The sequence below is a fragment of the Guyparkeria sp. TX1 genome, assembly GCF_046523965.1.
Lineage (GTDB): Bacteria > Pseudomonadota > Gammaproteobacteria > Halothiobacillales > Halothiobacillaceae > Guyparkeria.
Genome location: NZ_CP144142.1, coordinates 1,049,303 through 1,104,663 on the forward strand (window position 1 = coordinate 1,049,303; position 55,361 = coordinate 1,104,663).

Annotated in this window: 57 protein-coding genes, 1 tRNA gene, 1 other RNA gene and 1 pseudogene (2 of these 60 running past the window's edge); 38 read left to right on the top strand and 22 right to left on the bottom strand. The window is 65.1% G+C overall.

Annotation, left to right across the window (positions count from 1 at the left end; translation table 11 throughout):
- The 21 genes from VWP12_RS04920 to VWP12_RS05020 all read left to right on the top strand — a co-directional run.
- On the top strand, positions 1-355 hold the end of the coding sequence (locus VWP12_RS04920) for a GGDEF domain-containing protein (protein ID WP_410474857.1). It extends 521 nt beyond the left edge of the window; 355 of the gene's 876 nt are visible here — the last part of the coding sequence; its start codon lies off the left edge, out of view; its stop codon occupies positions 353-355.
- Between the two features lie 155 nt (positions 356-510).
- The gene (fliL, locus tag VWP12_RS04925) at positions 511-1,032 is read left to right on the top strand and encodes a flagellar basal body-associated protein FliL (protein ID WP_410474858.1); all 522 of its coding nucleotides are present in this window, start codon (positions 511-513) and stop codon (positions 1,030-1,032) included.
- 45 nt (positions 1,033-1,077) lie between these two features.
- Positions 1,078-2,130, top strand: coding sequence for a flagellar motor switch protein FliM (fliM, locus tag VWP12_RS04930; protein ID WP_125198800.1), 1,053 nt, complete (start codon positions 1,078-1,080; stop codon positions 2,128-2,130).
- Positions 2,123-2,539 (top strand): flagellar motor switch protein FliN, encoded by a 417-nt coding sequence (gene fliN, locus VWP12_RS04935; protein ID WP_125198801.1) that lies wholly within the window; start codon positions 2,123-2,125, stop codon positions 2,537-2,539. Before fliM ends, fliN begins: the two co-directional genes overlap by 8 nt.
- Positions 2,539-2,985 (top strand): flagellar biosynthetic protein FliO, encoded by a 447-nt coding sequence (gene fliO, locus VWP12_RS04940; RefSeq protein ID WP_410474859.1) that lies wholly within the window; start codon positions 2,539-2,541, stop codon positions 2,983-2,985. The genes fliN and fliO overlap by 1 nt, the downstream gene beginning before the upstream one ends.
- Position 2,986: 1 nt before the next feature.
- On the top strand, positions 2,987-3,745 hold the full coding sequence (fliP, locus tag VWP12_RS04945; protein WP_410474942.1) for a flagellar type III secretion system pore protein FliP: 759 nt from the start codon (positions 2,987-2,989) through the stop codon (positions 3,743-3,745).
- A 3-nt stretch (positions 3,746-3,748) separates the two neighbouring features.
- Complete coding sequence (gene fliQ / locus VWP12_RS04950) at positions 3,749-4,018, top strand: flagellar biosynthesis protein FliQ (RefSeq protein WP_125198803.1); 270 nt, start codon at positions 3,749-3,751, stop codon at positions 4,016-4,018.
- A gap of 10 nt (positions 4,019-4,028) precedes the next feature.
- Entirely contained in the window at positions 4,029-4,799 is a 771-nt protein-coding gene (gene fliR / locus VWP12_RS04955) for a flagellar biosynthetic protein FliR (RefSeq protein ID WP_125198804.1), read from the top strand.
- 4 nt (positions 4,800-4,803) lie between these two features.
- Entirely contained in the window at positions 4,804-5,943 is a 1,140-nt protein-coding gene (gene flhB / locus VWP12_RS04960) for a flagellar biosynthesis protein FlhB (RefSeq protein ID WP_410474860.1), read from the top strand.
- Between the two features lie 143 nt (positions 5,944-6,086).
- Entirely contained in the window at positions 6,087-8,117 is a 2,031-nt protein-coding gene (flhA, locus tag VWP12_RS04965) for a flagellar biosynthesis protein FlhA (RefSeq protein ID WP_410474943.1), read from the top strand.
- Positions 8,118-8,160: 43 nt separating this feature from the next.
- Positions 8,161-9,672 carry a flagellar biosynthesis protein FlhF gene (gene flhF / locus VWP12_RS04970; protein WP_410474861.1) on the top strand — a complete coding sequence of 504 codons (1,512 nt, stop codon included), beginning with the start codon at positions 8,161-8,163 and terminating at the stop codon, positions 9,670-9,672.
- A complete protein-coding gene (locus VWP12_RS04975) occupies positions 9,669-10,562 on the top strand; it encodes a MinD/ParA family protein (RefSeq protein ID WP_125198808.1) in 894 nt (297 codons plus the stop codon). The genes flhF and VWP12_RS04975 overlap by 4 nt, the downstream gene beginning before the upstream one ends.
- A complete protein-coding gene (locus tag VWP12_RS04980) occupies positions 10,559-11,281 on the top strand; it encodes an RNA polymerase sigma factor FliA (RefSeq protein ID WP_125198809.1) in 723 nt (240 codons plus the stop codon). The genes VWP12_RS04975 and VWP12_RS04980 overlap by 4 nt, the downstream gene beginning before the upstream one ends.
- 114 nt (positions 11,282-11,395) lie before the next feature.
- Positions 11,396-11,782, top strand: coding sequence for a chemotaxis response regulator CheY (gene cheY, locus VWP12_RS04985; RefSeq protein WP_125198810.1), 387 nt, complete (start codon positions 11,396-11,398; stop codon positions 11,780-11,782).
- A gap of 9 nt (positions 11,783-11,791) precedes the next feature.
- Positions 11,792-12,565 carry a protein phosphatase CheZ gene (locus VWP12_RS04990; protein ID WP_125198811.1) on the top strand — a complete coding sequence of 258 codons (774 nt, stop codon included), beginning with the start codon at positions 11,792-11,794 and terminating at the stop codon, positions 12,563-12,565.
- A 92-nt stretch (positions 12,566-12,657) separates the two neighbouring features.
- On the top strand, positions 12,658-14,796 hold the full coding sequence (locus VWP12_RS04995) for a chemotaxis protein CheA (protein ID WP_410474862.1): 2,139 nt from the start codon (positions 12,658-12,660) through the stop codon (positions 14,794-14,796).
- A 3-nt stretch (positions 14,797-14,799) separates the two neighbouring features.
- Positions 14,800-15,876 carry a protein-glutamate methylesterase/protein-glutamine glutaminase gene (locus tag VWP12_RS05000; RefSeq protein ID WP_410474863.1) on the top strand — a complete coding sequence of 359 codons (1,077 nt, stop codon included), beginning with the start codon at positions 14,800-14,802 and terminating at the stop codon, positions 15,874-15,876.
- Positions 15,873-16,709, top strand: coding sequence for a ParA family protein (locus tag VWP12_RS05005; protein WP_125198814.1), 837 nt, complete (start codon positions 15,873-15,875; stop codon positions 16,707-16,709). The genes VWP12_RS05000 and VWP12_RS05005 overlap by 4 nt, the downstream gene beginning before the upstream one ends.
- Positions 16,709-17,569: a chemotaxis protein CheW gene (locus VWP12_RS05010; protein WP_410474864.1), complete on the top strand. Its 861-nt coding sequence runs from the start codon at positions 16,709-16,711 to the stop codon at positions 17,567-17,569. The genes VWP12_RS05005 and VWP12_RS05010 overlap by 1 nt, the downstream gene beginning before the upstream one ends.
- Before the next feature lie 27 nt (positions 17,570-17,596).
- Positions 17,597-18,103, top strand: a complete 507-nt coding sequence (locus VWP12_RS05015; protein WP_410474865.1) for a chemotaxis protein CheW — start codon at positions 17,597-17,599, stop codon at positions 18,101-18,103.
- Positions 18,100-18,534: a DUF2802 domain-containing protein gene (locus tag VWP12_RS05020; RefSeq protein WP_410474866.1), complete on the top strand. Its 435-nt coding sequence runs from the start codon at positions 18,100-18,102 to the stop codon at positions 18,532-18,534. Before VWP12_RS05015 ends, VWP12_RS05020 begins: the two co-directional genes overlap by 4 nt.
- 91 nt (positions 18,535-18,625) lie before the next feature.
- Here the strand turns inward: VWP12_RS05020 and aroE are convergent, their stop codons facing one another.
- The 5 genes from aroE to rpiA form a co-directional block, all read right to left on the bottom strand.
- Positions 18,626-19,498: a shikimate dehydrogenase gene (aroE, locus tag VWP12_RS05025; RefSeq protein ID WP_410474867.1), complete on the bottom strand. Its 873-nt coding sequence runs from the start codon at positions 19,496-19,498 to the stop codon at positions 18,626-18,628.
- An 11-nt stretch (positions 19,499-19,509) separates the two neighbouring features.
- A complete protein-coding gene (locus tag VWP12_RS05030) occupies positions 19,510-20,490 on the bottom strand; it encodes an alpha-L-glutamate ligase-like protein (protein WP_410474868.1) in 981 nt (326 codons plus the stop codon).
- Positions 20,490-22,049 (bottom strand): inactive transglutaminase family protein, encoded by a 1,560-nt coding sequence (locus VWP12_RS05035; protein WP_410474869.1) that lies wholly within the window; start codon positions 22,047-22,049, stop codon positions 20,490-20,492. Before VWP12_RS05035 ends, VWP12_RS05030 begins: the two co-directional genes overlap by 1 nt.
- 109 nt (positions 22,050-22,158) lie before the next feature.
- A complete protein-coding gene (locus VWP12_RS05040) occupies positions 22,159-22,638 on the bottom strand; it encodes an ATP-dependent zinc protease (RefSeq protein WP_410474870.1) in 480 nt (159 codons plus the stop codon).
- Positions 22,639-22,690: 52 nt separating this feature from the next.
- Positions 22,691-23,356: a ribose-5-phosphate isomerase RpiA gene (rpiA, locus tag VWP12_RS05045; RefSeq protein WP_410474871.1), complete on the bottom strand. Its 666-nt coding sequence runs from the start codon at positions 23,354-23,356 to the stop codon at positions 22,691-22,693.
- 166 nt (positions 23,357-23,522) lie between these two features.
- Here rpiA and ilvA point away from each other — a divergent pair, with 166 nt between their 5' ends.
- A complete protein-coding gene (ilvA, locus tag VWP12_RS05050; protein WP_410474872.1) occupies positions 23,523-25,046 on the top strand; it encodes a threonine ammonia-lyase, biosynthetic in 1,524 nt (507 codons plus the stop codon).
- Between the two features lie 73 nt (positions 25,047-25,119).
- Here ilvA and VWP12_RS05055 read toward each other — a convergent pair whose 3' ends face one another.
- From VWP12_RS05055 to VWP12_RS05075, 5 genes are all read right to left on the bottom strand, one after another.
- Positions 25,120-25,581, bottom strand: coding sequence for an EVE domain-containing protein (locus VWP12_RS05055; protein WP_125198822.1), 462 nt, complete (start codon positions 25,579-25,581; stop codon positions 25,120-25,122).
- Positions 25,582-25,609: 28 nt separating this feature from the next.
- Positions 25,610-26,209, bottom strand: a complete 600-nt coding sequence (locus VWP12_RS05060; protein ID WP_410474873.1) for a 5-formyltetrahydrofolate cyclo-ligase — start codon at positions 26,207-26,209, stop codon at positions 25,610-25,612.
- 100 nt (positions 26,210-26,309) lie between these two features.
- Positions 26,310-26,494, bottom strand: a non-coding RNA gene (gene ssrS / locus VWP12_RS05065) — 6S RNA.
- A gap of 70 nt (positions 26,495-26,564) precedes the next feature.
- The gene (locus VWP12_RS05070) at positions 26,565-26,861 is read right to left on the bottom strand and encodes a cell division protein ZapA (protein WP_125198824.1); all 297 of its coding nucleotides are present in this window, start codon (positions 26,859-26,861) and stop codon (positions 26,565-26,567) included.
- 3 nt (positions 26,862-26,864) lie between these two features.
- The gene (locus VWP12_RS05075; RefSeq protein WP_158611769.1) at positions 26,865-27,083 is read right to left on the bottom strand and encodes a hypothetical protein; all 219 of its coding nucleotides are present in this window, start codon (positions 27,081-27,083) and stop codon (positions 26,865-26,867) included.
- Positions 27,084-27,296: 213 nt separating this feature from the next.
- Between VWP12_RS05075 and VWP12_RS05080 the strand changes: the two genes are divergently transcribed.
- From VWP12_RS05080 to VWP12_RS05100, 5 genes are read left to right on the top strand one after another with little or no spacing between them, the layout of a single operon-like run.
- Complete coding sequence (locus VWP12_RS05080; RefSeq protein WP_410474874.1) at positions 27,297-27,845, top strand: UPF0149 family protein; 549 nt, start codon at positions 27,297-27,299, stop codon at positions 27,843-27,845.
- Positions 27,846-27,882: 37 nt separating this feature from the next.
- On the top strand, positions 27,883-29,235 hold the full coding sequence (locus VWP12_RS05085; protein ID WP_410474875.1) for an aminopeptidase P N-terminal domain-containing protein: 1,353 nt from the start codon (positions 27,883-27,885) through the stop codon (positions 29,233-29,235).
- A gap of 18 nt (positions 29,236-29,253) precedes the next feature.
- Positions 29,254-30,477 carry an FAD-dependent monooxygenase gene (locus VWP12_RS05090; protein WP_410474876.1) on the top strand — a complete coding sequence of 408 codons (1,224 nt, stop codon included), beginning with the start codon at positions 29,254-29,256 and terminating at the stop codon, positions 30,475-30,477.
- Positions 30,477-31,667, top strand: coding sequence for an FAD-dependent oxidoreductase (locus VWP12_RS05095; RefSeq protein WP_125198828.1), 1,191 nt, complete (start codon positions 30,477-30,479; stop codon positions 31,665-31,667). The genes VWP12_RS05090 and VWP12_RS05095 overlap by 1 nt, the downstream gene beginning before the upstream one ends.
- Positions 31,657-32,556, top strand: a complete 900-nt coding sequence (locus VWP12_RS05100) for a potassium channel family protein (protein WP_410474877.1) — start codon at positions 31,657-31,659, stop codon at positions 32,554-32,556. The genes VWP12_RS05095 and VWP12_RS05100 overlap by 11 nt, the downstream gene beginning before the upstream one ends.
- 8 nt (positions 32,557-32,564) lie before the next feature.
- On the opposite strand, the gene prmA is transcribed toward VWP12_RS05100, so the two are convergent.
- The 6 genes from prmA to cutA all read right to left on the bottom strand — a co-directional run bounded on the left by prmA (position 32,565) and on the right by cutA (position 38,675).
- Complete coding sequence (gene prmA, locus VWP12_RS05105) at positions 32,565-33,464, bottom strand: 50S ribosomal protein L11 methyltransferase (protein ID WP_125198831.1); 900 nt, start codon at positions 33,462-33,464, stop codon at positions 32,565-32,567.
- Entirely contained in the window at positions 33,464-34,807 is a 1,344-nt protein-coding gene (gene accC, locus VWP12_RS05110) for an acetyl-CoA carboxylase biotin carboxylase subunit (protein WP_125198832.1), read from the bottom strand. Before accC ends, prmA begins: the two co-directional genes overlap by 1 nt.
- Positions 34,808-34,865: 58 nt before the next feature.
- Positions 34,866-35,318, bottom strand: coding sequence for an acetyl-CoA carboxylase biotin carboxyl carrier protein (gene accB / locus VWP12_RS05115; RefSeq protein ID WP_125198833.1), 453 nt, complete (start codon positions 35,316-35,318; stop codon positions 34,866-34,868).
- 30 nt (positions 35,319-35,348) lie between these two features.
- Positions 35,349-35,798 (bottom strand): type II 3-dehydroquinate dehydratase, encoded by a 450-nt coding sequence (aroQ, locus tag VWP12_RS05120; RefSeq protein WP_125198834.1) that lies wholly within the window; start codon positions 35,796-35,798, stop codon positions 35,349-35,351.
- A gap of 211 nt (positions 35,799-36,009) precedes the next feature.
- A complete protein-coding gene (gene dsbD, locus VWP12_RS05125) occupies positions 36,010-38,361 on the bottom strand; it encodes a protein-disulfide reductase DsbD (protein WP_410474878.1) in 2,352 nt (783 codons plus the stop codon).
- Positions 38,340-38,675: a divalent-cation tolerance protein CutA gene (gene cutA / locus VWP12_RS05130; RefSeq protein WP_240031431.1), complete on the bottom strand. Its 336-nt coding sequence runs from the start codon at positions 38,673-38,675 to the stop codon at positions 38,340-38,342. Before cutA ends, dsbD begins: the two co-directional genes overlap by 22 nt.
- A gap of 215 nt (positions 38,676-38,890) precedes the next feature.
- Here cutA and VWP12_RS05135 point away from each other — a divergent pair, with 215 nt between their 5' ends.
- A complete protein-coding gene (locus VWP12_RS05135; protein WP_158611773.1) occupies positions 38,891-39,397 on the top strand; it encodes an FxsA family protein in 507 nt (168 codons plus the stop codon).
- A gap of 35 nt (positions 39,398-39,432) precedes the next feature.
- Here the strand turns inward: VWP12_RS05135 and hemG are convergent, their stop codons facing one another.
- Entirely contained in the window at positions 39,433-40,854 is a 1,422-nt protein-coding gene (gene hemG / locus VWP12_RS05140) for a protoporphyrinogen oxidase (RefSeq protein ID WP_410474879.1), read from the bottom strand.
- A gap of 126 nt (positions 40,855-40,980) precedes the next feature.
- On the opposite strand from hemG, the gene VWP12_RS05145 reads away from it, so the two are divergent.
- Positions 40,981-41,991 carry a complex I NDUFA9 subunit family protein gene (locus VWP12_RS05145; RefSeq protein WP_410474880.1) on the top strand — a complete coding sequence of 337 codons (1,011 nt, stop codon included), beginning with the start codon at positions 40,981-40,983 and terminating at the stop codon, positions 41,989-41,991.
- A gap of 90 nt (positions 41,992-42,081) precedes the next feature.
- Entirely contained in the window at positions 42,082-42,624 is a 543-nt protein-coding gene (locus VWP12_RS05150; protein WP_125198840.1) for a TIGR00645 family protein, read from the top strand.
- Between the two features lie 83 nt (positions 42,625-42,707).
- Here VWP12_RS05150 and VWP12_RS05155 read toward each other — a convergent pair whose 3' ends face one another.
- The 3 genes from VWP12_RS05155 to groES form a co-directional block, all read right to left on the bottom strand.
- Complete coding sequence (locus VWP12_RS05155; RefSeq protein ID WP_410474881.1) at positions 42,708-43,151, bottom strand: nucleoside deaminase; 444 nt, start codon at positions 43,149-43,151, stop codon at positions 42,708-42,710.
- A 107-nt stretch (positions 43,152-43,258) separates the two neighbouring features.
- Positions 43,259-44,902, bottom strand: a complete 1,644-nt coding sequence (gene groL, locus VWP12_RS05160; RefSeq protein WP_410474882.1) for a chaperonin GroEL — start codon at positions 44,900-44,902, stop codon at positions 43,259-43,261.
- Positions 44,903-44,965: 63 nt separating this feature from the next.
- Entirely contained in the window at positions 44,966-45,256 is a 291-nt protein-coding gene (groES, locus tag VWP12_RS05165) for a co-chaperone GroES (protein ID WP_125198860.1), read from the bottom strand.
- A gap of 298 nt (positions 45,257-45,554) precedes the next feature.
- Here groES and icd point away from each other — a divergent pair, with 298 nt between their 5' ends.
- From icd to VWP12_RS05180, 3 genes are all read left to right on the top strand, one after another.
- Positions 45,555-46,811, top strand: a complete 1,257-nt coding sequence (gene icd / locus VWP12_RS05170; protein ID WP_410474883.1) for an NADP-dependent isocitrate dehydrogenase — start codon at positions 45,555-45,557, stop codon at positions 46,809-46,811.
- A 114-nt stretch (positions 46,812-46,925) separates the two neighbouring features.
- Positions 46,926-47,114 carry a CPXCG motif-containing cysteine-rich protein gene (locus tag VWP12_RS05175; protein ID WP_125198844.1) on the top strand — a complete coding sequence of 63 codons (189 nt, stop codon included), beginning with the start codon at positions 46,926-46,928 and terminating at the stop codon, positions 47,112-47,114.
- A gap of 57 nt (positions 47,115-47,171) precedes the next feature.
- Positions 47,172-47,248, top strand: a tRNA-Arg gene (locus tag VWP12_RS05180).
- A 130-nt stretch (positions 47,249-47,378) separates the two neighbouring features.
- On the opposite strand, the gene VWP12_RS05185 is transcribed toward VWP12_RS05180, so the two are convergent.
- Complete coding sequence (locus VWP12_RS05185; RefSeq protein WP_410474884.1) at positions 47,379-47,819, bottom strand: hypothetical protein; 441 nt, start codon at positions 47,817-47,819, stop codon at positions 47,379-47,381.
- On the bottom strand, positions 47,816-48,691 hold the full coding sequence (locus tag VWP12_RS05190; protein ID WP_410474885.1) for a DUF6731 family protein: 876 nt from the start codon (positions 48,689-48,691) through the stop codon (positions 47,816-47,818). Before VWP12_RS05190 ends, VWP12_RS05185 begins: the two co-directional genes overlap by 4 nt.
- A 315-nt stretch (positions 48,692-49,006) precedes the next feature.
- On the opposite strand from VWP12_RS05190, the gene VWP12_RS05195 reads away from it, so the two are divergent.
- From VWP12_RS05195 to cysD, 5 genes and pseudogenes are all read left to right on the top strand, one after another.
- Positions 49,007-51,148, top strand: a complete 2,142-nt coding sequence (locus VWP12_RS05195; protein WP_410474886.1) for a glycosyltransferase family 2 protein — start codon at positions 49,007-49,009, stop codon at positions 51,146-51,148.
- Between the two features lie 119 nt (positions 51,149-51,267).
- Entirely contained in the window at positions 51,268-52,221 is a 954-nt protein-coding gene (locus VWP12_RS05200; RefSeq protein WP_410474887.1) for a glycosyltransferase, read from the top strand.
- Positions 52,218-54,230, top strand: coding sequence for a capsular polysaccharide biosynthesis protein (locus VWP12_RS05205; protein WP_410474888.1), 2,013 nt, complete (start codon positions 52,218-52,220; stop codon positions 54,228-54,230). The genes VWP12_RS05200 and VWP12_RS05205 overlap by 4 nt, the downstream gene beginning before the upstream one ends.
- A 109-nt stretch (positions 54,231-54,339) precedes the next feature.
- A pseudogene (locus tag VWP12_RS05210) lies at positions 54,340-54,486 on the top strand (helix-turn-helix domain-containing protein); the annotation flags it as partial.
- 405 nt (positions 54,487-54,891) lie between these two features.
- On the top strand, positions 54,892-55,361 hold the 5' portion of the coding sequence (gene cysD / locus VWP12_RS05215; protein WP_410474944.1) for a sulfate adenylyltransferase subunit CysD. 676 nt of this gene lie beyond the right edge of the window; 470 of the gene's 1,146 nt are visible here — the first part of the coding sequence; it begins with the start codon at positions 54,892-54,894; the stop codon falls past the right edge of the window.

Consider the following 55,361-nt stretch of genomic DNA (forward strand, 5'->3'; position numbering starts at 1 on the left):
TACATACGGCCATGACGTCGGCGATCGGGCGCTGGCCCGCGTGGCCGAGGGCTTGGACCGTTGCCTGCGCGAAACCGACAGTGCCTATCGCCTCGGCGGGGACGAGTTTGTGGTGATCCTGCCCGAAACCCCGTCTGAGGGCGCGCGACGCCTGGGTGCGCGTGTGCTCGACTGGTTTCGTGAGCATCCGTTGCGGGAGCCCCGCGGTGAACGAGTGCCGCTAAAGGCGCGGATGGGGATGGCCCAGTTCCGTGAGGGTGAAGACGCGGACGACTGGTTCCGTCGCACCGACCAGGCGCTGTACGGCAATGCCGAGCCCAGCGGGACCAACCGCCGGTTGGATCGCCTGGCATAGATGCGTGCCTGATAGGCGCGGCCCTCAGGCGGGCTCGGGCAGCAAGGTGGCAAAACACCGCCAAACACGTGAGAATCGCGGGCGTTTCTTGAAACGATTGTGAATACAGGCCCCGACAACGGGGCAAACTCCGGAAAACGAACGAGGTACGGGACATGGCCGAAGGCGACGAGGCAGCCACGGAAAAGAAGGGTAGCAACAAGCTGGTCGTGATCCTGCTGGCGGTATTGATCGTCGTGATCCTGGCGATCGGTGCGGTGGTGACGACCCTGTTGCTCACGGGTGGCGATGACAAGCCAGCCGGCGAGGGGGAAGAGACCACCGAGCAGAGCGAGGAGGCAGCGGAACCCAAGGGGCCGCCGATCACCGTCTCGCTGGGCGATCCGATTACGGTCAACCTGAGCAAGCCCAACGATGCCAACGTGCTGCAGGTGCAGCTCGATCTGGTCACCCGCGACCCGAAGATCGAGGAAATGATCAAGACCCAGCGCTCGCGGATCGTCAACGACGTGATGCTGGTACTGAGCGACGTCGACTCGGCCGAACTGCGCACGCGGGCAGGCAAGGAGTCGCTGCAGGAGTCGCTGACCGAAGAGATCAACCGGATCCTCGAGGACGACAGCGAGCTCGAGCAACCGGTCGAAAACGTCTATTTCACCAAGCTCCTGATGCAGTGATGCACCAGGGGTCGGAGCCACAGGGCCAACAGGCGCGAGGCGCTTATGTCTGAAGCCGATATCCTCTCCCAGGACGAGATCGACGCGCTCTTGAACGGTGTCGACGAGGGCGACGTCGAGACCGAGCAGGGGGTCGGTGACCCGACCCAGGCCAAGGCCTACGACCTCACCACCCAGGAGCGCATCGTCCGGGGTCGCCTGCCGACGCTCGAGATGCTCAACGAGCGTTTCGCACGCAGCCTGCGTATCCGGTTGGTCTCCATGCTGCGTCGCTCGGTCGAGATCTCGATCGAGGGCGTGGAGATGAGCAAGTTCTCCGAGTACATCCACACGCTGTTCGTCCCTACCTCGATGACGCTGATGCACGTGCGTCCGCTCAAGGGGCTGGGGATGTTCATGATGGAGTCGCGGCTGGTCTTCTCGCTGGTCGACAACTTCTTCGGCGGGTTCGGCATGCACGCCAAGATCGAGGGGCGGGACTTCACGCCCACCGAGCTGCGGGTCATCAAGCGGGTGCTCGAGCAGGCGACCGAGGAGATGCAGAACGCCTGGGCAGGCATCTACCCAATCCTATTCGAGACCGTCAGCCACGAGATGAACCCGCAATTGGCGAACATCGTCTCGGCAACCGAGGTGGTAGTGGTCTCGAGCTTCCGCATCGAGGTCGAGGGCGGTTCGGGCAAGTTCGACTTCGTGGTGCCGTACTCGATGATCGAGCCGATCCGCGACCTGCTTGACGGCGGCATGCAGGGCGACCGGCTGGAGGTCGACGAGCGCTGGACCAAGGCACTCAAGCGTGAGCTGGGTTTTGCCGAGATCGAGATGACCGCGCATCTGGCCGACGTGCGCATGTCGCTCAAGGACGTCGCCAACATGGAGGTCGGGCAGGTCATCCCCTTCGAGATGCCGGAGTATTCGACGCTCGCGTCAGATGGCTTGCCCCTGTATCGCGGCAAGATGGGAGTCTTCAAAGGCAACAAGGCGATTCGCATCGAGGAGCCGGTTCCCGAGCGGCTCGAGCGGGCAGCGCATCCCAACGAGATCCTGCGGGCGCAGATCCCCGGGGCGAACCAATCAGGAGAGAAAGACGATGGCTGAAGAATCCGACAAGTCCACCGAGGACGACTGGGCGGCGGCCATGGCCGAACAGGGCGACACGGAAAGCGATCCGGGTGGTGCTGACCAGGCCCAGGCGGTCGGCATGGAGCAGTTCAGCGAGGGTGGCCATCCCGACGATGACGAGAACCCGGTCAACTTCGACGTCATCATGGACGTGCCGGTCAATATCTCGATGGAGATCGGCCGCACCGCGATCAATATCCGCAATCTGCTGCAGTTGAACCAGGGCTCGATCGTCGAGCTCGACCGGCTGGCCGGCGAACCGCTGGACGTACTGGTCAACGGCACGCTGATTGCGCGTGGCGAGGTGGTGGTGATCAACGAGAAGTTCGGCATCCGCCTGACTGACGTGATCAGCCCGGCCGAGCGCCTGCGCAAGTTGCGTTGATGATGCGCTCGCTCCTCTCCCTGATGCTGTTGTTGGTGGCAGCTCCGGTCATGGCGGCCGAGGCCATCGATCCGTTGGCACCGAGCTACCTCGTCAAGCTGGTGATCAGCCTGATCCTGGTGCTGGTGCTGATGTTCGCGCTGGTGTGGGTGGTCAAGCGTGTCGGCCGGCTGGACGCCCGCGCGGGGAATTACCCGATGCAGGTGCTCACCCAGATGTCGATCGGCCCGCGCGAGCGCATCCTGCTGGTAGCCGTGGGCGATCGGCAGATGCTTGTCGGCGTGAGCCAGGGGGCGATCGAGTCGCTCGGCTGGGTCGATCCCCCGCTCGAGCCGCGCAGGCGCGACGGGGAAAACCCGAGCTTCGGCGAGGCCTTCCAGGCACAGCTGGCCGCCCGCTTCGGCAAGGGTGGCCAGAGTGGCAAGGGGAGCTCGAACGATGGTTAGCATGTTCGGCCGGCTTTCCCTGCTGACGCTGCTGGCCTTCGGTCTGTTCGGCGCGAGTGCCCCGGTGCTGGCCGAGCCGGGTCTGCCGGCGGTGACCTTGACCGAAAGTGAGGACGGCGGCACGCAATACAGCCTGACGCTGCAGATCCTCGCCCTGATGACGGTGCTCACCCTGCTGCCGTCGTTGCTGCTGATGATGACCTCGTTCACGCGGATAATCATCGTGCTGGCCCTGTTGCGCCAGGCACTCGGTACCGTCCAGACGCCCTCCAACCAGATCCTGCTCGGCCTGGCGCTGTTCCTGACGCTGTTCATCATGGCGCCGGTGTTCCAGACCGCCTACGAGGAGGGCGTCGGGCCGTACATGGCCGAGGAGATCGGCGCGATGGAGGCGATCGATCGGGCCGCTCAACCGTTGCGCACCTTCATGCTCAACCAGACGCGCGAGACCGACATCGCCCTCTACCAGGAGATCGGCGACTACCCGGACTTCGAGACGCCTGACGACGTGCCGCTGACCGTGTTGATGGCCGCTTTCGTAACCTCTGAGCTCAAGACGGCCTTCCAGATCGGTTTCCTGATCTTCATCCCGTTCCTGATCATCGATCTCGTGGTCGCCTCGGTGCTGATGTCGATGGGCATGATGATGCTCTCGCCGATGATCGTCTCGCTGCCATTCAAGATCATGCTGTTCGTGCTGGTCGACGGCTGGGCGTTGCTGATGGGTACGCTCGCGTCCAGTTTTTATATGGGGGGCTAGGCCATGAGTCCGGATACCGTTATTGATCTCACCCGCCAGGCGCTCACGGTCATCCTGTACCTGTCGATGCCGATCCTGCTCACTGCGCTGGCGGTGGGCCTTTTGATCGGCATGTTCCAGGCGGCGACCCAGATCAACGAAATGACCCTGAGCTTCATCCCCAAGATGATCGCGGTGGTGGTCGCGATCCTGCTGGCCGCGCCCTGGATGCTGCAGGTGATCGTCGACTTCACCGAGCGGCTGTTTCACAACATCCCCTCGCTGATCGCCTGAGGCACCCGCCTTGGAACTGGCGATCGAGCAGATACTCGGCTGGACCGCCACCTACCTGTGGGTGCTGGTGCGGGTCGGGGCGATGCTCATGGTTGCGCCGATCTTCGGTTCGCAGTCCCTGCCGGTGCGCATTCGGCTCTTGATCGCGCTGGCGGTCTCCCTGGTCATCACGCCGATGGTGCCCGAGATCCCGGCGGTCGATCCGCTCTCGATCGCCGGCATCACCATGATCGTCCAGCAGGTGCTGATCGGCGTGGCCATGGGCTTCATCCTCAACCTGGTGATCTCGGCGTTCGTGGTCGCCGGCGAGTCGATCGCCATGAGCATGGGCCTGGGCTTTGCCCAGACCGTCGATCCGCAGAACGGCGTGAGCGTGCCGTTGATCTCGCAGTTTCTGACCATCGTGGTCACCCTGCTGATGGTGGCGCTCAACGTGCCGGCGATGATCGTCAAGATGCTGGCGGACTCGTTCACCATCCTGCCGGTCTCGCCGGTGGGGCTCACCGCCGAGGACTTCCGCGCGATCGCCTGGTTCGGTCAGCAGATGTATATCAACGCGGTGTTGGTCGCGCTGCCGGTGGTGACCACGCTCCTGATGGTCAACCTCGCCATGGGCGTGATCACGCGCGCCGCGCCGCAAATGAACATCTTCTCGGTGGGTTTCCCGGCCACCCTGATGATCGGCTTTTTCCTGCTGTTCCTTGCCGCCCCCCTCTGGTTCCCGAACGTGGAACAGTTCGTGCATCAGTCGTTCGTGCTGATCACGGAAATCCTGAGGTGAGTTGGTGGCGGAGAACGAGAACGGTCAGGAGAAAACCGAAGAACCCACCGAGAAACGACTGCGCGACGCCCGCGAGAAAGGGCAAGTCGCCCGTTCGCGGGAACTCAACTCCTTTTTGCTGACCGTCGGGTCGGCTGCGGTGTTCCTGGTGTTCGGTGGCCAGATGATGCTGGGGCTGGCCGAGGTCGTGCGCGACTCGTTCATCATCGAGCGCGCGGATGTCTTCGACCAGGCGGCGATGTTCTCGCGGCTGGCCAATGCCTTCGCCAACGGCTTTCTCGCCTTCGTCCCGATCTTCTTTGCCACCGTCGTGCTGGCCGTGGTCGCCTCGATTGCCGTGGGGGGCTGGAACTTCTCCACCCAGGCGATGGCGCCGAAGCTGTCCAAGATGGATCCCATCGCGGGCCTCAAGCGCATCTTCGGTGTGAAGGCGCTGATGGAACTGGGCAAGACCTTCGCCAAGTTCGTGTTGATCGCCGCCATCGGCGTGGCGGTCTTCTTTGCCTTCGACGCGCAATTCATGAGCCTCGGCCTGCAGCCGTTCGATGCCGCCTTGGCCCATGCCGGCTGGCTTATCGGCTGGGGCTTTCTCGCCGTCTCGTTCGGGTTGCTGCTGGTGGCGCTTGTCGATGTGCCGTTCCAGATCTGGCAACACAACAAGCAGCAGCGCATGACCCTTCAGGAAGTGAAGGACGAACACAAGGACACCGAGGGCCGGCCGGAGATCAAGCAGCGCATCCGCCAGACCCAGATGCAGATGTCGCAGCGCCGGATGATGGAAGCGGTGCCCGAGGCCGACGTGGTGGTCACCAACCCGACCCACTATGCCGTCGCCCTCAAGTACGACGCCGAGGGGGTGGGTGCGCCGATCGTGGTGGCCAAGGGGGTCGACGAGATGGCGCTCAGCCTGCGCAAGATCGCCGCGTCCCACGGGGTCGAGATCTTCGAGGCCCCGCCATTGGCACGGGCCTTGTATACGCATGTCGAGATCGACGAGGTGATCCCCGCCGCGCTCTACACCGCGGTGGCCCAGGTGTTGGCCTACGTCTACCAGCTCAAGGAGGCCGCTCGCGGTGCCGGACAGACGCCGGGGCGCCCGGAGCCGCAAGTGCCTGACGGCTTCGACGTGCCGGCAACCGACTGACCAGTCGCTCGATCGATGAACCTCAACGTAACCGCAGCCAAGAAGAACGCGTTCAGATGAAACCCAGCCCGAACAATTTCAGCTTTGCCCGCCTGGGTAACACCCTGCGCCAGTATCGGGGGCAGGGGATCGGGCCGCCGGTGATGATCATCATGCTGCTGGCGATGGTGATCGTGCCGTTGCCGCCGCTGGGTCTGGACGCGCTGTTCACCTTCAACATCACCTTGTCGCTGATCATCCTGATGGTGGTGCTCTACGTGGGCAAGCCGCTGGATTTCGCAATCTTTCCCACCGTCATCCTGATCGCGACCCTGCTGCGACTGGCGCTCAATGTCGCCTCCACCCGCGTGGTGCTGCTCAATGGTCACGAGGGCCCCGGCGCGGCCGGCAACGTGATCGAGGCCTTCGGCAACTTCGTCATCGGCGGTAACTACGCCGTCGGCCTGGTGGTGTTCATTATCCTGATGGTGATCAACTTCGTGGTCATCACGAAGGGCGCCGGGCGGGTCTCCGAGGTGTCCGCCCGCTTTACGCTCGACTCGCTGCCCGGCAAGCAGATGGCGATCGACGCCGATCTCAACGCCGGCATCCTCAACCAGGAACAGGCCCGCGCCCGGCGCGAGGAAATCGCCTCCGAGGCCGACTTCTACGGCTCGATGGACGGTGCCTCCAAGTTCGTGCGCGGCGATGCGATCGCCGGCATCCTGATCGTGTTCATCAACGTGATCGGCGGCTTGCTGATCGGTGTCGCGCAACATGGCATGCCGTTCGGCAATGCCGCCGAGACCTACGTCCTGCTGACCATCGGTGACGGGCTGGTTGCCACCATTCCCTCGCTTTTGATCTCGACGGCGACCGCGATCATCGTCACGCGTGTCACTGCCTCGAAGGAGGACATGGGCAAGCAGGTCCAGCGGCAAATGTTCTCCGATCCGCGGGTGCTGGGCGTGGCCGCGGGCCTTATGGCGGGCCTCGGCCTGGTGCCGGGGATGCCCAACGCCGCCTTCCTTTTCCTCGCCGCGATTGCCGGTGGTGGCGCCTGGTTGGTATCGCGCCGCCAGGCGACCGAGGCGGCCGAGAAGGCAGCGGCCGAGGCCGCCCCGACGGAGACCAAGCCCGAGGTCAAGGAATTGACCTGGGACGATGTCCCGCCGGTGGACCTGATTGGTCTGGAGGTTGGCTACGGCCTGATCCCGCTGGTCGACCGCAACCAGGGTGGCCAGTTGATGCCGCGCATCAAGGGTGTCCGCAAGAAGCTCTCGCAGGACCTGGGTTTCCTGATCTCGACGGTTCACATCCGTGACAACCTCGATCTCAAGCCCAACGAGTACCGCATCAGCCTCAACGGTGTGCCGATCGGCAACGCCGAGATCTTCCCCGACCGCGACATGGCCATCAATCCGGGGCAGGTCTCCGGCGACATCAAGGGCATCCAGACCACCGACCCGGCCTTCGGCCTGAAGGCCTACTGGATCGATCGCGGTCAGAAGGAAGAGGCCCAAGCGCTTGGTTACACCGTGGTCGACCCGGCCACGGTGGTCGCCACCCACCTGTCACAGATCCTCGGCGACAACGCCGCCGACCTGTTCGGTTACGAACAGGCGCAGCAACTGCTCGACACGCTCAAGCAAAACTCGCCGAAACTGGTCGAGGACCTGGTGCCCAAGACCCTGCCGATGACCACCATCGTCGAGGTGCTCGGGCAACTGCTCTCCGAGCGGATCCCGATTCGCGATATCCGCACGATTGCCGAAACCTTGACGATCCAGGGTCAGCGTACCCAGGACGTCGGGGAATTGACGGAGAGCGTGCGCATGGCGCTGGGCCGGATGATCGTCCAGCACATCAACGGCTTGGCGCCGACCGTGCCGGTCATCACGCTGGATCCACAGTTGGAACAGCTCTTGCTTAACAGTACCCAGCGCGGGAATCAGGCCCCCGGAATCGAGCCCGGCCTGGCCGAGCGACTGCACAAGTCACTCAAGGACGCGGCCGAGCGTCAGGAGCAGAGTGGCAAGCCGGCCATCCTCCTGGTGGCTCCGCAGATTCGCAGCTGGCTCTCGCGCATGGTCCGGCACTCGATCCCGACGCTCAGCGTGCTGAGCTATCACGAGATACCGGACAACAAGGAAATACGCGTGGTGGCGAGCGTCGGCAACCAGAACGAAGGCTGACGACTCGACCGGATAACCCAACCGCTAAGGGTCTGGTGGATACATGAAAATCAAGCGAATCATCGCCAGTGACATGCGCGAGGCCATGCGTCAGGTGCGGCGCGTGTTCGGTGACGAGGCCGTCATCCTCTCTAACAAGCCGGTCTCCGGCGGGGTGGAGGTGATTGCCGCGATGGACTTCGACGAGAAGGCGATCCAGCTGGCGGCCGCCCAGCAGTCGGCCAGCCGGATTGCCGGCGCCTCGGAGCGGCCGGTGGCGAGGGCCGAGCGCGCCGCGCCGGAACAAGCGCCGCGTCCGGCACAGCCGACCGCGGCCGAGGCCAGCGATGCCGCGCCCAAGACCACCGCCGAGATGCTCGCCGAGCGCAGCCGCAAGGCCGAGTCGGCCGGCTCGACCGAATCAAGCGAGACGCTCGCGTCGTCTGCCGCCGACGAGACCGAAGACGACCGTGCCGCCTTCTCCGAGGCGCTCGCCGCCTGGAGCGAGCAGCACGCAGGCCCGTCCGCCGAGTCCCCCGCGAACCATGCCGCCGACGAGCCGGCCGCTCGTTCGTCCAACCGAACCCCGTCGCACTGGGACTGGCTGGTCGAGGATCAGGGCGCGGCCGAGGGGCGCCTGTCGACGCTGACCGAGGAGGTGGCGCAGCTGCGTGACCTGTTCGAACGGCAACTGTCGGTAATGGAATGGCATCGTTTCAGTCAGGCGCACCCTGCCGAGGTCTCCACCGTCCAGCGGCTGCAGGATATCGGCCTGCCGACGGGGCTGGCGCGCGAGCTGGGTCGGGCCGCGGCCCAGGCCCAGCCGGAGCGGGCATTCGTCGAGGCGCTCAAGATGCTTGGCGAGCAGCTCGAGAACCGTGCCGAGGACCCGGTCGAGGCCGGCGGTACCTATGCCTTCGTCGGCCCGACCGGCGTGGGCAAGACCACCACGCTTGCGAAGCTGGCCGCCCGCGCGGTGCTGCACCGTGGGCGCGACTCGGTGGCGCTGATCAGCACGGATCGCTTTCGCATCGGCGCCCAGGAGCAGTTGCGCAACTACGCCCGTATCCTTAACGTGCCATTGCATATTGCCCGTGACGAGACGCATCTGGCGCAGTTGCTCGAGGCCGTGTCCGACCGGCACCTGGTGCTGATCGACACCTCCGGGATGTCGCAGCGCGATTTCCGCATGATGCAGAAACTCGAGGCCCTGATGGGGGCGGGCGAGGCGGTCAAGCTGCTGCTGGTGCTGTCGGCCAATGCCCAGTACCCGGCCCTCGAGGACGTCAAGAAACGCTTTGCCGGCCTGCCGTTGCACGGCACCGTGCTGACCAAGCTCGACGAGACCGTCCTGCTCGGCGGCGGCCTGGCCGCCCTGGTTCGCCCGCTGGCCGGTGTCGACGGTGAGCCGCGTCGCCTGCCGCTGGTTTGCGCGGGGGTCGGCCAGCGCGTCCCGGAGGATCTCTGGTTCCCGAAGGCGGCCGACCTGATCAAGCAGGCCCTGGAAATGGGGCAGTCACAACTCGAACACACCGACCGGGATGATCCGCTGTGGATGCTCAATCAAGCCGGATGACACTCCAGCCCACCATTAGCGGCCACGACCAGGCCGACGGGGCGCGCTACGCCAATGCCAATCGCCCGGTGCGGGTGATCGCCGTGACCAGCGGCAAGGGCGGCGTGGGCAAGACCAACGTCTCGGTCAACCTTTCCGTGGCACTCGCCCGCAGCGGCGAGCGGGTGGTGTTGATGGATGCCGACCTGGGGCTCGGCAACGTCGATGTCCTGCTTGGTCTACAGTCCCGGGGCAATCTGTCCCACGTGCTTTCCGGCGAGGCGACTCTCGACGAGATCATGCTCGAAGGCCCCGAGGGTATCGGCATCCTGCCGGCCGCTAGCGGGGTGGCCAGCATGGCCGGTCTGACGGCCGCCGAGAATGCCGGACTGATCTCGGCCTTCTCCGGCATGCGCTGGCCGGTCGACACCCTGGTCGTCGATTCGGCCGCGGGCATCGCCGACTCGGTGGTGCGCTTCGCCGAGGCTGCCAGCGAGGTCGTGGTGGTGGTCTGCGACGAGCCGGCCTCAATCACCGATGCCTACGCCGTCATCAAGGTGCTATCGCGTGAACACGACGTCACCCGTTTCCACGTGGTCGCAAACATGGTGCGCGATGCTGCCGAGGGCCGGCGCCTGTTCGAGAAACTCTCGGTGGCTGCCAAGCGCTTTCTCGACGTGACGCTCACCCACATGGGGTCGGTGCCGTTCGACGATTACCTGCGTCGGGCCGTGCAGCGTCAGAAGACCGTCGTGCAGCTCTACGGCGGGGCGAAGTCGACGCGGGCGTTCACGGCGATGGCCGACAAGGTCAATCAGTGGCCGGTGCCGCGCGGGCCGCAGGGGCAGTTGCAGTTTTTCGTCGAGCGACTGGTGAACAACGCCGAGCTGGACCCCGAGAACCTGTTATGAATGCACGCGCCATGTATCAGAACGTTCAGGCCGGATCGACCGAAGCCCTGGTGGCCAAGCACGCTGACCTGGTCAAGCGAGTGGCTTTTCACCTGCTCGGGCGTCTGCCCTCCCATGTGCAGGCCGAGGATCTGATACAGGCGGGCATGGTCGGGCTGCTCGACGCTGCCCGCCTGTTCGATGGCGACAAGGGGGCCTCGTTCGAGACCTACGCCGGCTTGCGCATTCGCGGCGCAATGCTCGACGAGGTGCGCCGCAACGACTGGGCGCCGCGCTCGGTCTATCGTCGCCAGCGGGAAATCGCGCAGACGGTGGCCGCCATCGAGGCCGACACCGGTCGCGAGGCGCGAGATGCCGAGGTCTGCGAGCGCATGGGCATCACCCTCAACGAGTACCACGCCGCCATCAGTGATTCCTCCTCGGTACACGTCGGTTCGCTGGATCACGGCGGCGAGGCGGAAAACGAGACCTTCGACATTGCCGACCCGAATAGCCAGCAACCCGACGAGGCGCTGGCCGAGAACCACTTCCAGCGCGATCTTGCCGACTGCATCGACGAGCTGCCGGAACGGGAAAGGCTGGTGATGTCCCTGTACTATGTCGAGGAACTCAACCAAAAAGAGATCGGCGCGGTGCTCGGCGTCAGCGAGTCGCGCGTCTGTCAGATTCACAACAAGGCGATCATGCGGCTCAAGACCGCGATGAACGCCTGGAAATAGGGCGCCGGGTGCAGAAAAGGGCTCAATCTTTTCCGCTCGGCGCCGATAGACCCTCCTACCCACGTTCGAACAAGGCAACCTGCCTGGTACTGACAAACGATCCCAGGGGCGAAAATGGACCGAAACATGAAGATCCTCGTGGTGGACGATTTCTCCACGATGCGCCGGATCATCAAGAACCTCCTCAAGGAGCTTGGCTTCACCAACCTCGAGGAGGCCGATGATGGCCAGACGGCACTGCCACTGCTCCGGCAGGGCAATTTCGATTTCCTCGTGACCGACTGGAACATGCCGGGCATGACCGGCATCGACCTGCTGCGAGCGGTTCGTGCCGACCCGAACCTCGCCAGCCTGCCGGTGCTCATGGTGACCGCCGAGGCCAAGCGGGAACAGATCGTGCTCGCCGCCCAGGAGGGCGTGAACGGCTACATCGTCAAGCCGTTCAACGGCGCCACCCTCAAGGAGAAGATCGACAAGATCTTCGAACGCGTCGAATCGTAGGGCCCCGGGATGACTCAAGTACAGGAGCAGGACTTCCAGCCGGTGGTCGGTCGCGAAAAGCGATTGGCCGACGCCCGCGCATTGGTCGAGGCGATCGAGAACGAAGATTCGTCGAGCGAAGCGCAGCTGATCGGTGAACTCACGGCGGCCTATTCGGGCAATATCTTCGACGAGGTCGGTCGGATGACCCGTGAGGTACATGACACCCTCAGGAGCTTTGCCGAGGACGAGCGACTCGGGGCGCTGGCCGAGGACGAGATGCCGGACGCGCGTGATCGCCTGCGCTACGTGATCACCCTGACCGAGCAGGCTGCGACCCGCACCTTGACGGTCACCGAAGAGGCCACCCCCACGGCGGAGCAGATCGTCGAGCGCTCGCAACGGCTCAAGGACGAGCTGGCTAAAGTCGCCGCCAGCGAAGCCGATAACGCTCGTCTGGGGGGCGTGGTCGAGTCGATGACCCGCTACCTGGACTCGACCACCCGCTGTGGCGAGCGACTCAAGGGGCAGTTCACCGAGATCATGATGGCCCAGGAATTCCAGGATCTGTCCGGTCAGCTCCTGATGCGGGTGATCGATCTGCTCGAGCAGCTCGAGGAAAAGCTCGTCGGGCTGTTGCAGATTACCGCCCCGGTCCGCAATGCCAAGGGAGAGGACAGCAAGTCCGTCGCCCCGGCCGAGCGTGCCGAGGATGGCGTCGGGCCGCAGTTGCCCAGCGCCGGCGATAACGTGGTCAAGAATCAGGACGACGTCGACGATCTACTCGCCAGCCTGGGTTTCTGACCCGGTCGATCGAGGGAAATGCCGGGCCCACGTGGCCGGGCGGGAACGTGGCACACCCCGCCGGGGGTCACAGAGCGCAGTGAGAGGCAAGCATGGCATTCGAACCCGACAACGAGCTGTTGCAGGACTTCCTGATTGAGGCCGGTGAGCTGCTCAACGGGCTGGATCAGCAGCTGATCGAGCTGGAGCAGTCGCCCGATGACGCGGACCGGCTCAATTCGGTGTTCCGCGCCTTCCACACCATCAAGGGTGGGGCCGGCTTCCTCGAGGTGCATCCGCTGGTGGAGGTCTGTCACCGCGCCGAGGACATCTTCAACCTGCTGCGCAACCACGAAATCACCATGAACAGCCGGATCATGGACGTGATGCTGCAGGTAATCGACGTGCTCAACAACATGTTCGATTCCCTGCGCGGCGGCCAGTATCCGGAGGACGTCTCCAAGACCTTCCTCAAAGAGATCGAGGCACTGGCGCATCAGGATGCGACTGCGCCGGCCGTCGCTCCAGCCCCGAGTGACCTCACCAGCGACGATATCCCGGCCGACGAGCCGACGGCCGTGGCCGACGAGGACGATGCCTTCGACCGCATGCTGGCCGACTTGGATGCGGCCGAGTCCGAAGCGCCGGTGGCCAGCAGTGGCTCGGGCGATGACCTGATCAGTGACGACGAGTTCGAGAGCCTGCTCGACGAGTTGCACGGCAAGGGCAAGTTCCAGGCCCCGGCGCCCGAAGCGAACCCGGCCGCTGCCGAGAAGGCGGCAGGTGCCGCGGATTCCGACGAGATCACCGACGAGGAGTTCGAGGCGGTGCTCGACGAGCTCTACGGCAAGGGCAAGGGGCCGACGGTGGCCGCAACTCAGGCCGACGAAAAGCCAGCCGAGGCCGCCGCTCCCGAATCGAAGCCCAAGCCCGAACAGCCATCCCAGTCGGCTGCCAAGCCCGCGGCCCCGGCCAAGCCTGATGCCACGCCCCCTGGAAACTCCCAGGGAAATTCCCAGGGGAACCCCAAGGCAGCCGAGGCGCACAAGGCACCGGTGGAAACCACCGTGCGCGTGGACACCGAGCGACTCGACAGCATCATGAATCTGGTGGGTGAGCTCGTGCTGGTGCGCAACCGCATGAACACCCTCAAGACGACCTTCGAGAACGAGGAAATCTCCTCGGTGATTGCCACGCTCGACATGGTCACCTCCGATCTGCAGGGCGCGGTGATGAAGACCCGCATGCAGCCGGTCAAGAAGGTCTTCGGCCGCTTCCCGCGGGTGGTGCGCGACACCGCGCGCACCCTGGGCAAGGAGGTCAACCTCGAACTCGAGGGCGAGGACACCGATCTCGACAAGAACCTGGTCGAGGCGTTGGCCGATCCCCTCATCCACCTGGTGCGCAATGCCGTCGACCACGGCATCGAGATGCCGGACGCCCGCGAGTCCAACGGCAAGGACCGGGCTGGGACCGTGTTGTTGTCGGCTGCCCAGGAAGGCGATCACATTCGCCTGTCCATCCAGGACGACGGTGCCGGGATGGACGCCGAAGTGCTGCGTCGCAAGGGCGTCGAGAAAGGGATCGTCGACCCCGACACCGCCGAGCGCCTCACCGACCAGGAATGCTTCGAGCTGATCCTGCACCCGGGCTTTTCCACCAAGGATCAGATCTCGGATATCTCCGGCCGCGGCGTGGGCATGGACGTGGTCAAGACCGCGATCACCAAGCTCTCGGGCACCATCAGCATCGACTCGGTCCAGGGCGAGGGCACCCAGATCAACATCAAGGTGCCGCTGACGCTGGCCATCCTGCCGACCCTGATGGTGATCGTCTCCGGTCGCAAGTACGCCATCCCGCTGTCGGTGGTCAACGAGATCTTCGAGATGGCCGACAAGGAAGTGAACGTCGTCGATGGTCAGTCGACCATCACCGTTCGCGACCGCGCCGTGCCGCTGTTCCGCATGACCGACTGGCTGGCCCTGCGTGGCGAGAAACCCGGCACGCGCTGCGAGACCGACCAGGTGGTCATGGTCCAGCACGGCGCACAGCTGATGGCCCTGGTGGTCGACTCGGTCATCGGTCAGGAAGAGGTGGTGATCAAGCCGCTGGGCGAGCTGCTGCGGGTGGTCGATGGTTTCGCCGGCGCGACCATCACCGGCGACGGGCACATCGCCCTGATCCTCGACCTGCCGGGCATGGTGCGCCGCAACACGGGCCGTGGTCGTCAACGTCTGCGTTCGGTGGCCTGATCGATGCCGATACGCCTTCTGATCGTCGACGACTCACTGTTCTTCCGCCGCGCCCTGCGGGAAGTCTTCTCCAGTGACCCGCGGCTCGAGGTGGTGGGCGAGGCGTCCAACGGGCGCCAGGCCGTACTCAAGGCCTGCGAACTCAAGCCCGACATCATCACCATGGACGTCGAGATGCCGATCATGGATGGCATCTCGGCGGTACGGCGCATCACCGAACGCTGCCCGACCCCGATTCTGATGCTCTCGGCACTGACCAAGGCCGGGGCCGAGGCCACGCTGGATGCGATCGATGCCGGCGCGGTCGACTTCTTCCCCAAGAACGGTGACGACCCGGAAGACACGCTGGCCCGCTCCGGGCGGCGTCTGTGTTCACGGGTGCGGATGCTGGCCCTGCGCTCGCAGCGGGAATCGGCATCCCCCCCCGCCAGCGCGCGCCAGGACGTGCCCCCAGCTGCCGCCGAACCGCGTCATCGCAGTGGGCGGAGCGCACCGAGCGGTTTTCTCTCTCGCCAGGGCCTGGTGGTGATCGGTGCCTCGACCGGTGGGCCGGCGGCGGTGCCGGCGGTACTCGGCAAGCTGCCGCCGGACTTCTCCGTGCCGATCGTGATTGCCCAGCACATGCCCGGCGCCTTTACCGGCCCGTTCGCCCAGCGTCTGAACGATTCCATGCCGATTCGCGTGGTCGAGGCATCCGATGGCGAAATGCTGCGTCCGGGTACCGCCTACGTCATTCCCGGCGGCAGGCACGGTGAACTGGCCGGGCGGCCGGGCGCCTACAAACTCAATCTGCGTGATCCGGTGGCCGATGAACATTACCGACCGAGCGTGAGCCTGGCGTTCTCATCGGCCGCCCGCGTCGCCGGAGACGACCTGCTGGCGGTGGTGCTGACCGGCATGGGTGACGACGGCGCCGAAGGGGCCCGTCAGGTCACCGCGGCGCGCGGTCATGTCTGGGCACAGGACCAGGCCACCAGTGTCATCTACGGGATGCCGGCGGCCGTGGCCAAGGCGAACCTGGCCGAGTCGATTCTGCCGCTGGGGCAGATCGGTGCGGCCATCGGAGGGGCGTTGCGATGAAGATCTGGGCAGTTGCCAATCAGAAGGGCGGGGTGGGCAAGACCACCACCAGCGTGAGCCTGGCCGGTCACCTCGCCCGCGAAGGCAAGCGGGTTTTGCTGGTCGATCTCGACCCGCACGGCTCGATGACGGTGTACTTCGGCATGGAGCCCGAGGCTCCCGGGGCGAGCGTCTACTCGCTGTTCAAGTCGGCCGCCGAAGGCCAGCCACTCGACCCGGCCCGCGTGGTGCACCCCACGGCGTTCGACGGCATCAGCCTGATGCCGGCCTCGACGGCGCTGGCCACGCTGGATCGTCAGTTGGGCATGCGTGACGGCATGGGGCTGGTGCTCAAGCGTTCGATTGACCGCATCCGCGACGATTACGACTACGTCCTGATCGACTGCCCGCCGATCCTGGGCGTGACCATGGTCAACGCCCTGGCGCTGGCGGAATTCCTGATCGTGCCGGTGCAGACCGAGTTCCTGGCGCTCAAGGGGCTCGAACGGATGCTGCGCACCCTGGCGATGGTGCAGCGCTCGCGTCGCCAGCGACTGGAATACGTGATCCTGCCGACCATGTTCGATCGTCGCACCCGTGCCTCGCACGACACGCTGCGCCTTCTGCACGACCGTTACCACGACGATGTCTGGACCGACGTCATCCCGATCGACACCCAATTCCGCGAGGCGAGTCGTCAGGGCAAGCCCTTGCCGATGATTCAACCCGACGCCCGCGGCAGCGAGGCGTACAAGCAGTTTCTTCACTGGCTGGAGGCCCATGTCGGCGGGCAGGCGATGGCCCCGGCGGCCGAACTGGGCGCCAGCGGTGCCCGTCTGCAGGAGACCCGCTGATGGCCGCCGAGAAACAGACCGACAACCGGCAATCGATCGTCGACCAGGATGCCGCGATCACAGCCTACCTCGATGGGTTGCTGCGCGACCCGGATGCCGACGAGGCGGCGGAGAGCAGTGCGCCGCGCAAGTCTCCGGGCCTCAAGGTGATCAATGTGCCGGAGTCGCCGGCCGCTGGTGCGCCGTCGGTCGATGAAGGCGCGGCGTCCACCGGTGACGACGCCCCATTGGAGTCGGCCGCGACCGTTGCGGCCCCGGACGTCGAGGCTTCGACCTCGTCGATCGAGTCCGAGGAGATGGACGCTTCGGAGACGGGGGCACCCGAGATAACTTCCGAGGAGGGGGCGTTCACTGCCCCCGAGTCGGTTGCTCCGGCCGAGCCACCGCCGGAGTCGGAAGCCATGCAAGCCGAGCTCAGCGACTCGAGTCAGGTGGCGGAGGATGCGCGCTGGGGTTGGTTGCGTATCGGCGGCATGACCATGGCGATCCCCGCCGATGCGATCGACTCGCGACACCCCGGCCCAGTCCTCGAACCGGTGCCCGGTGCCCCGTCACAGGTGGCCGGTGCCTTGTCCGTTGACGGGCGTCCGCGACTTATCCTGTCGCTGGCCGCGCTCACGGGCATGCGGGGGCGTTCCGATGCCGAGACCGAGGTGCTCTTGCTGGGCAAGGGCGGCTTGTGGGGGGTGGCCGGCGAGCGTGTCGAGCAGCCGCCCGAACTGGACGACGAGTCCGTGGAGTGGCGTAACGAGGCCCAGCGGACGGCTCGGCGTCCGTGGCTTGCTGGCACGGCCTCGGCGGCGGGCGTGGCCGTACTCGACGTGGCCGGCCTACGTGCGGCCCTGAAGGCGTCCCGCTAGCGTGGCGGCGATCCAAGAGGTAAACAGATGATGAATCAAGCGATGGAAAAGACCCGGACCCCGGAGGAATACGACGAGGAGCTCGAGGCGCAGGATCAGGGGCCGTTGTCGCGCTGGGTCAATTTCACGGTCGACGACGAGACCTATGCCCTGAACGTGCTCGACGTCCAGGAGGTATTGCGCGACGCCGAGATCACCCCGATCCCCGGCGCTCCGGACGCCATCATCGGCATCATCAACCTGCGCGGCAACGTGGTCACCGTGGTCGATGCGCGCACCTTTTTCGGCCTCGAGGAAAAGGCCTGGGACGAGAACAGCCGCATCATGGTCATCGAGGTGGCGTCGGGTGAGATCGTCGGTCTGGTGGTCGACAGCGTCGCCGAGGTAATCGCGTTGCCGCAGACGGTGGTCGATCAGGCCATGATGACCGTCGCCGATGATCGTGCCCGTCATATCCTCGGCATCGTGCCGCAGGACGAGAAATTGATTATCCTTGTCGACATGAAGAGCCTCTCCGACATCTCCGCGACATGATTGTCTCGCCTCTCTGGCTTGCTACCGCCGCCCTGGTTCTGGGGTTGCTCGTCCTGCTGGTCACGTTGTCCCTGTATCGGGGGCTCAAGCGTGCCCAGCTCACGCGCGAACGGTGGTTCCAGACCCAGATGGAGCGCCTCGAGCGCGAGAATCGGGGTCTCGAATCGGCGCTGGCCGGTTTCGGCCGGCATATCGATCAGATCGACGAGCGTGTCGAGACCCTGGCCGAGCGCATCACCCAGCTCAACGCGCGGATCGATGCCGTGGCCTCGGACGACGATGAGCCCGGCTTCGGACACGCCTTGCGATTGGCCTCGCAGGGGCGGGTAAGTGTCGATGAGCTGATCGAGGACTTCGGCCTGTCGGAAAGCGAGGCGCGCCTGCTGATGCGGGTCAATCGTCCCGAAGAGGATCGGCGCTTCTCGCCCTGACGCGGAGCACCTGCCGGATCGCTCCGTCAAACAGCAGAAACCCAAAAGGCCCGCCATTTGGCGGGCCTTTTTCATTGCAGCCGGATGCCGGTCAGTCCTCGGCGTCGCGCTCGGCGGCTTCCCGGATTTCCTGGCGCAACTGCTCACGCACCGGCGCGGTATCCGGGCGCTTGCCGTGCCAGAGGGCGAAGCTCTCGGCCGCCTGCTCGACCAGCATGCCCAAGCCATCCAGTGCCTGCGCGCCACGCTCCTCGGCCCATTCCATGAAGACGGTCGGCTCGGCACCGTAGGCCATGTCGTAGGCCGCCGTGCCCGCACCGATCAGCGCATCCGGCAGGGGAGGGAGCTGGGCACTCAGGCTCGCCGGCGTGGCGTTGATGATCAGGTCGAAGCGGGATTCTTCGATACCGGCCAACGGGCAACCGGAGAGCAGGCAGTCGCCGGCGGCATCGCTGAATTCCTCGACCAGGCCGTAGGCGCGATCGGGGTTGCGGTTGGCGACCACCAGTTCGCGCGGGGCTTCCTGCAGCAACGGGGCGAGGACGCCGCGCGTCGCACCCCCGGCACCCAGAATCAGCAACCGGCGGTCAGCGACCTTGACGCCGTGGAAGGCCAGGTCGTTTACCAGGCCGACCCCGTCGGTGTTGTCGGCGTAGATCGGCTCGTCAGGATTCGCCGGGAACACCAGGGTGTTGGCCGCCAGCGCGCGCCGGGCACGCTCGCTATGCCGTCCGGCGAGATCGAAGGCCTGCAGCTTGAACGGCACGGTGACGTTCATGCCCCGGCCGCCTTTTTCGATGAAGGCGGTGACGGTTTCCTCGAAGCCGTCGATCGGTGCCCAGATCTTTTCGTAGGCCAGCTCGACCCCCAACTGCCGGGCGAAGGCCCGGTGGATCAGGGGCGAGCGTGAGTGCTCGATGGGGTTGCCGATAACGGCGTATAAAAGGGGCGTGTTGGGAGCCATTAAGGTCGGTGTCACAAATTCATGGGAGCCAGGTTCTCGCGCGACCAGGCGGCTCGTTCGGCCGCCGTTTCGTCGCGTGCGAGATGATCGACGTGCCGGTCGACCCGCTCGATACGGTGACGCAATCCCTCACCGTTTGCAATCTGGATGGAAAGCCCCGGGCGGGCGTTCAGCTCCAGGATCAGGGGGCCGAGATCCCGGTCGAGTACCACGTCCACACCGAGAAAGCCCAGGCCGGTCATGTCGCTGCATTTGGCTGCCATTTCCAGCAGCGACTGCCAACCGGGTATATCTACCCCGCTGATGGGCTCGCGCGTGTCCGGATGGTGGGTGACATGCCGGTTGTGGGCGACCCCGTCGAGTGTCTGTCCGCCGGCCATGTCGACGCCGGCGCCGATGGCCCCCTGGTGGAGGTTGGCCTTGCCGTCGGACTGGGTGGTCGGCAGGCGCACCATCGCCATGATCGGATAGCCTCGATAAACGATGGTGCGGATGTCCGGCACGCCCTGAAAGCTGATCATCTCGAACAGGGGGGAGAACTGGACCCGGTATTCGATCATCGCGACATCAGGGCGCCCGCCCAGACTGTAGGCGCCGGCCAGGATGTTGGAGATGTGTAGGGCGATCGCGTCGATGCTGACCGCCCGCCCCGAGCTCTTGCGGTAGACCAGCGGCTTGTCGGATTGTTTGCCATCAATCACGAGGATGCCGTCCCCGCCCGCGCCGTTGGCCGGCTTGATCACGAACTCATCGTGGTCGCCCACAAGCTTGGACAGGTGCTTGATCTCGTGGGTGGTCCTAATCACCCCGTAGAGTGCCGGGACGTGGAGTCCGGCCTCCTCGGCCAGCTCCTTGGTCAGGAGCTTGTCATCAACCAGCGGATAGTAACGGCGCGCGTTCATCTCGGCGATGAACTCGCCGTTGCGCTGGTTCATGCCCAGCACCCCCAACTCCTTGAGTCGGCGCGGGGTAATTGGCCAGTTGATGGCCATCAGCGGTCGTCCCCGGAAGGGGCGGGTCGGCGGGCGTGGGCCAATGTCTTGAAGGCGCGGAAACGGAACAGTTCCGTCAATCGGTACCCGGTGTAGCGGCCAACCAGCAGCGTAAAGGCCAGCACGACCAACAGGAGCTCGGGGAAGACGAAAAACAGATGGGTCACGTAGGCGTTGACCATCACGAGGTAGGCCATTGCCGCGACGACCAGCGACCCGGTCGCCTGTGCCAGGGCGTCACCGGCACCGTGCTCCTCCCAGACGATAGACACCCGCTCGATGGTCATCGCCAGGATAACCATCGGGAACAGCCCGACCGACAGGCCGATGTCCAGCCCCAGGCGATGCGAGACGATACTGATCAGTGCCATCAACAGGATCACGACGATTACCACCGCGGCCAGTCGGGGTACCAGCAACAGCTTGAGGCGTTCGAGGTAGAAGCGGATCGCCAGGCCAAGAGCGACGATCAGGGTGAACAGCACCACGCCGGCGACCAGTTGCGTTTCACGGAACGACAGCGCGATCAGTACGGGCATGAAGGTGCCGAAGGTGCGAATGCCGATCAGGTTGCGCAATAGCACGATGATCAGCGCCCCCAGGGGCACCAGCAAGAGCACGCGGTAGGTGTTCTGCGCATCGATCGGCAGGTCGAGCAGGGAGAAGTCCATCAGTCGTGATTCGGCAATCGTCGATTGCAGCTGGGCGGTCTCCATGGCATCGCGCAGATTGCGCGTGGTCGCGAAGGTCAGCTCCACGCCCTCGAGCCCCGAGGTGGTCAGCGCCGGTTGATCGCCATGCCACCAGACCAGGAATTGGCGTGGGTAACCCACCGCGCCCGTTTGCGGGTTGATCGGTACCCAGCGCCGCGAGTTGTGAACCTCGAGCCAGGTGGTCGGCCTGAGATTGCGTCCCTCGTCGGTCAGCATCACGCCATGGGACATGCGTGCCGGGATACGGGCGATTGCCAACAGGCGGATGGCCAGTCGGGTGCGTTCGGTCTCGTTAGCGTCGGGCTTGAGGAACGCGGCGATATTCTCGTTCGGTCGACTGGCGTTGACCTCCTTGACCAGCAGGGTGGCGAAGGTCTGGATGTCCGCCGAATCGGCACGAATATCCTCGACGAACGACTCGGCGGCCGACTTGAGCGGCTCCTCGAGCTTTGGCGGTGCTGCCGGCCCGGGGTAGGGCGAGGGCTGGATTTCCTCCTGATCGCGGTAGACCGTCGCCTGGTAGTACAGGGTCTGATTGCCTTCGGGGGACCGTTTGGTCCAGACCGCTTCGCGTTGCCGGTCGCTCGATTGGGTGGTCAGGCCCCAACCGCGCGAGACAAAGCCTTCATCGAGGAGCGTGTAGTGCGGCGGGTCGCTGGCCAGGGCGAACCGTACCGAGGCCGGGGCCGTGCCCGGGTTCACCGCGATCTGTGCCTCGACTGTCCACGTTTCCGTCTCGCGGTCCGGCGTCAGGGGAAAGCCCAGTGCGCTGTATTTGTACCAGGCGACCGACAGGCCGACCAGTGTGAGCAGCAGGACGACGAACAATAGGTGGATGCGTCTCATGATCGCGGGTGGGGCTCCGGCGGGGGCGGGTGGTTAAGAGGTTGTCAGGTGGGATCGGATTGTTGTTCGACCGCAAGCTCCCATCCGGTTGGACGGGAGGCCGGCGCGGTCAGTCGCAGCTCGGCTCACGGGTGTCTTTGATCGCGGAGTCCACCAGCACGTGACCGGCCAGGTGATTGCGACCGATCAGCAGCGGATAGCTCCACTTTTCGCGATTGGTCAGGCTGACTTCCTCGGTGATGCGCCGATCACCGATGCAGAGATCGAGCTCGACTACGTAGCGCTCCTGCGAGTCCTTCCCGTGGCGCTTGATATGGACGACTCGCGTGATTGGCTCCTCGAGCTCCTGACTCTCTTCGGTGTCACGGTCGATCACGGTGAAGCGGACCCAGTCGTCGTCGTCTTTCTCGAACTTCTCAATCTCGCGGGCATCGATCGATGAGGTGGTCGCGCCGGTATCGAGTTTGGCGCGCATGTTGCGTTCGAGCTCCATCACCTCCACATCTTCGATGTAGCCGTATATCTGCTTGTGCTCGTCGTCGGACCCAGCCACGGTCAGCGTCGGGACGGTCAGCAGGCAGGTCAACATGGCTGCACTGAATGTGCTGGTTCGTGCGCTTCGAACTCCCCTCATAATCAAATTACCCCTCGATCTTGCGAATGTCGCCGTCGGCGGTGCCGAGAATCAGCACGTCGGCCGGACGCAGCGCGAAAATACCGACGGTTACGACGCCAGGCAGGTCGTTGAGTTCCGCTTCCAGCTTGGCGGGTTCCATGATGCGCAGATTGTGCACGTCGAGGATCTGGTTGCCGTTGTCGGTGACAAAACCATCACGATAGACCGGCTGGCCGCCGCGCTTGACCAATTCGCGGGCAATCATGCTGCGCGCCATCGGGATCACCTCGACCGGCAGCGGGAAGTCGCCCAGGACGTCGACCAGCTTGGTCTCGTCGGCAATGCAGACGAACTTGTCGGCCAATTGCGCGATGATCTTCTCGCGGGTCAGGGCGCCGCCGCCACCCTTGATCAGCTGCAGGTTCTCGTTGGATTCGTCTGCGCCGTCGATGTAGACCGGCACGGAGTCGACGCTGTTGAGGTCGAATACCTCGATGCCATGATCCTTCAGGCGCTGGGTGCTGGCCTCGGAGCTGGAGACTGCGCCCTCGATCCGATTCTTGATCTTGGCCAGCTCGTCGATGAAGTAGTTGACCGTCGAGCCGGTGCCCACGCCGACGACGCTGCCGGCCGGGACGTATTCGATCGCGGCCTGGGCGGCCAGTTTCTTGCCTTGTTCCGTGTTGCTCATTGTGGTCTCACTCTAGTCGGGATCGGGGCCCACCAGAGCGGCGTGACGCCGTGGGGCCCGAGGTTTGTCCGGGTTTCTGATAACCTCCTATCCTATATCACTACCACCGTTTGGCGGGCAACAACCCCCAAAAACGGCGCCCAACCATCCATCACGAGGTGCGGACTTGACGCCCCTGCTGCGCGACTATCTCGAGGAGATCCTCAAGGCCCGGGTCTATGACGTGGCCATCGAGTCGCCACTCGAGCCGGCCATCCAGCTTTCCGAACGCATCGGCAACCGGGTGCTCCTCAAGCGCGAGGACATGCAACCGGTCTTCTCCTTCAAGCTGCGTGGCGCCTATCACAAGATCCACAAGCTCTGGCGCGAGGACCGCATCGGTGGTGGCGTGATCGCCGCCTCGGCGGGCAACCACGCCCAGGGCGTGGCGCTGGCTGCCCAGACGCTCGGCCTGCGCGCGGTGATCGTGATGCCCGAGACCACCCCGGCGATCAAGGTCGATGCCGTCCGCCGGCGCGGGGCGGAAGCGGTCCTGGTTGGCGATGCCTTCGACGATGCCTTCGCCCACGCCAAGACGCTGATCGAATCCGAGGGGCTCACCTACATCCCTCCTTACGACGACCCGGACATCATCGCCGGTCAGGGCACCGTGGGGGCCGAGATCCTGCGCCACCACCCCGATCCCATTCATGCCATCTTCGTGCCGGTCGGTGGCGGCGGGCTGATCGCCGGGGTGGCCGCCTACGTGAAGGCCCTGCGCCCCGAGATCCGCGTGATCGGGGTCGAGCCGGCGGATGCCGCCTGCCTGGCCGCGGCGATGGCCGCCGACGAGCGGGTGATCCTCGACCAGGTGGGCTTGTTCGCCGATGGCGTGGCCGTGCGCCAGATCGGCGAGTACCCCTTCGAGGTGGCGCGCGAGGCGGTCGACGAGGTAATCACCGTCGATACCGACGAGATGGCCGCGGCGATCAAGGACATCTTCGATGACACCCGCAGCATCAACGAGGCGGCCGGGGCGCTGGCCACCGCGGGGCTCAAACGCTACGCCCGCGAACGGGGTCTGACCGACGAGACGCTGGTGGCGATCGCCTCCGGGGCAAACATGAATTTCGACCGGCTGCGATTCGTGGCCGAGCGCGCCGAGATCGGCGAGCACCGCGAGGCCCTGTACGCGGTGACCATCCCTGAACGCCCGGGCGCCTTTCTCGCCTTCTGCGAGCTGCTGGGTCGGCGCCAGATCACCGAGTTCAACTATCGCTACGCCGATGCCGAACGGGCCCATATCTTCGTCGGTATCAAGCTCGCCGAGCAGGCCGACCGGCAGCGGGTGTTCGAGCAGCTCAAGTCCGCCGAGCTTCCGGCGATCGATTTGACCGACAACGAGATGGCCAAGCTCCATGGGCGGCACATGGTCGGCGGGCATGCCGGCGACATCCGTGACGAGCGGCTGTTCCGCTTCGAGTTTCCCGAGCGCCCCGGAGCCCTGCTGAAATTCCTTTCGCATCTGGGCGCTCGCTGGAACATTAGCCTGTTCCACTACCGTAACCACGGTGCCGACTACGGTCGGGTGCTGGTGGGCATCCAGGTGCCCGAGGCCGAGGTCTCCGAGTTGACCACCTACCTCGAGCAGCTGCGCTACCCCTACTGGGCGGAGAGCGACAACCCGGTCTACCCGCTGTTCCTGGCGTAAACGCGAAGCAGGGCAAGGGCAACAAAAAACCGCGCCTGGGCGCGGTTTTTTCGTTTCCGTGGTGCGGGGCGTGTCAGCCCTGATCCTCTAGCGAGAGGATGTGCTCCCACTGCGCCTTGGTGACCGGCATGATCGACAGGCGGTTGCCGCGGCGCACCAGCGGCATCTCTTCCAATGCCGGGTCGGCCTTGAGCTCGGTCAGCGGGATGACCCGCTTGGTGTGGCGGACGTACTTGACGTCAACCAGGAGCCAACGTGGTTTGTCCGGGTCGGACTTGGGGTCGTAGTACTTCTCGTCGGGGTCGAAGGCGGTGTGATCCGGCCGCGCTTCGCTGACGATCTCCATGATGCCGACGATGCCCGGGACCTTGGTGTTCGAATGGTAGAAGAAGGCCCGGTCGCCCGGCTGCATCTCGTCGCGGATCATGTTGCGCACCTGGTAGTTGCGGATGCCGTCCCAGGGTTCAGTGCCGACGCGCTTGAGATCGTCGATGGAAAAGGCGTCGGGCTCGGATTTCATCAGCCAGTAGGCCATAGCATCTCCTGTGCGTCGTGATTTGTAGTCAGTCCGAAACGGGCGGTCGGCGGGCATCGATCAGGCCGGTGTCGGTGACGATGTAGTCCAGCGGTTGGTCCCAGGGGTCGACCGGCAACGAGTCGACCTCCTGGCAGCCGAAGGCGACGCCGATCGCCAGCGGCCGCCGGCCGCTGCGCTGGGCCAGGGCCCGGTCGTAGAAGCCCGCGCCCATCCCGAGGCGATTGCCGTGGGCATCGAAGCCGACCAGCGGGATCAGCAGCGCGTCGAGGCTGTTGATGCCTCGTTGGCGCGGATCGGCCGATTCGATGATGCCGAAGCGGTTGGTGCGCGGCAGGCACCGGCGCGAGCAGGCGGTTTGCGGATCGGCGTGATGGAAGGCGAGTCGGTGGTCCGGCAGCACGCGCGGCAGCCAGACCTGACCGCGGTGGCGCTTTAGCCAGCCATCGAGTTCGGGCTCGCCGTCGAAGGCGCAGTAGGCGGCCACCGATGTGATGGCAAGCCCACGGGTCAGACGCTCGAGCCGATCTTCCAGTCGACGGATGGCCTGGAATCGGGCAAAGCCGCCCAGCGCCTTTCGGCGCGAGCGCAGGGCTTTTCTCAGGGCGGCTTTCTCGGGCTTCAACATGATTCAAGCAAAAAAGGCCTGCACGAACTCGATGCCATCCCGGCTCGTCGAGCCATGCGTGAACAGCACAATCGCATTCGTGCAGACCTGTCGGTGTGAGGTGTCTTCCAGGGCGCCGCTGGCGGCGCTACGACCTTGAACCGGAAGGTTCAAGTCGGGGGCTCCGCGCGGCTCATCAGGCTTTCCGCCAGAGCGGACATGCGCACAGAACCGTTTTGTCGCCCCCTGTGTCGCAATTTAAGGCTCAAGGGATTGAGCGCCACCTGGCGAACGTCCCAGAAGACTGACTCAATGCTAGGGCTGGTGGGCCATGCTTTCAAGCGCTGTTGCGTTGCCAGGCGATCTGTTCGCCGGCTCAGTGCTGCTCCATGGCTTCGAGCAGGCGGTCGATGCGACCGGCCAGTTCGCCATTGTCGAGATCGGCCGGCAATTCGAGTTCACGCCCCTCGAGCAGCTGGCGGGTGATGTTCAGCGCGGCGAGCACGGCAATCCGCTCGGTGCTGAGTACCTTGCTGGTCTTGCGGATCGCGGCCATCTCGTCATTGAGGTACTCGGCCGTGCGCAACAGCATGCCCTGCTCGTCGGGTGGGCAGACGATGCGGTAGTCCTTTTCCATCACTCGGACGGTGACGGGGTGGTTCGGCTGGCTCATGGGTCAATCCTCGCGTTGGGTCTCGGCGGCCTGGTCCTCAAGACGCCGCAACTGGCCTGCCAGTTCCTCGATCCGATCGTGGCTGTGCTCGATCAGTTGGCGCAGTTCCCGGTTTTCCTCCGCGAGCGACGCTGCTTGCGTGCGCATTTCGCTGCGCTCGGCATGGGCCCGCTCGGCGGCAGCGAGCAGTCGTTCGATCTTGTCGGCAAGCCCTTCGGCCATGGTGTCGAATCTCCGCGTGAATCGCCCCAACGCATCCGTTGGGATGCCGGGCGGGATGACGGGTGGGCCGCAGCCCGGAAGACAGGCGCGCGAGCGCCCGGATCTCCGGCGGCAGTCTATCATTTGCCCGGCATAGCGGTGACAATGTGCCCATTCACGGGCTCCGGCCGCAACGACCCCACACGAACCGGCGAACAGGCAACGGGACGCGTAATGACGGAATATCAACGACTCCAGCAGGCACTCGACTCCATCGGCGCGCTGGCCAATCCGGCCGAGGCACACGGGGTATTGATCGGGATGTGGATCGGTGGCGGCCCGGCCGAGGAGTCGCGCTGGCTGGCCGAACTGGTCGAGGAAGACCAGCCGCCGCAGGCGCCGCCGTCCGCGCTTTCGGAGCTCTACCAGCGCCTGGTCGAGCAGGTCACTACCGCCGACAACCTCGGCCTTGACCTGGTGCTGCCCGACGAGGAGGCGAGCCTTAAGACGCAGGTCGAGGGATTGATCGATTTCGCCCAGGGCGTGCTCTACGGCTACGCGATCGAGAACGGCCCCGCCCGGCGGGCGCTCGAGGATGACGCCCGCGAGGTGTTTGACGATCTGGGCGATATCGCCCAACTCGACCCCGAGTCGGTCAAGACCGAGGACGATGCCTTCGACATTCACCAGATCGAGGAATACCTCAGCTCCGCGCTGCTGGTGATGTACCTGCAATTGCACCCGCCGATCCCCGAGACGGCCGGCTCGCAGCGCCTGCAGTAACCTCGACGACACCGCAATCCAGACCACGAGCAACGAGATGCAATTGATCGGCCCTTCCCCGACTGAGCGCCGTGAGTACCAACGCCGCCGCAAGCGCCTGATCAAGGCCATCGGCAAGCGCAGCGCCGCCATCGTGCCGGCGGCCGTGGAACAGCAGCGCAACCACGACAATCCGTGGCCCTTCCGCCAGTCGAGCGACTTCTACTACCTCAGCGGCCTGGCCGAACCCGATGCCCTGTTGCTGATCTGCCCCAAGCGCCCCGAGGGCGAGGTGATCGCCTTCATCCATCCGCGTGATCCCGAACGCGAACGCTGGGAAGGCCCGCAGCTCGGCACGGAGCGAGCCCCGGCCGCGCTGGGGATCGACCAGGCCTTCGGCATCGACGAGATCGACGAGCGGCTGCCCGAGCTGCTCAAGGGCTACAACAAGCTCTACCTGCCGTTCGACGAGCACGACTGGGTGGTCCGCGCCCTGGGTTGGTTCGACGAACTGCGTCGCGGCGCCCGGGCGGGCGTTCAGCCGCCGGAAACGATCAAGGACGTCGCCGGGCCGATCCACGAGCAACGCCTGATCAAGTCGGCGCAGGAGATCGACCGGCTGCGCCGGGCGGCAGCCGTGTCGGTCGAGGCCCACCTGGCCGCCGCTCGCGGGGTGCACGCGGGACTGTTCGAGTTCGAGATCGCCGCGATCCTGCAGAAGGTCTTTGCCAGCGCGCACGGCGAGCCGTCGTTCGCCCCGATCGTCGCCGGCGGTCCAAATGCCTGCGTACTGCACTATCGGGCCAATGCCGCGGAATTGAAAGACGGTGACCTAGTGCTGATCGACGCCGGCGCGGAGGTCGATTACTACGCCGGTGACATCACCCGCACCTGGCCGGTCAGTGGCACCTTCAGCAAGCCCCAGCGCGCGCTCTACCAACTGGTGCTCGACGCACAACTCGCCGCGATCGAGGCGATCGCCCCCGGCGTGTCCTTCGATGCCCCGCATCAGGCCGCCGTGCGCGTGATCACGGAAGGACTGATCGAGCTCGGGCTGATCGAGGGGCCGGTCGACGAGGCGATCGAGGCCGGGCGCTATCGCAGCTACTTCATGCACCGCACCGGCCACTGGCTGGGTTCGGACGTCCACGACGTCGGCGGTTATCGCGTCGATGGCGACTGGCGCGAACTCGAGCCGGGCATGGTGATGACCGTCGAGCCGGGCATTTACGTCGACCCCCAGTCGGAGGCGCCCGAGGAATACCGCGGCATCGGCATCCGCATCGAGGACGACGTGCTGGTGACCGAGGACGGGCATGATGTGCTCACCCGCGGGGTGCCCAAGGAAATCGACGCGATCGAGGCCCTGTTCGCCGGGCGCCGCGACCCGGTCAGCGAGCCCATCGAGTAGCACGGGAGTGATCCGAGCATGACCCGCGACGTGGCCGACCACCCTCAGGAGTTCGATACCGACGTGATGATCGTCGGTGGCGGCATGGTCGGCGGTGTGCTGGCCCGTGCCCTGGCCGCCGACGGTTGGTCGGTCGAGGTGGTCGAGCCGCGCCGTCCCGACGAGTCGGCCAGCTTCGACCGCCGCCTGACCGCGGTGGCCGATGCCGGCTGGCAGTATCTCGACACGCTCGGCCTGATCGATGCGCCGCTGGCGGCGGCCGCCGAGCGCATCCGCGAGGTGCGAGTGTTCGACCGTGGTCACTTCGGCCTGACCCGGATCACCGCCCGGTCGGCCGGCGTCGAGGCGTTGGGCTACGTCATGCCCAACCGGGCGCTGGGCGAGCGCCTGGAATCCCTCCTTGCCGAGCCCCCGGCGGGTACGGGACAGATCCGTTACCACCGTCCGGCACGCTATGAGCGCCACGACAGCGATGCCGACGGCGCCACTGTCGTGCTTCGCGATGAGGACGAGGAGCTCGTGACGCGCCGTGCGCGCCTGGTGTTGGCGGCGGACGGCGCCGATTCCGCCGTGCGTGAGCAGGCCGAGATGGGCATCAGCCGCCACGAGTACGGCCAGGTGGCCACGGTGGCCACGGGCATGCCGGCGCGTCCGCACGACGGGGTGGCGTTCGAGTGTTTTACCACCGGCGGTCCGCTGGCGGTGCTGCCGGCGGCCGAGGGTCGGGTCTCGCTGGTCTGGGTGGCGCGCCGTGCCGAGGCCGAACGGCTGGCCACGCTGGATGACAAGGCCTTCGCCGAGGCGGTGGATGAGACCTTCGGCCATCGTCTGGGCGGCTTATCGGCACTCACGCCGCGAGGTCAGTATCCGCTGACCCTCGTGACCGCGAACGAGCCGGTCGCCGACCGGCTGGTGGTGCTGGGCAATGCCGCCCACGCCCTGCATCCGGTCGCCGGTCAGGGTTTCAATCTCTGCCTGCGTGACATCCGCGATCTCGCCCGGGTATTGCGTGCCGACCGCGGTGCCCCGGTCGACCCGGGTGATCCGGAACGGCTCGAGCGCTACCGTTCGCTGCGTCAGTCCGACTATCGGCGCACCATCGGCCTGACCGACGGGCTGGTGCGCGGTTTTTCCCTGGATTTGCCGGGCCTCGGCCACCTGCGCGGTGGGACCCTGTCGCTCTTCGATGGCCTGCTGCCCTTCAAGAATCGCCTGGTGCGGGCCACACGGGGGATCGCCTGATGTCGGCCGTGCACCAGGTGGACGTGATCGTCGTCGGTGGCGGCATGGTGGGTGCTGCCGCGGCGCTGGCATTGGCGCGGGATGACCTCGATGTCGCCCTGATCGAGCGCGAACCGCCTGCACCGCTTGGCGGTGATGACCCCTTCGACCTGCGGGTCTCGGCTCTCGCCCCGGCGAGTATCGCGCTGCTCGATCGGCTGGGCGCCTGGTCGAGCATTCGCGCAGAGCGTGCCGCGCTCTATCGACGCATGCGGGTCTTCGACGCCGCCGGGCCGGGTGACCTGACCTTCGACGCCGCCGAGGTGGGGCGGCCCTATCTGGGTTACATCGTCGAGAATCGCCGGGTGCAGCTGGCGTTGTGGTCGCGATTGCGCGAGTTCGACAACGTCGAATGCCTCACCGGCAGCCAACCTCAGTCCCTCGTGGTGCGCGACCGTGACGTGAGCCTGACCCTGGCTGACGGTCGCGAGTTGCGCGCCGATTTGGTCATTGGGGCCGACGGGCAACGCTCCTGGGTACGCGAGACGTCGGGCATCGGCGCGACCAGCCGCGATTACTCGGTCGCCGCCCAGATCCTCTCGGTCGAGACGGACTACCCGCAGCAGGACATCACCTGGCAGCGATTCACCCCGGACGGCCCGCAGGCCTTCCTGCCGCTTGCCGGTGCACGCGGGTCGCTGGTCTGGTACGACGCCCCCGAGCGGGTGCGCGCCCGGCACGCGCTCTCGCCCGAGGCACTACGTGACGCGGCGATGGCCGCGTTTCCGGATGAGCTCGGTGAGATCACGCGCGTGGCCGGGCAGGCGTGGTTCCCGATCCGGCGCCTGCATGCCCACCGCTACTGGGCCGATCGGGTGTTGCTGGTCGGCGATGCGGCACACGCCATTCACCCGCTGGCCGGGCAGGGGGCGAACCTCGGCTTTGCCGACGTCGAGGCGTTGGTGACGGTCGTCGCCTCCTTGGGCGATCGAGGCATGGGGGATGCGCGACTGGCGCGTGCCTACGAGCGGCGTCGGCGCGCGGACAACCAGCTGGTCCAGTCGCTGATGGACGGTTTTGACTGGGGCTATCGTCGCCGCGACCCGCTGACGGTCGCCGCCCGCACCGCCGCGACCCAGGTGGTGGCCGGTGTGCCGCCCTTGCGCCGCTGGATGACCCGGATGGCGGGAGGCCAGCGCCTTGGCGGATAAACCGCTCTTCGAGTCGCCCGAAAAGCACACGGCGAGGCTGCTGATCAGCTGGGGCGTACGATTCACGCGGCTGCTCGGCATTGCCGGGGTGGCCGATCACGAGAGTCACGTGGCCCAGCGATGGGCGGTCCGTCTCGAGTTGCCCCTGCTGCTGATTTCCCTGTGGATTCCGGTGCAGTGGTATCTCGAACATACCGGCCAGGTTGCTGTAGGACAGGGGTTCTGGGTCGACCTGTTGATCTGGGGCTTTTTTTTGGTCGAGCAGTTGATTCTGCTCGCCCTGGTCAAGGACAAGGTTTTCTATCTCAAGAGCAACTGGTTGCTGGTGGCCGTAGTGGCCATTGGTGTGCCGTTGATCCTGATCGAGGCCGTGGCCTTCCTGCTGGGTCTGCGCTTGCTGCGTGTCTTGCTGGTCGTGATTACAGCGCTTCGTCTCGGGCGTCGCTATTTTCGCGAGCTGGGCCGGCACGTGTTCTTTGCCATCGGCCTGATGACGGCATTCCTGCTGGTGCTGGCGGGGTCACTCATGCCCGTGCTGGACCCGCAGACCTTCGACGATTTCAGTGACGGGGCCTGGTGGGCGCTGGTCACCTTGTCGACGGTCGGCTATGGCGACCTCGTACCGCAGACCGACGCCGCCCGGGCGATGGGTTTTGTCTTCGTCGGCGTGGCGGTGGTCTGGTTGGCCCTGATCAGTGCCTCGACCGCCGCTTTTCTCGTCGGCCTGAGAATGGAGGCGAGCAGTCAGGACGAGGAGCGCATCGACATGCAGATCCTGCATCGGCTCGACCGGATCGAGGCCTTGTTGGAGCACGATCTGGCGGCGAGAAAGGACCAGGAGGATCGCGGAGCCGACAACGGCATGGATCACGAACCACCGGGGCGATAGTCCCCGACTCAGCCCGGCCGGCGGCCCGCCACCAGTGCCCAGTCCCCCAGTTCCCGGAACGTGGTGACCTCGTTGCCGGCAGCCGTCCAGGCGGCGGCGACGGCATCGGCCTGATGCGTGAGGATGCCGGACAGCGCAAAGCGGGCGCCTGGCTTGAGGTGCCGGCTCAGCATCGGGGCGAGTTCGATCAGGGTCGGGGCGAGGATGTTCGCCAGCAGTCCGTCGACTTGTCGGTCGGCGGGATACTCCTCGGCGAGATACAGCGAGAAGCGGGCGGGGTCGATGTCGTTGAGTTCGGCGTTGCCGCGGCTGGCTGTGAGCGCCTGCGGATCGATGTCGGTGCCGTCGACCTGGCCCGCGCCCAGACGCAGCGCGGCGATGGCCAGTATCCCCGAACCGCAGCCGGCATCCAGCCAGTGCTGTCCGGTGATCTCCTGCGATTCCAGCCATTCCAGGCACAGGCGCGTGGTCTCGTGTTTGCCTGTGCCGAAGGCTAGGCCCGGGTCGAGCCGGATGGGCAGGCGGCCGACCGGTGCGGTGCTGTCTTCCCAGGCCGGCTCGATCACCAGCCGATCGCCGATCGGCATGGCGGCGAAGTCCGCTTGGGTACGACGCACCCAGTCTTCCTCGTCGAAAATCGAGTGACCCAGCCGGTCAAGCAGGGCAGGGCGCAGCAGCCCGTGCAGGGTGCCGACGATCATCGCCGGCGAGACATCGCCCGTGAACAAACCGACCACCCGGGTCTCGGCCCACAACGGCGACTCGCCCGGTTGCGGTTCCAGCACCGGCTCGTCACCGAGTTCTTCCAGGGTCACCGACAGCGCGCCGGCGGCCAGCAAGGCGTCCTCGACCGCCTCGACGTCGTCGCGCGGCACCTCGAGCCAGAGGTGCTGCCACTCATTCGCCATCAGGAAATCCCGAGGCGCTTGTGCAGGAAGTGGATGTCCATGCCGCCAGCAATGAAGTTCGCGTCCATCATCAGCTCGCGGTGCAGCGGGATGTTGGTCTTGATGCCGTCGATCAGCATTTCCTCGAGCGCCCCGTGCATCCGACGGATGGCCGCCTCGCGATCACCGGCGTGGGTGATCAGCTTGCCGATCATCGAGTCGTAGAACGGCGGTACCGAGTAGCCGTTGTAGATGTGCGAGTCGACCCGCACACCCAGCCCGCCCGGGAAGTGCAGGTTGGTGATCTTGCCGGGGCTGGGTGCGAAGGTGGCCGGATCCTCGGCGTTGATGCGGCATTCCACGGCGTGACCGCGGAATTCCACTTGGTCCTGGGTCAGCTGCAGCGGGATGCCGGCGGCGATCGCCAGTTGTTCCTTGACCAGATCGATGCCGGTGACCATCTCGGTGACCGGGTGCTCGACCTGTAGGCGGGTGTTCATCTCGATGAAGTAGAACTCGCCGTTCTCGTACAGGAACTCGAAGGTACCCGCGCCACGGTAGTTCATGCGCTTGCAGGCCGCGACGCAGACCTCCCCGATTTCGGCCCGTTGCTCGGCGGTAATGCCCGGGGCCGGCGCCTCCTCGATCACCTTCTGGTGGCGGCGCTGCATCGAGCAGTCGCGCTCACCCAGGTGGATGGCGTTTCCCTGGCCATCGGAGAGCATCTGCACCTCGATGTGACGCGGGTGCTCGAGGAACTTCTCCATGTAGACCTCGGGGTTGCCGAAGGCCGCCCCCGCTTCGCTCTTGGTCATCTCGATGGCGTGGTGCAGGTGCGCCTCGGTATGCACGACACGCATGCCCCGGCCGCCCCCGCCACCGGCCGCCTTGATGATCACCGGGTAGCCGATCTCGCGTGCCAGCCGATGGTTCTCGTCCGGATCGTCGGTCAGCGCGCCTTCCGAACCGGGTACGCAGGGCACCCCGGCGGCACGCATGGTCTCCTTGGCGGTGACCTTGTCGCCCATCATGCGAATGGACTCGGCGGTCGGGCCGATGAAGATGAAGCCCGATTCCTCGACCCGCTCGGCGAAGTCGGCGTTCTCGGAAAGAAAGCCATAGCCGGGGTGGATGGCCGAGGAGTCGGTCAGTTCGGCGGCGGCGATCAACGCCGGCACGTTCAGGTAGGACTCGTTGGACCGGGGGCCGCCGATGCAGACCGACTCGTCGGCCAGGCGGACGTGCTTGAGATCACGGTCGGCAGTGGAATGGACGGCCACCGTGCCGATGTCGAGTTCGCGGCAGGCGCGCAGAATGCGCAGCGCGATCTCGCCGCGGTTGGCGATCAGGACCTTGTTCAGCATCTTGGGAAAACTCCTGGGAAGACGAAAGCGGCTGGATGTGGGTCGGGCAGGCGGGGCCTTACTCGATCACGAACAGCGGCTGGTCGTATTCCACCGGCTGGCCATTTTCCACCAGGATGTCCTTGATCGTGCCGTCAACCTCGGCCTCGATCTGGTTGAACATCTTCATCGCCTCGATGATGCAGATGGTGTCGCCCTTGCTGACGGTGGTGCCCACCTCGACGAAGGGGCTGGAATCGGGAGAAGAGGCTCGATAGAAGGTGCCTACCATCGGCGAATTGATGGTCTTTCCGCGGGCCTCCGGCGCCTCGCTGGGTGCCGGCTCGCCTGACGCGGCTGGTGCCGGGGCGGCCGGTTGCGGGGCGTGCGCCGGCGCCGCGGCCTGCATCATCGGCGGCTGCTGGGAGTGACGCGAAATGCGAACCGACTCCTCGCCCTCCTTGATCTCGATTTCGGCGACGCCCGATTCCTCGAGCAGTTCGATCAGTTTCTTGACCTTGCGGATATCCATGACGTGGGTCTCTTGCGTTGTGCGTGCGAATCAGGCGGACGGGCTGTCCAGATGAGCGATCAGGGCGGTCAGGGCCAGTTCGTAGCCCAGCGCACCCAGCCCGACGATGCTGCCGACGGCCACATCCGAGAAATAGGAATGCTGCCGGAAGGACTCGCGGGCGTGAATGTTGGAAAGATGAATCTCGATGAACGGACGGTCGATGGCGAGCAGGGCATCCCGCAGGGCGACGCTGGTGTGGGTCCAGGCGCCGGGGTTGATCAGCACCCCGTCCACCCCATCGTCGGCCGCACGGTGCAGCCGGTCGATGGCCTCTCCCTCGTGATTGCTCTGGAAGTGTTCCAGCACCGCCCCTTGTCCCTCGGCCGCCCGGTCGAGGCGTTGGCCGATATCGGCCAGCGTCAGTCGCCCGTAGCGCTCGGGCTCGCGGGTGCCGAGCCGATTGAGGTTGGGGCCGTTGAGTACCAGGATCCGTTTCATGGAGACTCGCTCTCGTCGACGGGCGGAATAACCGTGTCCCCGCCGGGTCAGTGCCCGACGAGTCAATGATTTCCCGCATTGTGCCGGTTGGGGGTGACGAAGTCACGTGTTCGGCGTCGGTTTTTTGTCAATCGCCACTCATTGGCGGATTTTTCACGAAGTTATACCCCGGATAAGCAAAGAGCCCCGCGAAGGCGGGGCTCGATATCGATCAGCGGTTGGAGACGGCCGTGACGTGGCCGAGGAACTCGTCGGGTGGCTGATACCCGACCACCCAGTGCTGACGCACCCGCTCACCCGAGGCATCCCAGAAGATGATCCCCGGCGGTCCGTACAGGTCGAAACGCTTGAGCAATGCCTTGTGGTCGGCGTTGTTGGCGGTCACGTCGGCCTGCAACACCAGAAAGCCGCTCAACTCCTCGATCACGCGCGGATCGCTGAAGGTGTTGTGCTCCATCTCCTTGCAGGAGATGCACCAGTCGGCGTAGAAATCGAGCATCACCGGCTGACCGGCGGCCTTGGCCTGTTCGAGCGCCTCGTCAAGTTCCTGCTCGTTGTCGATCATGCGGAACTCGAGTTCGGCAACCTGGCCGCCACCGCCGCCCAGTGACAGGCCGGCCAGTGGCGCAAACGCCGTGCCCTTGGCCCCGGCGGCAACCCCGATCAGCATCAGGGCGCCCCAGAGTAGCAGCACCAGACCCAGCGACTTCCACAGGCGCAACCAGCCCGAGGCGGCTTCACGCAGCGATTCGGTCGCCCCCATGTAGACCGCCGAGGCGATCAGCAGCGCGGCCCACATGAGCTGGGTGACGGCCGGTGGCAGGAAGCGCTCGAGCATCCAGATCGCCACGCCCAGCAGCACCACGCCGAACACGGCCTTGACCGCATCCATCCAGCCGCCGGCCCTGGGCATGTACTTGCCGCCGAGTGTGCCGACGAGGATCAGTGGCAGACCCATGCCGATCGACAGGGCGAACAACGCCAGGCCACCGACGACGGCATCACCCGTCTGGCCGATGTAGATCAGGGCGCCGGCCAGCGGCGGGGCCATGCAGGGGCCGACGATCAGCGCCGAGAGGAAGCCCATCACGGCCACCCCGGTGAGCGTGCCGCCCTGCTGGCGATTCTGCGCCTGCATGATGCGCGACTGGATCGAGGAGGGCAGTTGCAGCTCGAAGAAGCCGAACATCGACATGGCCAGTGCGACGAAGATCGCGGCGAACACGCTCAGTACCCAGGGGTTCTGGAAGGCCGCCTGCAGGTTGGCGCCGAACAGACCGGCCAGCACGCCGGCAACCGTGTAGGTGACGGCCATCGCCAGCACGTAAACCACCGATAGCACGAAGGCCTTGCGGGTGGTGATGTGCTCGCCCTGGCCGGCGATGATGCCCGAAAGGATCGGGATCATCGGGAAGACGCAGGGAGTGAACGCGAGCAGTAGACCAAAGATGAGGAAGCCCAGGATGACCGCCCAAGGGCTGCCATCGATCAGGCGCTGGGTGATCATGTCGGTCTCCGAGCCCGCCGGGGCGGCGGCCTCGGTGGCGGTGTCGGTCGACGCGCCGTTGCCGGCCGGTGCTTGGCCACGATCGTCGCCGAGCGAGTCCATCTCTTCCAGCGGCGTCAGTTCACCGGTATCGCCCGGCACCTCGTCGAGGCGCTCGGCGTCCCCCGAGGCCGGATCGATCCGCCAGGCCTTCTCCATCGGCGGGTAGCACAGGCCCATGTCCGCGCAACCCTGGTAGCCGATCACCAGTGTGTAGGGGGCGTCGGCGTCGATCGACAGTTCGGTTTCCAGCTGGTCGTGGAAGACCCAGACGGTGCCGAAATTCGGATCGTCCTTGCGCTCGCCCTCGCCGATGTAGGCAGCTTGAATTTCCGCGCCTTCGCCGACGGCGGCCTTGGTGCGATCACGGTACAGGTAGTACTCGGGCGTGATATCGAAGCGGACGAACACGCTCCCGTCATCGACGATCACCTCGGGGACGAACGCCTCTTCGGGGTCCATCGGCTCGTTGCTGCTGCCACCGAAGCTGCCCAGGCTGATGCCGCCATCGCGGGAGTTGGCCCCGGACTCGGACACTTCTTCGGCCGGGCTGTCGGCGCCGGTCTGGGGCAGGTCGACGGTGAGCTCGTGGGTCTCGGGTGGGTAACAGACCCCGTGGATGTCGGAGCAGCCCTGGTATTCGACCGTGACCGTCGCCTCGCCGCCGGACGCGGATTCGATTGGTACGCGGGCGGTGAAGTCCTCCTTGTAGACGAGGGTTTCGCCGAAGACCGGGTCGTCGTCGATCACCGCCTCGGGAAGTTGCGCGTCACCCAGTTCGACCCCGTCGCCACCGTTGATCTTCAACTTGTCCTGATAGAGGTGGTAACCCTCGACCACGCGGAAATCGAGGCGCAGTTCACCATCGTCATGGTTGGCCTCGACGCCGAAGGCCTCTTCCGGCCCCAGCAGTTCGGGCTGGGCGTTTGCCGCCGTCTGCCAGGCAAGCGCGACGGTGACAAGCAGGAAGGCGGCGATTCGCACCCACGGTGCGGTCAGGGAGTGGTTTGAACGCATTGCTGAACCCATTCGGAATAAGACTGGCTGCTTTCGGCTGGCAGGATGACCACCTCGGGGCAGTCGTAGGGGTGGAATTGCTCGATCGCGTCCTTGAGGTCGTCGATACGCTCGAGGCTGGTCTTCATGTGCAGCTGGTATTCCTCGTCGCGGCACAGCTCGCCCTGCCAGTGGTAGGCCGAGCGGACCGGGCCGACGATGTTCACGCAGGCCACTAGCCCATCGGCCAGCAAGCGAGCGCTGAGTTCGTCGGCCGCGCGAGGGTCGTCCAGTGTGGTGATGACCAGTGCTATTGTGCTTTGCTCGATCGTCATTATCGTGATTGCGTCGGCTCGTTGAGTCGCTGTTCGTCCTTACACGTTTCAGCCGGCCCGGCCTTGGTCCACCTGGTGGGCGGCGAGTTCCGCGGGGCGTCTGTGGCTCGACCCGCGATCGCCCGATGGACCGAAAATGCCAACCGGTTGACGACAGGAAGCCTAGCGCTGCAATCGTTAGACGGCAAACAAATCCATCTCAATCCCGAGAAGTCATGCGAAAACTGTCCGGATTCATCCTCTTTCTACCCCTCGTGGAGCTGGTGCTCCTGATCGCGATGGGCGCGGCCATGGGGTTTCTCGTCACGCTGCTGTGGATCGTCGCCACCGGTGTCTGGGGCGCGTGGCTGATGCGCACTGCCGGGCCCAATGCCATGGCACGCGCCCAGCGTGACGTCGCGGCCACCGGTCGGGGGCAGATCGACGGACTGGGCGTGGCGGCCAATTTCCTCGGCGGGTTGCTGCTGCTGTTGCCGGGGCCGCTAACCGACCTGTTGGGATTGGTGCTGGTCACGCCGTTCCTGCGGCGACTGGCGTTTGGCGCGTGGCTTGCCGGGAAGATGCAGCAGGTCGTGGTCGAGCGTGGCGGGTTCGGTACCGGGCCGCAGGGGCCGTTCGGTCCCGGCGCAGACGGCAATGTCTACGATGCCGACCCGGACGACATCCGGCGGGACGAGCCACGTGATCCGCGACGACTCGATCGCGAGCGCGATCGTGACTAGCGAGCGCTTTGCTGCCGCGTTGACGCGGTAGTCGTTCAGCCTTTGCCGTCGAGAATCCGTCTGGCCAGTGCCTGGCCGTTCTCGAGGCAGTCACCCACGGCGATGCCCTCGCGCCAGTTGCCGATCAGCGACAGGCCGGGGTGGTTCTCGAGTGCCTGATCGAGCCGCTCGATCCGGGCCAGATGGCCCAGCTCGTACTGTGGGATCGCGCGCGGCCAGCGACTGACGCGCTGCCAGACCGGCTCTCCCTCGATGCCAAGCAAGTCGCCCAGGTCCTTGCCGACCTGGCGGGCCAAATCGGCATCGCTCATCTCCAATGCCTCGGGGTCCTGCCGCCCGCCGATAAAGGCGGTGATCAGCTTGTGACCGTGCGGTGCGCGATTGGGGAACAGCGTCGAGGAAAACAGCGCGCCCAGCGTCCGTCGGTGTTCGCGGCGGGGAATCAGCACGCCGAAGCCGTCGAGCGGGTGGGCCAGCACGCCGGGTGGAAAGCCCAGGGCGACGGCGGCGACCGGCGGGTAGACGATCTCGTCGAGTGGCTCGGCCAGCAGCGAGTCCAGTGGGCGCAGCAGTGAGGCGCTCACGTGTGCCGGCGTGGCCAGTACGAGCCGATTGGCCTGCCAGGTCGTACCGTCCTGATCGGTCACTTGCCAGCCGCCATCGCTCGCCTCAATGGCCTGCACGCGGCGGCCACAGGCGATCGTGCCACCGCTCGACGAGTCGATCTCGGCGGCAAGCCGGTCGGTGAGTGTCTGGATGCCGCCCGGGAAGCTGATCAGCTTGCCGCGCCATTCGGATGGCATGGGCTCGTTGTCCTCGCGGCGCTCCTGTTTCGCCCGTTTCATGGCGGCCAGTCCGCCGCGGATCAGCGAGCCGTGCTCACGTTCCATGGCGGCGAGTTTGGGCATGGCGGCCTGGACGGACAACCGGGCCGGGTCCCCGGCATAGACGCCGGAGACGAACGGGTCGACCAGGTAGTCGAGAATGTTCCGGCCTAGGCGTCGCTCGACGAATTGGGCCAGTGTTTCCTCGCCCGTTCCGCGACGCACCCAGGGCTCGCGCAGGATGCGGCCGATGCTGCGCGGCCCGAGCAGCGGGTTGAAAGGGGCGTTGAGCGGATGGGTCGGCAGGGCCAGCACCCGCTTGCCCTTGGCGATATAGCGCTTCTTGCCCGCCTCGCCGGCGAAGATCGCCTCGTCGGTCAGATCCAGTTCCTTGAGCAACCGATAGAGCGGTGGTTTGACCATCAGGGTGTTCGGGCCGATCTCGATCTGCCATTCCCCGTCGCGACGGCTCTGGATATTGCCGCCGGGCGTGTCACCCGCCTCGAGCACGGTGACCGGCTGTCCGCCCCGCGCCAGCGCCCAGCCGGCAGCGAGCCCGCTGGCGCCCGCGCCGATGATCAGCGTGTCGGTCGATTGCATCTTGCCGGGGGCGTCGTGGTCGCTTGCTGTCATGGCATCTCGTGACGTCGTCAGGGCACGTGCCTGTGCTTGCCGTGCTCTGGGTTGCTATGTCTGTTCGGGGCTCGAGTGTACTCTACCGGTTCGATCAAATTCGGCAGATGCACTGTCAGGGACGTTATGGACGAATCGCACGCCGTTGGCGGCAGCAATAGACCCGAGGGCCTGCCTCGGGCCGTGGTATTGGGCGGAACCGGTTTCGTGGGCCGGCACCTGGTCCGCGCGCTCTCCCAGCGGGGCTGGGAAGTGGTGGTGCCAAGCCGTCACGCCGCACGTCACCGGGACATGGGGCTGTGGCCGAGCGTGGTGCTGGTCGACATGAATCCCCCCGCCCGGTCGGATCTGGCGACCCATCGCGGCTCCCCCGAACTGGCGGAACTGCTCGAGGGCACGGACTTGCTGGTCAACCTGGTCGGCATCCTCAACGAGCGCCGGCACAACGGCAAGGGCTTTGAGCGGGTGCACATCAAGCTGACCAAGGCCGCCCTGCGTGCCGCTGCCGATGCGGGCGTGCCGCGTTATCTGCACATGAGCGCGCTGGGGGCAGACGAGGACGAAGGTGTCAGTCACTACCAGCGCAGCAAGGGCAAGGCCGAGAACTGGGTGCACCGTTTCGGTCGTAAGCACGACATTGCCGTGACCAGTTTCCGCCCGTCGGTGATCTTCGGTCCGGGCGACTCCTTCCTCAACCGCTTTGCCGACCTGGCTAAGCTGATGCCGGGCATCTTCCCGCTGGCCTGCGCGGGGGCACGCTTCTCGCCCGTCTTCGTGGGCGACGTGGTGCGTCGCTATGTCGAGTCGATCGATGATCCCCAGGCCGATGGCGCGCGTTATGACCTCTGCGGTCCGCATGACTACTCGCTGGGCGAGTTGGTGCGTTATGCCGCGTCGACCAGTGGTCATCCGCGCTGGGTGGTCGGCCTGCCGATGTGGCTGTCGCGCATTCAGGCACGCGTGATGGAGTGGCTGCCGGGCAAGCCGTTCAGCCGCGACAATCTCGATTCCTTGCAGAGGGACAATACCTGCTCGCCGGAGTGTCCGCGTGAGCCCACCCGGCTCGAGGACGTCGCCCCGGCGTACCTTGCCCCGGGCAATGGCGGCCCCGGCAGGAGCGCGCCTCGTCGCGGCTAAGCCGGTGGTAGGATAGTCCCCTATGCCGCCCCGGATTACTCCACTCGCCGGGGCGTTTCATCGTTTTTGACTACTGATCGAGGCCCAGCCGTGGAATCGGAAAAACCAACCCCCGCACCGCGTCGCTCGAGTAACGCCGAGCATTACTTCGAGCACTTCCTGTTCGGCGCCCGTTGGATCCTGGCCCCCGTCTACCTGGGGCTGGTCGGCGCGATGCTGATCCTGCTGGTGAAGTTCGGCTCCGAGCTCTGGCATCTGCTCAGCCACGCCTTTTCCCTGAGCGAGTCCGAGATCATTATCGGCGTGCTGACGCTGGTGGACGTGGCGTTGATCATGAACCTGCTGATCATCATCATCTTCTCGGGCTACGAGAACTTCGTCTCGAAGATGGATGACCTGCATAGCCACCATGACCGCCCCGAGTGGATGGGGCATATCAGCTTCACCGATCTCAAGATCAAGGTAATCGGCTCGATCGTCGCCATCTCGGGGATCGAATTGCTCAAGTCCTTCATGAATGTCGAGAATCTGAGCGACCGAGAGATGGCCTGGATGGTGGGTATCCACCTGACCTTTGTCGTCTCCGGCGTGCTCTACGCTGTGATGGATCGCTTGCAGGGCAAGGGTCACTGACGATCCGACGCATGAAAAACCCTGCCGCTGGCGGGGTTTGTCGTTTCAGGTGAGGGCAGGCCGCGCTCTGCCGCTGATACCCCTCACTCCCCGATGTCCTCGTTCCAGAGGCTTGGATGCGTCTCGATGAACCGCTGCATCAGCTCGATGCAGCGCGGATCGTTCACGACCGTTACCTCCACGCCGTGTTCACGCAACCCGTCTTCCTCGCCGAGGAAGGTCCGGTTCTCCCCGATCACCACGTGCGGTATCCCATAGAGCCGGATGGCGCCCGCGCACATCGGGCAGGGCGACAGCGTGGTGTACAGAGTGCACTCCCGGTAGAAGGCCGCCGACCGGCGACCGGCCCGTTCCAAGGCATCCATCTCGCCGTGCCGAATCACACTGCCGTCCTGGATACGGCGGTTGTGGCCCCGCCCGACGATCTCGCCGTCGTGCACCAGCACCGCGCCGATGGGGATGCCGCCCTCGTCACGGCCCGTCCGGGCCTCTTCGAGGGCCGCATCGAGAAAGGGGTCGTGGTTCATGGTGAGCGCCTCCGCTGGACGTTGGTATTTTCACGATACAAAAAAACCCCGCCAATGGCGGGGTTTCCTGTAAGCGGTGTCCGGCCGGAAGGCCGGGGTAACCGGTCTTACATCATGCCGGGCATACCACCCATGCCGCTCATGTCGGCCGGCGGGGTGCCGCCGTCGTCCTTGCTCGGGAGCTCGGCGATCATGCACTCGGTGGTGATCATCAGACCGGCGACCGATGCAGCGTTCTGCAGCGCGGTACGGGTGACCTTGGTCGGGTCCAGGATGCCCATCTCGACCATGTCGCCGTACTCGCCGTTAGCGGCGTTGTAACCGTGGTTGCCCTTGCCCTGGCGTACGCCCTGGACGACGACCGACGGCTCGCCACCGGAGTTGGAGACGATGAAGCGCAGCGGGTCTTCCATGGCGCGCAGGGCGATGGAGATACCGGTCTGCTGGTCGACGTTGTCGCCCTTGAGCTCGCCGAGGCTGGAAAGCGCGCGGATCAGCGCGACGCCGCCACCCGGGACGATGCCTTCCTCGACGGCGGCACGGGTCGCGTGCAGCGCGTCGTCGACACGGTCTTTCTTCTCCTTCATCTCGACTTCGGTCGCAGCACCGACCTTGATCACGGCAACGCCGCCGGCCAGTTTCGCGATCCGCTCCTGGAGCTTCTCCTTGTCGTACTCGGAGGAGGTGTTCTCGATCTGGGTGCGGATCTGCTCGACGCGGGTGTCGATGTCGTCCTTGGTGCCAGAGCCGTTGATGATCGTGGTGTTCTCTTTGGTGACCACGACGCGCTTGGCGGTACCCATGTCGTCGAGGGTGACCTTGTCGAGGGTCAGGCCGACCTCGTCGGAAATCACCTGGCCGCCGGTAACGATGGCCAGATCCTGCAGCATGGCCTTGCGACGATCGCCGAAGCCCGGTGCCTTGACGGCCGCGACCTTGACGATGCCGCGCATGGCGTTGATGACCAGCGTGGCCAGTGCCTCGCCTTCGATGTCCTCGGAGACGATCAGCAGCGGCTTGTTCGCCTGGGAGGCCGCTTCCAGGGCCGGCAGGAGATCACGGATGTTCGAGATCTTCTTGTCATGCAGGAGGATGTACGGGTCCTCGAGCTCGACGCTCATCTGCTTCTGGTTGTTGACGAAGTAGGGCGACAGGTAGCCGCGGTCGAACTGCATGCCTTCAACCACTTCCAGCTCGTCCTCGAAGCCCGAGCCTTCCTCGACGGTGATGACGCCGTCCTTGCCCACGCGCTCCATGGCCTCGGCGATAATCTCGCCGACCTTCTTGTCGGAGTTCGCGGAGATGGTGGCAACCTGGGCGATCGCCTTGTTGTCGGTGCAGGGCTTGGAGAGGTTCTTGAGCTCGGCAACGGCTGCCTCGACGGCACGGTCGATGCCGCGCTTGAGGTCCATCGGGTTCATGCCCGCGGCGACGGCCTTGACGCCTTCGCGGACGATGGCGGCGGCCAGTACGGTTGCGGTGGTGGTGCCGTCACCGGCGACATCAGCGGTCTGGGAAGAGACTTCCTTGACCATCTGCGCGCCCATGTTCTCGAACTTGTCTTCCAGCTCGATCTCGCGGGCGACGGAAACGCCGTCCTTGGTCACGGCCGGTGCGCCGAAGCTCTTCTCGATAACGACGTTACGACCCTTCGGGCCCAGGGTTACCTTGACGGCGTCGGCAAGCAGGTTGACGCCACGCAGCATGCGGTCGCGGGCGCTGGTAGAAAAGCGGATTTCTTTGGCAGACATAGTCAATATGCTCCTTGATTGATTCGATTCCGGGGGGACGCGTTAGCGCTTTCCGCGGGCAATTCAGTCTTCGATGACGGCGAGGATGTCGTCTTCGCCCATCATCAGCAGCTCATCGCCTTCGACCTTCACCTTGGCGCCGGCGTACTGGCTGAACAGGACCTTGTCGCCAACCTTCACGCCCATGGCACGGACCTCACCCTTGTCGTTCGACTTGCCCGGGCCGGCGGCGATGATTTCGCCACGGTTCGGCTTCTCGGCAGCCGAGTCCGGCAGAACGATGCCAGAGGCGGTCTTGCGTTCTTCTTCTTCGCGCTTTACCAGCACACGATCATGCAAAGGACGGATTTTCATGCGGTTACTCCATGCGTTGACATAGAAAAAGGATTTTCGACGGTGTTTGTTCGCGTCGGGGCGGGAAAACTCGGCGGAGCCGCCGTTGTTAGCACTCACCCGACTCGAGTGCCAATAGTAGGAACGGCCCCGGCGATTTCAAGAGGTGGGGAAGAAAAAAGTTCGCGGTCCGCCCACCGCGAGACGAGCGGGTTGGCGGCGTGCCTCGGTGGGATCACGTGAATCGGTATAATGCCGGCCAACCTAGCAGGCGCATCGATACGGCCTGCGACATGCGAATCCAGCCAGGAGAGAACACATGGGCTTCGACAAGATCACCATCCCCGAAGGCGACAAGATCACCGTCACCGCCGACGGCACGCTGACCGTGCCGGATCGGCCGATCATCCCCTTTATCGAGGGTGACGGCATCGGCATCGATGTCACGCCGGTGATGAAAAAGGTCATTGACGCGGCCGTCGAGAAGGCCTACGGCGGCAAGCGCCAGATCGCCTGGATGGAGGTCTACGCCGGTGAGAAGTCGACCGAAGTCTACCCGGACGGCAGCGGCCTGCCCGCCGAGACCATGGAAGCGATCCGCGACTACGTCGTCTCCATCAAGGGCCCGCTCACCACGCCGGTCGGCGGCGGTTTTCGTTCGCTGAACGTCGCCCTGCGCCAGAAGCTTGACCTGTATGTCTGCCTGCGCCCGGTGCGCTACTTCACCGGCACCCCCAGCCCGGTCAAGCACCCGGAGAAGACCGACATGGTCATCTTCCGCGAGAACTCCGAGGACATCTACGCCGGCATCGAGTGGGCCGCGGGTACCCCGGAAGTGAAGAAGGTGATCGACTTCCTGACCCAGGAGATGAACGTCGAGAACATCCGCTTCCCGGAGAGCTCGGGCATCGGCATCAAGCCGGTCTCCGAGGATGGCACCAAGCGCCTGGTGCGCCGCGCGATCGAGTACGCGATCGCCAATGACCGCGAGTCGGTCACCCTGGTGCACAAGGGCAACATCATGAAATTCACGGAAGGGGCCTTCAAGAACTGGGGCTACGAGCTGGCGAAGGAAGAGTTTGGCGCCGAGCCGCTCGACGGCGGCCCGTGGATGAAGCTCAAGAACCCGAACACCGGCCGCGAGATCGTCATCAAGGACTCGATCGCCGATGCCTTCCTGCAGCAGATCCTGCTGGTGCCGGAGGAATACGACGTGGTCGCCACCCTGAACCTCAACGGTGACTACGTCTCGGATGCACTGGCCGCGCAGGTCGGCGGCATCGGCATCGCGCCGGGCGCGAACCTCTCCGACACCGTCGCCATGTTCGAGGCCACTCACGGCACCGCCCCGGACATCGCCGGCAAGGACCTCGCGAACCCGTCGTCGGTCATCCTGTCGGCCGAGATGATGCTGCGCCACCTCGGCTGGACCGAGGCCGCCGATGCGGTCATCAAGGCGATGGAAGGCGCGATCGCCAGCGGTAACGTCACCGGCGATCTCGCCCGCCTGATGGACAAGCCCAACCAGATCGGCTGCAAGGCCTTCGGCGAGGAGCTGATCCGCCAGATGGACTGATCGTCGTCCTGACAGCGAGTGATAAACGTGCAGGCGCGTCCGGGTATTTCCGGGCGCGCCTGCTACGCTTCTGAGGCAGGAAAATTGCCTGCGTCGTTCCCCAGGAGGCGCGCCATGGAACCCCTCATCGACGCCAGTGCCGTCTGTCCCTACTGCGGCGAGCCGGTCGACTTCTCGATCGATACCAGTGCCGGCGAGCAGACCTTCGTCGAAGACTGCAGCGTCTGCTGTCAGCCGATCGTGGTGACCATCAAGTGGACCGCCGAAGGCCCGACCCTGGAACTGCACCAGGAAAACGAGTGACCGGGCCGTCTGGAGAGCGGTTCGACGCGCGTGTTACCATCTCGCCGCCTCCCGACTGCCCATGTAGCTCAGCTGGATAGAGCAACCGCCTCCTAAGCGGTAGGTCGCAGGTTCGAATCCTGCCTTGGGCGCCATCTTTCCGTCTTCAGCGATTTCTTGCTGTTTCTCGAAACCGCCCGACAGCACCGACCACGTATCCCTCCGCTTCCAGCAAGTTGTAAAGCGGCGCGATAGTTTGCGCGGTTTTGCTAGGTAAGGCAGCTGCTACTGCTGGCGAGGGGATCCAGCCACCATGAACAGCTTGAACTGCACCCGGACGACTCGAAGGAATGAGAGCCCAGAGAACACCGCCAGCCCGACCCATATGGACCAGAAGATTGTGCCAAGCGGCAGGAAGAATCCCACCATCGAAATAACCGCAAAGGCGAACGATCCGTACACAGCTTGGGCCAGAATATTGACCAGGTCGGCCATGTATCCCGCTTCGGTCAGCTGCTTCATGAAGCGCGCTCCACGAATGCTCATGATCACGGCCTTGGATGTTGCCAAAAATGCCGTGAGGATTGAGCCAACCGTAAGCGAGGCAGTCAGTATCGCGTTGATGCGTGTCTCATCTGGCATGCCGGCCTTGGCGAAGAAATACCATGCGAGTCCGGACGCGCACCCAAGCGCGAAGGGGCCTAATGACCGAAGCCAGCGTCTCATGTCGTGTTCTTGATCTGTTCAGACCAACCTGCACGGGCCCGATGTAGACGGTCCCATCGGTCAGCGACTGGATACCTGCGATCTTCCCCGGATTCGAGATCCGTGAAGTCCACAGTAAGCGTTGGCTTGATCAGGTTGATGATTTCCATGCGGCTCTCGTTATCTTCCTTGCCGGCAAATTCAGCTTTCCTTACTGCTTCCTTGTTGCGCCCCAGCAATTGATTCAGCCCGTCCAACGCGCTTTTCACGAAGCCCGTCTCCAAACCGTCGTGCTGGCCTGGCCCCATGCTGAATCGGACCTCCATGTTATTGGCGCCCGCTTGCCCTGCGGCGGTTATGGCTTCTTCCAGGGGGAGGCCATTTTCCCGATCCGCCGCCGTCACTTTCGAAATCGCCATGCCGACAGTGAATGACGAGAAGTGCTCTTTCTTGAGCAGCCTTTGCTCGACACTCTTGTCGTAAATTACCTGGAAGTCACAAGCGCAGTTTTCGCCCTCGAAGTAGATGTTGAAGTAGTTTTCGATGCTGGCCACCCTTGGGCCAAAGTGGTTGTACTGCACGATAAGGTGTCCGGTCTTCGGTAGATACAACGCTGCCGTCTGTTCCCCGAACCCCTCGTCTTTCTTGAGAGGGAACCCCTCGGTCTTTTTCATGCGATGCGCCTTGCCCGGACCATGATCGAATCGCAAGCGCGAGAAATCCATTACCCAATACGGGTCGGCCTCGGTGCCACCCTTTGTGACATCATCCAGTCTTATCTCCTTGTCAGCCACCACGCGGAGCCGGTCTTCGATCTTGTCGCCACTGATCCGCTCGATCACCTGCTCCAGCGGTATCGCCTGATCCGGCTGTTGGGCCTTGTACAACTGCACTCGCATCCGACCTGCCATAAAGCAAACGCTTCCTCTCGTATTGGTTCCATGGTCACGAGCGAGCGTAATCAATCTGCCTTTGCGAATCTATCGTTTGTTTAGGATGCGGTTAACACATCCCCTGCGCGTGGCTTGCCCGCCTTAACCACTAGAAACGCTTGGATGGTCTCTTAGGCGGTCGGGTAATCGCACCGCATCTGGGAAAGGCAAAGGAACCAAGCTGACTCCTGGAAATCGAAATGGCGGGATCGCTCGAGTGTCATGGTCTGACCACTGCCCTTGGCGTCATTTCTGTTGGGACTTCGCGAGATCGTAATGGGTGAAAAACCGACGTTCGTGGGAGGTGGTCGCCCGGGCTGGTATCAGTGGGAATGCCACAACCCGAACGCGGTACCGGTCGAGCTTGCACTGCGCTGTCCGGCGACCGGAGCCACATTCCGGCTTCTGGCCCGTCCGGGGCGAAGTACCCGCCGGTTCGTGCCGGGTGGGGCGCTTGGTGACGATTGTCGGTTGACGGTCCTGACGTCCGGTGACCGGGGCGATACGCAAAACGCCTTCCGTCGGGTGAGTCGTTTCGCTGCCTGGTTGGGGCTTTGGTCGCGCCTGCGCCAGCTTGACCGGGATTTCCGCGGGCTTTCGCGGCGTGCTTGCCTGCGGGTGTGGCTTTCCTGGCTGGTTTCCCGGCAGGCGCGCGAGTTGGCGCTGCGTCGTTACGAACGCACCTGCTTTTCCTGGCCCATCGAGGCGGAATATTCCTCGTGGCTTCGACACGAGTCCGAACGCGTTGCCTCCGATCTGGTGACGATCGGAGGCGGGCGAGGGCAAGTGCCCGCGGTTCGGTTCTCTCTCCTGATGCCAGTGTCTGCCGCAGACCCGGCGCTTCTGCGCGAGGTGCTGGATTCGTTGCGGGCGCAATCGTTTGCGCATTGGGACCTTTGTATCGCGCTCCACTCCGGTGCCGACGAAGACGTTCGTCAGGTGTTGGCCGAGGCGAGCGGACAGGATGTGCGAGTGTCATTGTTGTCATGGGCGGCAGGGGAAGCGCTCTCCACGGCGCTGAACCGTGGCTTGTCACGCGGCGCCGGCGATTACGTGGCTCTGCTGGGGGACGAGGATCGGTTGGCGCCGGACGCCTTGATGACCGTGGCGCAGGTTTTACGCGCCGCGCCGGGATTGCAGTTGCTGTACGCCGACGAAGACAAGGTGTCGGGCGGTGGCGAGCGCTTCGATCCGCATTTCAAGCCGGACTGGAATCCGGATCTCGCGCTGGCGTACGACTACGTCTCCCGCCTATGTGTGTATCGGCACGATCGTCTGCTTGCCGTGGGCGGGTTCCGCGAAGGATCCGAGGGTGCCCTGGGTGATGCCCTGGAAAAGGCCGGGGAACATGACCTGCTGCTGCGTTTCACGTGCGGTCTGGCGCCTGAGCAGATCCATCATGTCCCTCAGGTGTTGTATCACCGGAGATCGGCGGGTGATGGCGCCGGCGTGTCGATGAAGGGCGCGGGCAATGCCCGTGAGGCTTGCCTGCGTGCCGTGACGGACCATCTCGCCGAGGTGGAGCCAGCGGCCTCCGTGGAGCCGGCGGACGTTCCGCACGCCTGCCGGGTGCGCTGGCCGCTTCCCGATCCGCCACCGCTGGTCAGTCTGGTCATCCCGACGCGAGACGGGGTGGAGATTCTGCGCCCTTGCGTCGATGCGATTCTCGAGCGCACCGACTACCCGAACCTGGAAGTGCTGGTGGTCGACAACGAGTCCCGCTGCCCGGAGACGCTCGCCTATCTCGATGAGTTGAAGCGCGATGCGCGGGTGCGAGTGCTGGAATGGCACCGCCCCTTCAATTTTTCGGCCATAAACAACCATGCTGTCGCGCAGGCTCGGGGCGACCTCATCGGGCTGGTCAACAACGACATCGAGCCGATTAACCCCGATTGGCTGGACGAGATGGTTCGGCAGGCCTGTCGTCCGGAGATCGGCTGTGTCGGGGCGAAGCTGTATTACCCGAACGGGCGGATTCAGCATGCCGGCGTGATTCTTGGCATCGGCGGGGTGGCGGGCCATGGCCACAAGCATTTCCCAGGCGAGCATCCCGGTTACTTCTCGCGGCTGAAGCTGGCGCACAACGTCTCGGCCGTCACCGCCGCCTGCCTGCTGGTGCGTCGATCGGTTTACGACCAGGTGGGAGGGCTGGACGAAGAAAACCTGCCCGTGGCCTACAACGACGTGGACTTCTCGCTCAAGGTCCGCGAGGCGGGTTATCGCAACCTATGGACGCCCTACGCCGAGGCCTACCACCACGAATCCGTTTCCCGCGGTGGTCGCGACACGCCGGAAAAACGCCGCCGCTTCAAAGGGGAAATCACCTATATGCGAACGCGTTGGGGCAAGGCACTCGACAACGATCCAGCCTACAACCCGAATCTCACCCTGGCGCATGAGGATTTTTCTCTGCGTTGACCGGACTAACCGGGGGCGGCGATGGCCGCCGTTGTCCCCGCAAGGGTCGGGACGAGGATGGTTTTTCTGAACTGTACGGGGGTGGTCGCGTCGGCGGCGATTCACATTGATGGTGTTGCATGAAATCTGACCAGCCGCGTTTCGCTACTGGCCACGAGCAGGTGATCGTGGTCGAGGAGCGGCGGAACCCGTCAACCGACTTCTTCGTTCGCCCCCATGTGACCGGCGTCAGCGGTCACGATGCCGAGCTTGTGCCACTGGAGTTCCCGCCTGGCATGCCACCGGCGCCGGGTACCTGGTTGGTATTCACCCGCTATGTCACCGAGGCATGGCGGCGATGGGTGGCGCGGCACCATGACCGGATTGCTGGCGTCAGTTTCTTCATGGATGACGACCTGTTCGACCCGGCGGCCTGGGCAGGGCTGCCATGGCGCTACCGCTGGAAGCTCTATCGACTGGCGATGCGTCATCGGGTGTGGCTTGAGCGCATTGGGGCGGAGCTGCTGGTCTCCACGCCGTATCTCGCCGAGAAGTATTCAAGCTGGTCGCCGACCGTGCTGCCTCCGGTGTCACCGTACCCTGAGGGGGCGGGATTCGATCCCGACGCAGCGTGCGTTTTCTACCACGGCTCGGCATCCCACCTGGCAGAGCACCGCTGGCTTTGCTCGGTGGTGGACGCGGTGCTTGAACAGGTGCCGGCGGCAACATTCGAGGTGATCGGTGATCGGCGCGTGGCACGCGCTTACGCGGGGCTGCCGCGTGTGTCGGTTGTCTCGCCGATGGGCTGGGAAGCGTACCGCGCGTTCGTGACCCGTCCGGGACGCGCGGTCGGGGTCGCCCCCCTGCTGCCATCACGGTTCAATGCGGCCCGCTCGCCGACGAAGCTGCTGGACATCACCGCAGCGGGGGCGGTTGGGGTATACGCCAACGATCCGGTTTATCGCGACAGCGTTGCCGACGGCGTGAACGGCCGACTTTGTCCCATGGAGCCGGAGGCCTGGGTAGAGGCGATCGTTTTCTTACTTGAACAACCCGACGCCCGCCGTGCGGTCTGGGAGGCGGCTCGCTCATGACCTGTGTCGGGCACTTTTCCGCCGGCATGGCGCGCATTGCCACCTTGCCGGTCTTTCTCGAGGCGGAGCTTGTGCGCATCCGCCCCTGGCGATCAACGTCTCCCGAGGTGATGGCCGGCTGGGGGCGCAAGCCCAGCTGGGAGAAGGCGCGTCGCTATGCGGCGCACCACCGGGTGCCCTTGTGGACGCTCGAAGACGGTTTCTTTCGCTCGCTCGGGCTGGGGGTGGCGGGATCGCCCGCGCACAGCCTGATCGTCGACCCGGTGGGCATCTATTTCGATGCCACGGCGCCGAGCCGGCTCGAGCAGATGATCCTCGCGGACGATCTCGATGCCGAGACCCGGCAACGGGCGCAACGTTTGATGCAACAGGTGGTCGACTGGCGCCTGTCTAAGTACAACACCGCGCCGGATAGCCCGTTGCCACCGAGTGAGGGCCGCCCCCGGGTGCTGGTGATCGACCAGACGCTCAACGATGCCTCCGTGCGGTACGGGCTGGCCGATGCCGAAACCTTCCGGCGGATGCTGGACGAGTCCATCGCGGATAATCCGGGCGCGGAGATTCTGGTCAAGATTCACCCGGACGTGCTGGCCGGCAAGAAGCAAGGGTATCTGCTCGAGGCGGCGCGGGCGGCCGGGTGCACGCTCCTTGCCGAGCCGCGTTCTCCCTGGGCGGTGCTTGATGCCGTGGATGCCGTCTACACGGTCACGAGCCAGATGGGGTTCGAGGCGTTGCTGGCGGGCAAGACGGTGCATTGTTTCGGTATGCCGTTCTACGCCGGCTGGGGCCTGACTTGCGACCGCCAATCCAGCCCCCGGCGCGGGGTGAGTCGGGACCTCGTGGCCCTGTTTGCCCATGCGGTGTTGCGCTATCCCCGCTATATCAATCCGTACACCCGGCAGCCTTGCTCACCCGAGGAAGCACTGGGGCGCATCGCCGAGCAGTACCGGCAGCAGGAGGCCAGCCGGGGGCGGTGGCAGACCGTTGGCCTGTCGCGACGCAAGCGGCGATTCGTCGCCGACTTTCTCGGCGCGGCGGCCGACGTCTCCCATGTCTCGCCCGGGTCGTTGCCATCCTCGATGGACGACAACGCGATGGACGACGACGCGCGGGTGGTTGGCTGGGCCGCATCGATGCCGCCTGAGTTGCCGGAGCGCGCAGCGCAGGCGGGGAGGGCGTTGTGGCGCGTCGAGGACGGGTTTCTTCGGTCGGTGGGGCTGGGGGTGGACCTGGTCGAGCCGCTGTCGTTGGTGCTCGACTCGCGCGGCATCTATTTCGACCCGACGGCGCCCAGCGATCTTGAAGTGCTGTTGGGCGAAACCCGGTTTGACGAGTCCATGCGTGTTCGGGCGCGCGCCTTGCGCGAGCGGCTGGTGGCGCTGCGACTGACCAAGTACAACGTGGGGCACGCCTGTGACCTGAACGCGCCACCCGGGCGCAAGGTGATCCTGGTGCCGGGGCAGGTCGAGACGGATGCCTCGATCCGGTGTGGGGCCGGAGCCGTACGCACGAACTGCCAACTGCTCGAGGCGGTTCGTGCGGCCAACCCCTCGGCCTGGATTGTCTACAAGCCGCATCCGGACGTGATATCCGGCGCGCGAGTGGGCGAGGTGTCGAGCGATGACGGGCTGGTCGATCAGGAGTTGATCGATGCGGACATGCCAAGCCTGCTCGATCAGGTCGACGAGGTACATACCATCACGTCCCTGGCCGGCTTCGAGGCCCTGCTCCGCGGCGTGGCGGTGACCACTTACGGCATGCCTTTCTACGCGGGCTGGGGGTTGACGACCGACCGGCTTGACGCCCCGCGACGCGGCCGGTTGTTGTCGCTGGATGAGCTGGTCGCCGGCACCCTGATTCTCTACCCGCGTTACCGCGATCCCTCGAGCGGCGAGCTGGTCGATGTCGAGACGGCAGTCTCGCTCCTGGAGGCCTGGAAAAAGGCGCAGCCGGCCCAGAACCTGTCGTTGTTCCAGCGGCTCTATCGCCTGGTGCGCCGCCGCCGTTGAAGGCGGATTGTTATCCTCGAAGGCGTTACATACACTCCCGAATCACCTCCTGATCCAATCAACGGATGCGTCCGGGAAGTGGTCTTTAAAACAATCGCTTGAGGTTTTTATGGCGAGAAAACGTTTTTCGCCGGACGCGGTGAATCGCCGTCGTCGTGAGGCGGTCAAACTGCGACTCGATGGCCTGACGGTGGCGCAGGCGGCCAAGCGGGCCGGGGTGAGTGCGCCGACCGTGACGGCTGCCTTTGCCGCCTTCAAGCGCGGCGGCTGGCCGGCCGTGGATGTGGGGCCCCGTGGGCGGCCACGAAAGACGGAGAGTCAGCCGACCGAGAACGTGGGTACGGTCCTGCGTGACCTGCTCGTTGAGGAGCCGGGACGATGCTGGGACGCGGAACAACTGGCCGAGGCGGCCGAGCAACGTACCGGTACCCGGCCCGATGCCCGTGCGATCCGTCGACAGTTGAGCGACTGGGGGCTGGTGCCGCGCCGCCGCTCGATGCCGCGCGGCAAGACCGGTCCGATCGGCAAGAGCCTCGAGTGGGCGCGTGTCCATGACGCCACCGTTATGGTGGGGGCCGTGCGGAATGTGCCTGTCGAGGCGCCATTGGCGGGCGGTTATCAGTTGACCGTCCAGGATGCACGGGGGCGACTGTTGTTTGCCATGTACACCCAGCCGGTCCGCGCACATGAGTATGTTGCCTTCTGGCGGGCGGCTGCCGAGAAGATCGGCGGCCCCCTGGCGATCGTCACCCGGGGCATCGCGGTGCAGACGCCAGCGTTGCAACAGGCGCTGCGGCCGTATCGTCACCGCCTCAGGGTGGTGGGGCGTGCCCGCAGCTCCCGGCCGGTGGCTCGACAGGAGCATCAACCAACACCGAATAAGAACAGGCGCGAGAGCCGGACGGTGACCACGCTGACACACCTGCAACGGCTCGAGGCCGAGAGCATTCACATCATGCGCGAGGTGGTGGCCGAGACCGAGAACCCGGTCATGCTGTACTCGATCGGCAAGGACTCGGCGGTGATGCTGCACCTGGCACGCAAGGCATTTGCGCCGGGCCCGCCGCCATTCCCGCTGATGCACATCGACACCCGCTGGAAATTCCGGGCGATGTACGAATTCCGGGACAA

Excerpts from the sequence above, each read along its gene's own strand:
- dsbD (WP_410474878.1), bottom strand. The coding sequence starts at position 38,361 with ATGCGTTCAAACCACTCCCTGACCGCACCGTGGGTGCGAATCGCCGCC.
- VWP12_RS05000 (WP_410474863.1), top strand. The coding sequence starts at position 14,800 with ATGCCGATACGCCTTCTGATCGTCGACGACTCACTGTTCTTCCGCCGC.
- VWP12_RS04975 (WP_125198808.1), top strand. The coding sequence starts at position 9,669 with ATGACACTCCAGCCCACCATTAGCGGCCACGACCAGGCCGACGGGGCG.
- VWP12_RS05095 (WP_125198828.1), top strand. The coding sequence starts at position 30,477 with ATGTCGGCCGTGCACCAGGTGGACGTGATCGTCGTCGGTGGCGGCATG.
- VWP12_RS05175 (WP_125198844.1), top strand. The coding sequence starts at position 46,926 with ATGGAACCCCTCATCGACGCCAGTGCCGTCTGTCCCTACTGCGGCGAG.
- VWP12_RS05205 (WP_410474888.1), top strand. The coding sequence starts at position 52,218 with ATGACCTGTGTCGGGCACTTTTCCGCCGGCATGGCGCGCATTGCCACC.
- VWP12_RS05200 (WP_410474887.1), top strand. The coding sequence starts at position 51,268 with ATGAAATCTGACCAGCCGCGTTTCGCTACTGGCCACGAGCAGGTGATC.
- fliO (WP_410474859.1), top strand. The coding sequence starts at position 2,539 with ATGATGCGCTCGCTCCTCTCCCTGATGCTGTTGTTGGTGGCAGCTCCG.
- VWP12_RS05035 (WP_410474869.1), bottom strand. The coding sequence starts at position 22,049 with ATGAGACGCATCCACCTATTGTTCGTCGTCCTGCTGCTCACACTGGTC.
- cutA (WP_240031431.1), bottom strand. The coding sequence starts at position 38,675 with ATGACGATCGAGCAAAGCACAATAGCACTGGTCATCACCACACTGGAC.
- icd (WP_410474883.1), top strand. The coding sequence starts at position 45,555 with ATGGGCTTCGACAAGATCACCATCCCCGAAGGCGACAAGATCACCGTC.
- prmA (WP_125198831.1), bottom strand. The coding sequence starts at position 33,464 with ATGGCGAATGAGTGGCAGCACCTCTGGCTCGAGGTGCCGCGCGACGAC.
- VWP12_RS05015 (WP_410474865.1), top strand. The coding sequence starts at position 17,597 with ATGATGAATCAAGCGATGGAAAAGACCCGGACCCCGGAGGAATACGAC.
- VWP12_RS05020 (WP_410474866.1), top strand. The coding sequence starts at position 18,100 with ATGATTGTCTCGCCTCTCTGGCTTGCTACCGCCGCCCTGGTTCTGGGG.
- VWP12_RS04995 (WP_410474862.1), top strand. The coding sequence starts at position 12,658 with ATGGCATTCGAACCCGACAACGAGCTGTTGCAGGACTTCCTGATTGAG.
- fliN (WP_125198801.1), top strand. The coding sequence starts at position 2,123 with ATGGCTGAAGAATCCGACAAGTCCACCGAGGACGACTGGGCGGCGGCC.
- fliQ (WP_125198803.1), top strand. The coding sequence starts at position 3,749 with ATGAGTCCGGATACCGTTATTGATCTCACCCGCCAGGCGCTCACGGTC.
- VWP12_RS05195 (WP_410474886.1), top strand. The coding sequence starts at position 49,007 with ATGGGTGAAAAACCGACGTTCGTGGGAGGTGGTCGCCCGGGCTGGTAT.
- cheY (WP_125198810.1), top strand. The coding sequence starts at position 11,396 with ATGGACCGAAACATGAAGATCCTCGTGGTGGACGATTTCTCCACGATG.
- fliP (WP_410474942.1), top strand. The coding sequence starts at position 2,987 with ATGTTCGGCCGGCTTTCCCTGCTGACGCTGCTGGCCTTCGGTCTGTTC.
- VWP12_RS05010 (WP_410474864.1), top strand. The coding sequence starts at position 16,709 with ATGGCCGCCGAGAAACAGACCGACAACCGGCAATCGATCGTCGACCAG.
- accC (WP_125198832.1), bottom strand. The coding sequence starts at position 34,807 with ATGCTGAACAAGGTCCTGATCGCCAACCGCGGCGAGATCGCGCTGCGC.
- VWP12_RS04990 (WP_125198811.1), top strand. The coding sequence starts at position 11,792 with ATGACTCAAGTACAGGAGCAGGACTTCCAGCCGGTGGTCGGTCGCGAA.
- VWP12_RS05030 (WP_410474868.1), bottom strand. The coding sequence starts at position 20,490 with ATGGCCATCAACTGGCCAATTACCCCGCGCCGACTCAAGGAGTTGGGG.
- groES (WP_125198860.1), bottom strand. The coding sequence starts at position 45,256 with ATGAAAATCCGTCCTTTGCATGATCGTGTGCTGGTAAAGCGCGAAGAA.
- aroE (WP_410474867.1), bottom strand. The coding sequence starts at position 19,498 with ATGGCTCCCAACACGCCCCTTTTATACGCCGTTATCGGCAACCCCATC.
- VWP12_RS05135 (WP_158611773.1), top strand. The coding sequence starts at position 38,891 with ATGCGAAAACTGTCCGGATTCATCCTCTTTCTACCCCTCGTGGAGCTG.
- aroQ (WP_125198834.1), bottom strand. The coding sequence starts at position 35,798 with ATGAAACGGATCCTGGTACTCAACGGCCCCAACCTCAATCGGCTCGGC.
- VWP12_RS05005 (WP_125198814.1), top strand. The coding sequence starts at position 15,873 with ATGAAGATCTGGGCAGTTGCCAATCAGAAGGGCGGGGTGGGCAAGACC.
- VWP12_RS05185 (WP_410474884.1), bottom strand. The coding sequence starts at position 47,819 with ATGAGACGCTGGCTTCGGTCATTAGGCCCCTTCGCGCTTGGGTGCGCG.
- VWP12_RS05080 (WP_410474874.1), top strand. The coding sequence starts at position 27,297 with ATGACGGAATATCAACGACTCCAGCAGGCACTCGACTCCATCGGCGCG.
- rpiA (WP_410474871.1), bottom strand. The coding sequence starts at position 23,356 with ATGAGCAACACGGAACAAGGCAAGAAACTGGCCGCCCAGGCCGCGATC.
- groL (WP_410474882.1), bottom strand. The coding sequence starts at position 44,902 with ATGTCTGCCAAAGAAATCCGCTTTTCTACCAGCGCCCGCGACCGCATG.
- flhF (WP_410474861.1), top strand. The coding sequence starts at position 8,161 with ATGAAAATCAAGCGAATCATCGCCAGTGACATGCGCGAGGCCATGCGT.
- VWP12_RS05075 (WP_158611769.1), bottom strand. The coding sequence starts at position 27,083 with ATGGCCGAAGGGCTTGCCGACAAGATCGAACGACTGCTCGCTGCCGCC.
- VWP12_RS05090 (WP_410474876.1), top strand. The coding sequence starts at position 29,254 with ATGACCCGCGACGTGGCCGACCACCCTCAGGAGTTCGATACCGACGTG.
- VWP12_RS05155 (WP_410474881.1), bottom strand. The coding sequence starts at position 43,151 with ATGAACCACGACCCCTTTCTCGATGCGGCCCTCGAAGAGGCCCGGACG.
- fliL (WP_410474858.1), top strand. The coding sequence starts at position 511 with ATGGCCGAAGGCGACGAGGCAGCCACGGAAAAGAAGGGTAGCAACAAG.
- VWP12_RS05060 (WP_410474873.1), bottom strand. The coding sequence starts at position 26,209 with ATGTTGAAGCCCGAGAAAGCCGCCCTGAGAAAAGCCCTGCGCTCGCGC.
- hemG (WP_410474879.1), bottom strand. The coding sequence starts at position 40,854 with ATGACAGCAAGCGACCACGACGCCCCCGGCAAGATGCAATCGACCGAC.
- flhA (WP_410474943.1), top strand. The coding sequence starts at position 6,087 with ATGATCATCATGCTGCTGGCGATGGTGATCGTGCCGTTGCCGCCGCTG.
- VWP12_RS05085 (WP_410474875.1), top strand. The coding sequence starts at position 27,883 with ATGCAATTGATCGGCCCTTCCCCGACTGAGCGCCGTGAGTACCAACGC.
- VWP12_RS05145 (WP_410474880.1), top strand. The coding sequence starts at position 40,981 with ATGGACGAATCGCACGCCGTTGGCGGCAGCAATAGACCCGAGGGCCTG.
- accB (WP_125198833.1), bottom strand. The coding sequence starts at position 35,318 with ATGGATATCCGCAAGGTCAAGAAACTGATCGAACTGCTCGAGGAATCG.
- VWP12_RS05055 (WP_125198822.1), bottom strand. The coding sequence starts at position 25,581 with ATGGCCTACTGGCTGATGAAATCCGAGCCCGACGCCTTTTCCATCGAC.
- fliM (WP_125198800.1), top strand. The coding sequence starts at position 1,078 with ATGTCTGAAGCCGATATCCTCTCCCAGGACGAGATCGACGCGCTCTTG.
- VWP12_RS05040 (WP_410474870.1), bottom strand. The coding sequence starts at position 22,638 with ATGTTGACCTGCCTGCTGACCGTCCCGACGCTGACCGTGGCTGGGTCC.
- VWP12_RS05070 (WP_125198824.1), bottom strand. The coding sequence starts at position 26,861 with ATGAGCCAGCCGAACCACCCCGTCACCGTCCGAGTGATGGAAAAGGAC.
- VWP12_RS04980 (WP_125198809.1), top strand. The coding sequence starts at position 10,559 with ATGAATGCACGCGCCATGTATCAGAACGTTCAGGCCGGATCGACCGAA.